Genomic DNA, 55,175 nt, shown 5'->3' on the forward strand with positions numbered 1-55,175 from the left:
CCGGGAGGGAACGGGGGGCGCGGGGCCTCGGGACGCCGGTCGCCGGGAGCGGGGCCACCGCCGGCCCGGGAGACCGCGGAACCCGCGAGGGAACCCGTCCGGTCCGGGTCGATCAGCACCGCGCGCAGGGCACCGCGGGCGACCACGGTCTCCGGCTGATCCAGGGTCGTCGGTACGACACCGGTCCGCTCGTGCACCAGCCGGGAAACCATCGGGATTCGGCTCGACCCGCCCACGAGGAAGATCGCCGTCAGCTGCTTCGGCCGCAGCCCGGAATCGCCGATCGCGGCGACGGTCAGCTCGACCGCGCGGCCGAGCGGGCCCGCGATGAGCCGCTCGAGGTCTTCCCGGGTCACATGCGCGTCGGCGAACGGCGGCGGCATCGGGACATCGGTGTACGCGTGCCGCGAGAGCGTCTCCTTCGCGCCGCGCACGTCCTGCCGCAGCACCCGGCGCCGCCGTCTGTCCGTGAGCTCGCGGCCCTCGACGAGCTTCCGCCATTCCGGCGGATCGGCCGACGACACCAGCGAACCCACGTGCTCCAGGAGCGCCTGATCGACGTCCGCTCCCCCGAAGCTCGGATCGCCCCGGGTGGCCAGCACCTGGAACCCGGCGCGTTTAGCGGGCGAACTGCGATCCGCCGGGCTGCCGGGCATGCGCTGCACCACGGAGACGTCGACAGTGCCGCCACCGAGGTCGAGCACCGCCAGCGCGTCGCCGGGGCGGCCGCTGAACTCGACGGTGCGCTCGGAATTGAGGTCGGCCGGGGCGAACGTCGCCGCGTGATAGACCGCCGCGGCGACCGGCTCCGGCACGAGCGCGACCTGACGCGCGAGCCCGCCCGCCGCCTGCCGGAGCAGCCGGGTGCGGGTCGCGCCCCAATCGGCGGGATGGGTCAGCACGAGCAGCTCGACGTCGGCGTCGCCGGCGAGCCGCCGCGCCTCGGTCACCGCGCGTTTCAGCACGGCGTGGACGACGTCGGTCACGCGCAGGACGTTGTCGCCCAGCAGCAGGTCGCCTTCGTCGATCCGGCGCTTCGGGTTCGGCTCGTAGCGCGACGGATCCACCGCCGCCTGCCGCTCCGCCTCCTGGCCGACGAACAGCGTCCCGTCCGGCGCGGCGTAGACCGCCGACGACATCAAGGGCTGCCCGTCCACCACGACGACCTGCGGCTCACGGCCGTTGATCGAAGCGACTACGCAGGTGCTCGATGTCCCGAAGTCCACCGCTACCCGCACTGTCACAAGCCACTCCCGCAGATCGTCGTCGTCACCCCACGCCCGGCCCTTGCCTCACCTGGTTCCGCGGGAGGTCAGTCCGGCTGAATCCACGAGACCTGCATGAGCTGCTTGCCGTGCTTCCGGGTCACGAGGTTGCCTCGGCCCGGCGGCATCTGGCTCGGCTTCACGTTGGCGACGAGGTTGCCTTCGTCCCGCGAGCCGTTCATGACCATACCGGGCGCCGCGATCTCCCTGAGCTTGCCGAGGATCGGGTCGAACATCGCCCGGCTCGCGCCACCACTGCGGCGCACGACGACGATGTGCAGACCGACGTCCTTCGCCTGCGCGAGGAATTCGGCGAGCGGCTTCAGCGGGTTGCTCGTCTGCGTGGCGACCAGGTCGTAGTCGTCGACGATGACGAACAGCTCCGGACCGGTCCACCAGGACCGGGTCTTGAGCTGTTCCTGCGTGACGTCCGGACCGGGGAGGCGCCGGGTCATCGACCCGTGCACGTCCTTGACCATGCTCTCCAGCTGCGCGGCGGACACCGCGTAGCCGAGCAGCTGGTCCCCGCCGATGAAGCCGAGCATCGTGCGCCGGTAGTCGACGAGGATGATGACCGCTTCCTGCGTCGTGTACCGCTCGGTGATGCCCCTGGTGATCTGGCGCAGCAGGTTCGTCTTGCCCGACTCGCCGTCCGCGAACGCGTAGAAGTGCGAATCGGCGGCGAAGTCCAGGTAGATCGGCTGGAGGTCTTCCTCGTTGACGCCGATCGGCACCAGCTTCGTGTTGCGCTTGGTGTCGATGGACAGGACCTCGTCGTAAGTGACCATCTCGGGCAGCAGGCGGACCTGCGGCGCCGGGCGGCCCTTCCACGCGGCCTTGATCTTCGCGACCGCGTCGGCGACACCGGCGGCGACGTCGTCCGGGTTGCTCGATCCGTCGATGCGCGGAAGACCGGTCAGCAGGTGGAGCTTGTCCCTGGTGAGACCGCGGCCGGGGCGCCCGGCCGGGACGTTCACCGCGACCCGGCGGTCGATGTCCGACTCGCTCGGGTCACCGAGGCGGAGCTCGAACCGGGTACCGATCATGTCCTTGATCGCCGGGCGGATGTCCGCCCACCGGTTCGCCGCGATGATGACGTGCACACCGTAGGAAAGACCCTGGGTGGCGAGCTTGGTGATCGAGGTCTCCAGCTCGTCGAAGTCGTCCCGCAGCGCCTTCCAGTTGTCAACGATCAGGAAGGCGTCACCGAAGGCGTCTTCTTCGGGCTTGATCTCGCCCCGCCGCTTGCGGTTGCGGAACTCGTTCATCGAGTCGATGCCCATCGCACCGAACCGGCCTTCCCGCTCGGTGAGCAGGGTGGTCAGCTCGGCCACGATCCGGCGGGCCTTGTCCGGCTCGCGCCGGGCGACGGCCACGCCACCGACGTGCGGCAGGCCCTGGAGACCGGCCAACGTACCGCCACCGAGGTCGAGCGCGTAGAACTGCGCTTCCTCGGGGGTGTGGGTCAGCGCCATCGACATGATCAGCGTCCGGAGCATCGTCGACTTGCCCGACTGCGGACCGCCGACGATCACACCGTGTCCGGCGCCACCGGAGAAGTCAGCCCACAGCAGGTCACGACGCTGCTCGTACGGGCGGTCGACGATGCCCATCGGCACCTGGAGCCGTCCGTTGCCGAAGAACCCGACCGGGGAAAGGCCGCGGTCGTCGGTGGGGTTCAGGTTCGGGAGCAGGGTGTCGAGCGAGTTCGGCTCCTTGAGCGGCGGCAGCCACACCTCGTGCGCGGGCGGGCCCTGGCCGATCAGCCGGGACACGATCACATCGAGCTCGCTGGGCTCGACGGCCTCCTCCGACTTGGCCTCCTCCACCGGCGCGGCCTCGATCTGCTGCGGCTCCGGTTCCTTCGGCAGTTCGACGAAGTCCGGGACGAACAGCTGCGGGCGCTTGTCCGCGCGGACCACGGTCGCGACCGGGCCGGCGGCCTTGATGCCCGCGGGCCGGTACGGGCCCGAGACGTACGAGGCCTTGAAGCGGACCAGCGTCGAGGTGTCGTACTTGAGGTAACCGCCACCGGGCACCGACGGCAGCTCGAACGCGTCGGGCACGCCGATCGCGGCACGGGATTCCGCGGCGGAGAAGGTCTTCAGACCGATGCGGTAGGAAAGGTGCGAGTCGAGACCGCGCAGCTTGCCCTCTTCCAGCCGCTGCGACGCGAGGAGCATGTGCATCTGCAGCGACCGGCCAAGACGGCCGATGGCGACGAACAGGTCGATGAAGTCCGGCTTCGCGGCCAGCAGCTCGGAGAACTCGTCACAGACGATGAAGAGCGCGGGCAGTGGGTCGAGGTCGGCGCCGTTCTCGCGGGCCTTCTCGTACTCCCAGACGTTCTTGAAGTTACCGCCGTTCTTCAGCGCCTCCTGGCGCCTGTTCATCTCGCCGGCCAGCGCGTCCTTCATGCGGTCGACCAGCGTGACCTCGTCCGCGAGGTTGGTGATGACCGCGGAGACGTGCGGAGCGGCGTCCAGGCCGAGGAACGTCGCACCACCCTTGAAGTCGACGAGGACGAAGTTCAGCGTGCTCGACGAGTGCGTGGCGAGCATGCCCAGCACCAGGGTGCGGAGGAACTCCGACTTACCGGAACCGGTCGCCCCGATGCACAGGCCGTGCGGGCCCATGCCCTCCATCGCGGCTTCCTTGATGTCCAGCTCGACCGGCTGGCCGTACTCGCCGACGCCGAACGGGACGCGGTAGCGGTCTCGCACCGGGCGCGGCCGCCAGGCCTGCTGGACATCGAAGGTCATCGGGTCGCCGGGGATGCCCAGCAGTTCGAGCAGACCGGGGTTGGACAGCAGCGGCTCTTCCTCGGCGGCGTCCTGCGCGGCGGTGCCGACGCGGTACGGCGCGAGAAGGCGTGCCAGCGCTTCGGCCTCGACCACGCTGAGCGTGTCCGGACGGCCGAACCATTCGACGCCGCCGGCGCTGCGCGCGCCGAGGCGGTCTTCCTCGACGACCAACCGCAGACCACGACGGGCCGCGAGGTTGCCGATGGAGTCGGAAAGGTCGATCAGGGTGACGCCGACCAGACCCTCTTCGAGGATGATCTGCTCTTCGCGGGTGACCTCGGCGTCGTCGACGATGATGACGACGTGCGGCTGGTCCGGGGCGGGTGTCGCGTTGCGGGAGAAGCGCTGGCGGTCACGGAGTTCCTCGTCGAGCCACTGCTCGATCTGCGCGAGGGAACCCGCCATCATCCGCAGCTGGCCGATACCGTCGGCGAGCGCCGGGTGCTGGGCGTGCGGCAGCCACTTCGCCCACTCCCACTCCTCCTTGGCGCGGCCCGCCGTGGCGACCGCGATGAGGACGTCGTCGGGGCTGTGGAAGGTGACCAGCTGAGCCAGCATCGCCCGGGTGAGGCCACGGGTGAGGCCGCGGTCCCCCTGCATGCTGACCGCGGCGAACCCGCGGAGGGTGATCTGGGTCGGCAGGTCCGGGACGATCGAGTGCGCGCGGACGAACCGGCGCAGGGCGAGCGTCGCGATCGGCTCCAGCTCGTCGACCGGGCCGGTCTGCGGCGGCACCAGCCGCGTCGCGAGGCGGTGCGAGCTGCGGCCGACGCGGAGGTGGAGGAAGTCCTGGTCGTTCTGGCGGCGTTCCCACATGCGGCGGCTCGCGGCCAGGGACCACAGGGTCTGCGGGTCGGGGTGGACCCATTCGAGAGCGGCGCGCTGGTCGACCATGGCCTCACGGGCCCTGTCGCGCATCTGGCCGAGGTAGCGCAGGTAGTCCTTGCGGTCCTCGTCCATCTCGGCCTTTTTGGCGCCGCCGCCCTTGCCCGCGCCGCCTGCCATCATGCCGACGGTGCTGAGCACCATCATGCCGCCCATCATCATCATCATGGGATTGCGTCCACCGGTGGTGAACATGAAGATCATCATGCCGATGGAGGCGACGATCATCACCGCGGGAAGCAGCTTCATGACGATGTTGCCCGGGATGGTGCGCGGCACCTCAGGCGGCGGTTCGAGATGCACCTCGCCGCCCGGCGGCCGCGGCGCCGCCAGACGCGGTGACTTCTTGAACTGCAGCGTGCTCATCGAAGGACCCCTCTTCAAACTCGACGATGGCGGCCACCGTTGGTGCGCGTACTGGTGCGCGAGACAACCTATCGAACGTGGCCGGTGAAATCCGGACAACGCCGAGAACGGCCCCGGCCGGGGCCGTACGCATGCCGGGAGTGTAGGGCTCCGGCTCCGCCGACGTGCGTTTAGCGGCCTAACTGCGATCCGGCGCCCAGACGCCCGACGTGCGTTTAGCCCCCTAATCGCGATCCGGGGGCCAGACGGCCCGACATGCGTTTAGCCCCCTAATCGCGATCCGGCGGTCTGGGGGCACCTGGGCCCCAGGGCTCCGGCGCGTCACGATTAGCCCGCTAAAGTCGACGCGCCGGCAGCCGGTCGGAGGGCCCCGGAGGTCGTCTCTCTTACTTTTGCCGGTCTTTTTCCGACAGTCGATGATGTGGGCACCCGGGTTCGGTATAGGTTCCCCCGGGAGCAGACTCTCAGGGCAGGGGGAAGGCAGTGGCAACGGGCACGACGGTATTCAGCAGGGTGACGGTGGTCGCGCCACGCACCCGGATCGACGTGGCTTTGCCGGCTGACGTCGCGGTGGCGGACCTGCTGCCCATGCTGTTGGAGATGGCGAAGGAGGCGACGCCGGACGGCGGCGCCCGCCACGGCGGCTGGGCGCTGGCGAAGCTGGGCGACGCGCCGCTCGACCCGAGCCGGACCCTCGCGTCCCTCGGCGTGGTCGACGGCGAGCTGCTGCAGCTGCGCAAGCGCAACGAGAACCCGCCGCCCCCGCTGTACGACGACGTCGTCGACGCGATCGCCGAGTCGTCCCCGGACAGCTTCCGTCCGTGGACCAAGGAGACGGCCCGCCGCTTCGGGCACATCGCGGGCGGCCTGGCGCTGTTCTTCGCGGCCCTCGCGCTCTTCACCAGCGGCTCGCTCTACGGCGGCAACGCGCTCGCCGCCGCGATCGCGGGCGGTGTCGGCGCGATCGCGTGCGTCGCGATCGGCGCGACGCTGGCCAAGGCCTACCAGGCCGAGGCGACCGGCGTGCTGATCGCCGCCGCGGGTGGTCTGCCGCTGGCCTTCGTCAGCGGGTTCTACATCGTGCCGGGGCTGTCCGTGTGGGCGAACCTGCTGCTCGCGAGCGCCCTCGTGATCATCGTGGCGGCGGTCTGCATCCTCGTCATCGGACACGGGATCACCACCTTCATCGCGGCCGCCACGACGGCGACGATCTCGGCGCTGACGTTCCTGGCCGCGACGCTCATCGACACCCCGATCGCCGGGATCGCCGCCGGAGCCACCGCGTTCTCGCTGGCCTGCATCTCGCTGCTGCCGCGCGCGACGATCAAGCTCGCCGCCCTTCCGACGCCGCACGTCCCCGGCAGCGCCGAGGAGCTCAAGGAAGACTCGGGCTTCCCGGACTACCGCGCCATCGAACGGCGCACCGCGGTCGCCCACGAGTACATGACCGGCCTGCTGACCGGTTGCGGCGCGGCCACGGCGCTGTTCGCGATCATCGCCTCGACTTCCCCGACGGTCTTCGGCCCGATCCTCGGCGTGATCGCCACGCTGGTCCTGCTCCTCAGGGCGCGGGCGTACGCGAACGGCGCGCAGGCCATCGCCTTGCTGACCACAGGCATGGTGTCCGGCGCGGGCATCCTGCTCGGCTGGATGTGGTCGGCGAGCCCGCTGAACCGCGTCCTGTTCGTGTTCGGCGCGCTGCTGCTGATCGGCGCCGGCGCGCTCGTGGTCGGCGTGATCTTCCCGAACCAGCGCTTCTCGCCGCCGCTGCGGCGGACGGTGGAGATCTTCGAGGCCGTCTTCATCGCGACAGTGCTCCCGCTGGCGCTCGGCGTCATGGATCTCTACACGACGCTGCGCCACCTCAACTTCAAGTGACGACCCGATCGGATGATGCTCTGATGGCCGTAGCGCGGAAGTCCAGGGGGACGCGCGTCCGCCACCTCGGCCTCGCCACACGTACCGGAACGGTGCTGCTGGCGGCCGGGATCGGTGTTCTCTCGCCGGCGTCGGTGGCTCTTCCCGCCTGGGCGCAGCAAAGCAGCATCGCGCCGGACGCCGGCGGCTACTACGCGATCCCGCCCCGGGTGGACCCGTCCAAGAAGCCTGCCGACTCGGGCAAGCCCGACAAGACCTACGAGAAGAAGACCGAGTGCGTCCAGCGCAGCAAGCTCGGCGGCGACCAGGTCGACATCAAGAACCGGCCCTGGGGCCAGGAGTACCTGCAGATCGAAAAGGTCCACCAGCTGATGCGCGGCGCCAAGAAGTCGGTCGGCGGCGGCATCAAGGTCGCCGTGATCGACACCGGTGTCTCCGCGCACCCGTACTTCGGGGGCCGTGTCGAATCGGGTGGCGACTACGTCGCGACACCCGGCGGAGGCAAGGCGCCGGGTCTCGAGGATTGTGATGGTCACGGCACCGAAGTAGCGGGGATCATCGCCGCGAACCCGCCCGACTCGAGCATCGGGTTCCGGGGGGTGGCGCCGGACGCCACGATCCTGTCGATCCGGCAGTCCAGCCAAAACTACGAGGAAGTCGAGAAGAAGGAAGAGCCGCCGGCTTCTTCCAACAACCCGGCTCCCCCTTCCTCGTCGAACAATCCGGGATCGCAGCTACCGCCGTCCTCCCAGGGGAATGGCGCTGTCGGCGGCGCCGCGGACGGGACCGCGCCTGGCCAGGACAAGGGCGGACGGCAGCAGGAGCAGGGCAAGACCGCGGGCACGCTGACCACACTCGCGCAGGCGGTGGTCCGCGCTGTCGACAAGGGCGCCAACGTCATCAACATGTCGGTCGACAACTGCCGCACGGCCACCGGCACCATCACTCCGCGCGAGCAGGAGCTTCAAGCGGCGGTGAACTACGCCGTCAACCGCAATGTGGTCGTCGTCGCGGCGGCGGGCAACGTCGGCGACAAATGCGTACAGAACGATCAACCGGACCCCAAGGCCCCCAAGACGATCGTCACGCCGCCCTGGTTCTCCGAAGACGTGTTGTCGGTCGCGGCGATCGACGAGACCGGCGGTGTCGCGCAGTTCAGCGTCCACGGGCCGTGGGTCAGTGTCGCCGCGCCGGGCACCAAGATCATCTCGCTGGATCCCGCGGAGGGGTCCAGCAGCCTGGCCAACCTGACCATCGAGGGCGGCAAGGACCCTGGTCCCATCCAAGGGACCAGCTTCGCGGCTCCGTACGTCGCCGGTGTGGCCGCGCTTGTGCGCCAGAAGTTCCCGGAGCTGAACGCGCGTGAGGTGATGACCCGGATCCAGGCGACGGCGCAGCACCCCGCGGCGCCGGGCGGACGGGACAACTTCGTCGGCTTCGGTGTCATCGACCCGATCGCGGCGTTGACGGCGATCGTGCCGTCGGAGGCGGACAAAGCGAAGCCGGTCCAGCTGCCCGCGGACCTGCCGCCCGCGAACGACCGCGACCCCGCCCCGATGATCGTCGCGCTCGCCGGAACCGGCGGGGGCCTGGTGGCGCTGCTCGTCACGCTGTTCGTGGTGCACTCGGTCCGCCGCAACCGGCCGACCACCTCACCGGGCCGCAAAACCCCTTAGCACCTGCGTTTAGCCCGCTAAAGTCGCTCCGGCTGGGTGCCTACTTGGCCGGCTTGGGCTTCGGGGCCGGCTTCTCGTCCTCGCCGATCACGGGCGGGACGACCTGGCCGGGCTCACCGACCACATCGGACGGTTTCGAGGCCGGCCGCGTCTTGGACTGGTGCGCCGTCTGGCCTCCGCCCATGCCGCCCATCCCCATCATCGGCGCCATCCCCATCGGCATCATCGCCGATCCGGCCCCGGCCACCCCGTGCCCATGCGCCGGAGCGGCCTGAACGGGCGCGACCTCCGTGACCAGCGCCTGCCCTTGCTCGATCGGCGGTTCCTGCGACCCGGTCTGCCTGCCGTCGGCCGCGGACGGCGACGTCGACTGATCGTCGGACGCCGCACCGGAATCCGCCTCAACGGGGGCCTTTTCGGGCACCGGCGCGCCCTGCGCCTCGGACTCGTCGTGAAGCTTGAACTCGTCCTGCGGGTACCGGTGAGTGATTTCGATGCTCCGCGAGCCTGCGTCAGGATCGTCGACGCCGTCGCAAAACCGCACGAAGCCCTCGAGGACGTTGCGAGCGGCTTCATGGAGCGCCTTGGCCGACTCCTGCGCCTCCTCGAGCTGGGTCCGCGCCCGCCGGACGCCACCGACCGGCAGCATCGCCGTCTCGGAGGTCAGTTCAGCCGTGTCGACCAGGACCTCGACGAGGTCGGTCAGGATGCGGCGGATCGACAGCACCAGTTCGTCGAGCGAACTCGCCAGCGTGCTGAGGGCGTCTTCGACGTCGGATCCCGCGGCGTTGATGTCCACGATGTACGCGACGAAGGCGTCAGCGTCCTTGCCGGACCACCCGGCGTCGAGACGGCCGAGGTCCTCCGACAGTTCTTTCGAGACGTTGCCCGCGGTCTTCGCCGCTTTCCGGAGCAGGTCCGCCTCGGCCTTCAAGTCCTCCCAGCGCCCCGCCAGCGGGGTCAGGTAGGTCTCGACCGGATCGATCACCCCCAGCTGGCCGGACAGCTCCGAGACGAAGGCGAGATGCGGTGCCGCGGCCTCGATCAGCTCCTCACCGCCCGGCCCTGTCGCGTTTAGCGGGCTAAACGCGATCGGGGGCGCCTCGGGAGCCGCGGGACGTGCGGCCGCCATCGGGTGCGGGATGGAATCCGTCGGGTTCTCCGATTCGGCGATCATGCGGTTCAGAGCTCCACTGCGCGCTTGATCGTCTGCGCGGCCTCGTCGTCGTGCCCGGCGTGCCGCGCGGTCACCGTGTGCAGTGCCTCGGACGCCGACCTCAGCGCGGCCGCGCCTTCCACCAGCTGACGCCGGATGGCCTCGGCCGCACGCCCGTAGGACGCGCCGAGACCCAGTTCCTCCCCCAGCGTGCCGTGGGATTCGACGGTGACGCCCTCACCCGTCACCTCCGCGGCCGCCAGGTCGAGCTTTCCGGCGGCCGCGTCCACCCGTTTCGCATAGTCACCGACGACATCGCCGTCGATCTTCAGGCCGGCCACTGCACCCTCCACTCACCCGATTCCGCTCGGGCGTTGAGACGCTCGCGCCGTCCGAGGGGTTCCCGTGCTCAGTTACCCGCCGGAGCCTGCTGAGACTGCGTGGCGACCGAGCCGGCCCTGTCGTCGATCGGCACCGTGTCGAACGTCCGGAGCACGTCCTGCGTGTTCAGCGAAGCGCCGGTGGGCAGGATCCTGACGATGGATTCGGGCGCGGGAACCCGTTTGTTGAGCCCGATCGAATCCGCCGTGACCGCGTCGGGGACGCCGTACCGGATCCCGCGATCGGAGATAAGCTGGATCGGCCCCTTGTCGAAGGTCTCCTTGCCGGTCGCCGACTGGACGACCGCCGCGAAGCCGGGCTCCATGTAGAAGCTGTTGATCGGCGCGCCGACCGGGCCGGGGGTACCGATCTTGACGCCGGGCGCGGATCCGTCGGCGTTCCTGCCCTTCGGCAGCTTGTCGTCGACGAACACGGCCGTGTGCGCGTCCCGGGAGCCGCCTTCGCCCGTGATGGACCAGCTCAGGCAGGAGACCCGGGAGCCCTGGGTCGCGTTGAGCACCGTCGGCACGGTCTGGGGATACGCGTCGAGCTCGACGACCTGGGAAACCCGGTTGAGGTTGCGGATCGCGGCCAGCGGCACGGACGTGACCGAGGTGCTGCCGTCGTTCTTCCCGGTCTTCACGATGTCCGCGACGGCGGGCGAGATGGCCTGGATGCCTTCGCGCGTGATGAGGTAGAAGTCCTTCCGCCCTTCGGCCTGCTCCGTGGAGAACACGTCGCCGACCTTCATGCCTTCGATCTCGTAGCTCGGGCTCTCGCCCTTGCCCGGGACGTCCGGGAGCTTCAGCTCCGGAACCTCGGGGATCGCGTCCAGCAGACCCTGCGAGATACCGCGGGGCTGATTGGGCAGCTTCAGCGCGGAACGGACGGCGTCGGCGTCAGGCTGGATCTCGGCCTTGACGGCGTTCGCGTTCCGGACGTTCGGGTCCGGCTTCTGCCGGTAGATCAAGTACTCGCGGCCGTTGGCGCCCTTGGCCAGCAAGGCTTCGTTCTGGCCGAGCTCACGGTTTCCGAGCTGCTTCACGCCCGCGTAGACGGTCGTCTCGGTCTTCGTGAGGTCCGGCTGAGGCACGGACGGGTCGTACATGACCTCGTCGCACACACCCCATTCCGGGGAGACCCGCTGAGTGTCCGTCGGCATCAGCTGCGGGCCGTTCGGAATACCCATGAGCTGACCGCGGGGGATGTTCTTCAGCTGTTCATCCGAGACGACTGTGGGGTTCTTCACTTCGGAGGCCTGCGTGGGCCCGGAAGGCTTGGCGCCCGCCTGCTGCGCCCCTTGTTTCGACTGCGCGATGATCAGCAACCGCGCGGAGGCGAGGTTGAAGGTCGGGATGAGTTTCTTCGGGTTCCCGGCCACGACGTAAACCGTTCCGGACTGTTCGCCGATGACGATATTGCCCGCTTCCGGCACGGCGGGCTTCGGGCTCAGCAGGCCCCAGATGACGAAGACCAGGACGCCCAGCGCGGCCAGCACGACACCCACGATGGTGGCCCGCGTGTGCGTGCGCATCGGGTCGTGGAGCATGACGGCGTCGCGACGGACCAGCGCGGATTGCATCCGTCGCAGAACGAACTGATAAGCCTGAACTTGAGACTTAGTAGTCGGTGTTGATGGCATTCTCGACCTACAGTCCTCCCCGTCGCGGTACGGTTCCGCAGGATAGCCGTACGGGGACCGTCTGGTGTGGGGTTTCTACCAACTCCAGCTAGTGTCAAGTTCCTCGGGACCGGCTTTCCGGGTACGCAGCAAGCACGAGGGGAAGAGAAAGCGCGGATGTCCGTCACCACTCCTCCACGTCCGCCCGGCCCTCCGGGGCCGCAACCTCCTGGTCGTCCGCCGGGACCGCCGCCAAGGCCCGGCAGACCGGGTGGCCCGGGCGGCCCGGCCGGAGGCCCGGGAGGTCCCGGTGTTCCTCGCGGTCCCGGGGGCCCAGGCGGCCCTGGAGGGCCTGGCGGACCGCAGGGTCCTGGCGGCCCCGGTGGTCCCGGAGGACCCAAGGGCCCCGGCGGACCTGGTGGCCCGGGAGGCCCCGGTGGACCTGGAGGGCCCGGTGGGCCAGGCGGCCCTGGCGGTCCTCCGTCCGGTGGCCCCGGCCCGCAGTCCGGTCCTCCCCCCGCTCCGGCGGTACGGATCGCCGCGCCCGCGCGGCGCCGCACCGGCGGGATCAACCTCGGTCCGCTGCCCGTGGCGAACCTGGTCGTGCTCGAACTCGGGCTCGCGATCGGTCTCGTCCTGCTCGCGATCGACATGAAGCTGAAGTACGTCGCGATCGGCGTGCTCGCGTTCGCGGTCATCATCGCGTTCCTGCGCTGGGGCGGCCGCTGGTTCACCCAATGGGCTGGACTCACCACGCGGTACATGTTCCGTTCGCACGATCGGGTGGCGAATCCGCTTCCGCCGAGCAGCATCGAGTCGCTCGCTGCCGAAGAGGACGCCGTCACCGGTCCCGACGACGCCCGTGTGAACCTGCTTCGCCTCGCCGTTCCCGATCTCGTCGTCGCGCACGGTGTCGACCACGAGCGCCAGCAGGTCGGCATCGCGTGGAACGACGGGACGTGGACCGCCGTCCTGCTCGTCGAACCCGCGCCCGCGCTGATCACCCAGGCGGGTGGCGCGCCGAGCCTGCCGCTGTCCGCGCTCGCGCCGTGCCTCGAAGACCGCGGCGTGGTCCTCGACTCGATCCAGATGATCTGGCACTGCTACCCGGGCAGCGCCGCGCTTCCGTCTGACTCGCCCGCCCTCAGCTCCTACATGGAGGTGCTCGGCCCGCTACCCGCCGCGGCGCGGCGGACGACGTGGGTCGCCATCCGGCTCGACCCGCGCCGGTGCCCGGCCGCCATCCGCGAGCGCGGCGGCGGCGTCGTGGGTGCGCATCGTGCCCTGATCGGCGCGCTCTCGCGAGTGCGCAACGCCTTGGAATCGCAGGGCGTGCCGACCCGGCCGCTCGACCCGGACGAGTTGCTGCGGTCCAGCATTTCGGCCGCCGAGCTGACCGCGGTCGCCGGTTCGCAGGGGAAGGTCGGCCTGCAGGAACGCTGGACCGGCGTCACCGCGGCCGGTATCGGCCACGCGAGCTACGCGATCACCAGCTGGCCGAAGGGCAAGATCAGCGGCAGCCTGAACGCGCTGACCAGTGTCCGCGCGCTGTCGGCGACGGTGGCGATGTCGATCTCGCCGTCCGCGGACGAGGGCAAGATCGGCCTGCGGGGAATCGTGCGCCTGAGCGCGCGGAACCCACGTGAACTGGACGCGGCCGACCAACGGCTGCAGGGCATCTCGGACCGGCTGGGTGTGACGCTGACGCCGCTGCGCGGCCTGCAGATCTCCGGGTTCTCCGCGACTTTGCCGATCGGAGGCACGGCATGAGCACCCGCATGCGCGACGCCGGCCAGAGCGCCGGTGTCGCCCCGGAATTCACCGTCGACCCGGCGATGCTCGACGCGATCAGCCCATCCGGTGATCGCGGTGGCATCGTTCTCGGCTCCGGGCTCAAGGGCGAGCCGCTGACGATCTCCGCGCTGCGCTCGACGCCGACCCGGATCGTGCTGGTCGGTGGCCTCTACCTGGCTCGCCAGGTGGCGCTGCGGGCGATGGCGGTCGGAGCGTGGGTCGTCGTCGCGACCGGGCGTCCGGCCGCGTGGCAGGTGCTCCCCCAGGCCGCGGGGACCCAGCCGAACGGCAGGCCTTCGCCGCTGGTGCAGATCCGGCGGCTGTCGCCGGTGGATCTTCCGCGGCCCTCCGAGGACGCGCCGCTGCTCGTCGTGACCGATGGTGGCCCGACGCCGCAGGATCTGTTCCCGCCGCGGTCGCCGTGGCAGACGACGGTCTACGTGCTGCCGTACCTGCACCCGCAGGCCGGGGCGACCGCGAACGCCGCCGACCTGGTGCTGATGCAGCGGCTCCCGCCGGGACAGGCCGAGCTGGCCGCCCGGATCTGGCGGCTCCCGCCCCAGATGATGAAGCAGCTCACGACGCTGAAGGACGACCAGGTCGTCGCTCTTGGCCGGAACCTCTGGCGCCCCCTTCGCCTGGTCACCACGGCGAAAGAGCAGCAGATCCTGGGCCCTGTGCGCCGCGGCGACTAGCCCGGCCCGCGTCGACTTTAGCGGGCTAATCGTGCTCTGCGGGGGCACTGTCCTTTTCGGACGGTGCCCCCGTTTTGCGCCCTGCCCGCGTCGCGGTTAGGCCGCTAAACGCGATCCGGGGCGCGGGGCCTGTCCGTCAAGGGGTATTCGCGCCGGCTGTGGATAGGCCGGGGGTTGTGGATAAACACCCTCGAATTGGCAGTCACGGCCATGGGTTGTCGGTCTTGTCGATCACTGTGTCGATATGACCAAACCCTTCGATTCATCTCATCTTCCCGACGTCTTCCGCGGCTCGGAAGCCCGCAAGGCGGGCCTCATCACGGCCAGTCAGCTACGCGGATCAAGCGTCCGACGGCTGTTCCAAGACGTCTACACGCGGGCCGATGTCGAGGTCACGCACGAATTGCGCTGCCGTGGAGCCGCGTTGTTGGCGCCTCCCGAAGCGGTGCTGACCGGGCGATCGGCCGCGACGGTTCAAGGCGTCGAGCTGGCCAAACCTCACGATCCGGTCGAGATGATCGTCCCGGAGAAGAATCGCTTCGGCCCGATAGTCGGTATCAAGGTTCGGCGTACCGAAGTCAAACCCGAGGAATCGAGGCCGTGGAACGGCATTCGGATCGCGCGGAAAAGCCGAACCGCGCTCGATCTGCTCCTCCGGCTTTCTCCTCGCAAATCCGGCTGGGTGCGCCGGCTCCGTATCGGCGTGCCGGATCTGGACCAGTTCTTGAGAGCCGAGAAACTCACCGACCTACATCTCAACAGGGAGTTCTATGGTCGCCGCAACAGGGGAATCCGTTTGGCCAGACATGCTTTGCGATTGTCCGATCCTCGCGCGGAGTCGCCTCCGGAATCGGAGCTCCGCATCGTGCTGGCCGCCGGCGGCATCACGGCGACGCCTCAGCTCGAGGTCAGCACCCGGACCGGTCATTTCCTCGCTCGCCTCGACCTGGGGGACGAGCAGTTCAAGGTCGCCGTCGAATACGACGGCCGCTGGCACAACACATCGAAGCAGCAAGCCCACGATCGCAAACGCCGAAGACGTGTGGAGGCCGAAGGCTGGCGTGTCGTCATCGTCACCGCGGAGGACCTGGCGAACGACTTCAAAGGCATCGTCGAGTCCGTCTGGCGGGCCCGCCGCCGGAGCGCGATTAGCCCGCTAAACGCGCCGCGGCCGGGTCAGGAGGGAGTGCGCATGGCGCGCGTTTGATCGGCGCGCGAGGCGAGTTCGGCGTCCGGCGGATAGTCGACCGCCATCAACGTCAGGCCGTGTGCGGGAGCCACCGCGCTGTCGCGAGTCCGGCTCTCCAGGACGTCGCCGGGCCAGCCCAGTGGACGGCGGCCGTCCCCGACCAAAAGCAGTGCCCCCACCAGACTGCGCACCATCGAGTGGCAGAACGCGTCGGCGGAGACGGCGACCTCGACCGCGTGCGGCCCGGTCCGCCGCCAGACAAGCCGTTGCAGCTCGCGAATGGTCGTCCCGCCCTCGCGCTGCTTGCAGAAGGCCGCGAAGTCCTGCAGGCCCAGGAGAGCCTCGGACGCCTCGTTCATCGCGTCGACCGAAAGCGGGCGGCCCCAGGCCAGAGTGTCGTGACGCCGCAACGGATCCACGCCCCATGGCGCGTCCGAAACGCGGTAAAGGTAGTGACGCCGCACGGCCGAGAACCGCGCGTCGAACCCAGGCGGCGCGACCCGTGCATCCAGCACCCGCACGTCGCCCGGCAGGTACCGATTCCAGCGGTGACGCATCCGCCCCAGGTCAGGAATGCCCTGCTCGTCCAGTTCCAGACGGCCGGATCGCGTTTTGCCCGCTAAAGGCGACACATCGACGTGGACCACCTGACCCGCCGCGTGCACACCGGCATCGGTGCGGCCGGCGACGACGACGGACTTCGGGACCGAAGCTCCTGGCGGCTGCTTCGCGAGCGCCTCTTCGAGGACGCCCTGCACCGTGCGCCGCCCGGGCTGCCGCGCCCAGCCGGAGAAATCGGTGCCGTCGTAGGAGACATCCAGACGCAGACGAACGAGCCCGCCCTCCGCAGTGGGAGTGGCGGGCTCGTCCGGGGTGTTCGGTGCCGTCAGGACGTCAGTCCTTCTTGCTGTCCGCGTCCGCGGCGGGGGCCTCAGCGGCCTCGTCGGCGGCGGGAGCCTCGGTGGCCTCCGGAGCCTCGGTGGCGGCCGTGTCGGCAGCCTCAGGGGCCTCAGTGGTCTCCTCGGCGGCCGGGGCGGCAGCCTTCGGCTCGTCCTTGGCGAACTTCGTCTTGCGCGCGGCCTCGGCCTCGGCGGTGACGGTCTTCTCGGCCACCAGCTCGATGACGGCCATGGGGGCGTTGTCGCCCTTGCGCGCCATCGTCTTGGTGATCCGGGTGTAGCCACCCGGACGCTCCGCGAAGAACGGACCGATCTCGGCGATCAGCTTGTGCACGACGTCCTTGTCGCGCACGATGCGCTGGATCTGACGACGGTTGTGCAGGTCGCCCCGCTTCGCCTTCGTGATCAGCTTCTCGGCCAGCGGGCGCACCCGCCGGGCCTTCGCCTCGGTCGTCGTGATCTTGCCGTGCTCGAACAGCTGGGTGGCCAGGTTGGCCAGGATCAGCCGTTCGTGCGCGGGCGACCCGCCGAGACGGGGTCCCTTTGTGGGGGTGGGCATCGGTTCTCCTCGTTCAGCTCACAGCTGGAGGCCGTCGCTCCCCCACCCCTACTGGTGTGAGGGAGCCGTAGCTGGCCTTACAGCTGCTCCGTCTCTGCGTAGTCCTGGCCATCGTCGTGGCCGTTGTCCGAAATTCCGTCCGTGATGCTGTCGACGCCCTCGGACCAGCCTTCACCGTCGTAGCTGGCCGCGGCCGCGGTCGGGTCGAACCCGGGCGGGCTGTCCTTCAGCGCGAGGCCGAGACCGACGAGCTTGAGCTTGACCTCGTCGATCGACTTCGCACCGAAGTTGCGGATGTCCAGCAGGTCGGCCTCGCTGCGCGAGACCAGTTCGCCGACGGTGTGGATGCCCTCGCGCTTGAGGCAGTTGTACGACCGGACGGTGAGGTCCAGGTCCTCGATCGGCATCGCGTAGGCGGCGATGGTGTCCGCCTCCTGCGGCGACGGGCCGATCTCGATGCCTTCGGCGTCGACGTTCAGCTCGCGCGCGAGACCGAACAGCTCCACCAGCGTCTTACCGGCCGACGCGACAGCGTCCCGCGGCGTGATCGACGGCTTCGTCTCCACGTCCAGGATCAGCTTGTCGAAGTCGGTGCGCTGCTCGACACGGGTCGCCTCGACCTTGTAGGTCACCTTCAGCACCGGGGAGTAGATGGAGTCGACCGGGATCCGGCCGATCTCCGCGCCCGCCTGCTTGTTCTGCAGGGCCGGAACGTAACCGCGGCCGCGCTCGACGACGAGCTCGATCTCGAGCTTGCCCTTGCCGTTCAGCGACGCGATGTGCAGATCCGGGTTGTGCACGGTGACACCGGCCGGGGGCACGATGTCGGCGGCGGTGACCTCACCAGGGCCCTGCTTGCGCAGATACATGGTGACCGGCTCGTCCTCTTCCGAGGAGACCACGAGCTCCTTGAGGTTCAGGATGATGTCGGTGACGTCTTCCTTCACCCCGGGAACGGTGGTGAACTCGTGCAGCACGCCGTCGATGCGGATGCTCGTCACGGCCGCACCCGGAATGGACGACAGCAGCGTGCGCCGCAGCGAGTTGCCGAGCGTGTAACCGAAGCCGGGCTCCAGCGGTTCGATGGTGAACCGGGAGCGGGTCTCGTTGACCGTCTCTTCGCCGAGAGCCGGTCGCTGGGAAATCAGCATCTTTCCTAGTTCCTTTCCAAACGGCGCCCGCCATATGACACCGAAAGGGATGGCGAAGCGGCGGCGCACTCCGGGCGCCGCCGCCCGTGCCCACATCGGGCCGGGGAAACCCCGGCCCGATGGTGGATCACTTCGAGTAGAGCTCGACGATCAGCTGTTCCTGGACCGGAACGTCGATCTGAGCGCGCTCCGGGAGCTGGTGGACCAGCNGGCGACGCGGCGGCGCACTCCGGGCGCCGCCGCCCGTGCCCACATCGGGCCGGGGAAACCCCGGCCCGATGGTGGATCACTTCGAGTAGAGCTCGACGATCAGCTGTTCCTGGACCGGAACGTCGATCTGAGCGCGCTCCGGGAGCTGGTGGACCAGCACGCGGAGGTTGGACGGAACGACCTGGAGCCACGCGGGAACGGGACGCTCGCCGAAGGACTCCTTGGCCGCGACGAAGGGCAGCATCGCGAACGACTTCGGCCGCACGTCGATGATGTCCCACTTCGTGACCTGGTAGGACGGGACGTTGACCTTGACGCCGTTGACCAGGAAGTGGCCGTGGCTCACCAGCTGACGCGCCTGACGGCGGGTGCGGGCGATGCCGGCGCGGTAGATCACGTTGTCCAGCCGGGACTCGAGGATCTGCAGCAGGTTCTCACCGGTCTTACCCGGACGCCGGACGGCTTCCTTGTAGTACCGGACGAACTGACGCTCGAGAACGCCGTAGGTGTAGCGAGCCTTCTGCTTCTCCTGCGACTGCAGGAGGTACTCGGACTCCTTGATGCGCCCGCGGCCGTGCTGGCCCGGCGGGTAGGGGCGACGCTCGAAAGCCTGGTCGCCGCCGATGAGGTCAACCTTGAGGCGACGCGAAATACGCGTCGCGGGGCCGGTGTAACGAGCCATTTCTTCTTACTCCTCCCCGTTCCTCAGACCCGGCGCCGCTTGGGCGGGCGGCAGCCGTTGTGAGGCTGCGGGGTCACGTCCTGAATGGTGCCGACCTCGAGGCCGGCCGCCTGCAGCGAGCGGATCGCCGTCTCGCGACCCGAACCCGGGCCCTTCACGAAGACGTCGACCTTCTTCATGCCGTGCTCGGCGGCCTTGCGGGCGGCGTTCTCGGCGGCCATCTGCGCGGCGAACGGGGTGGACTTACGCGAGCCCTTGAAGCCCACGTGACCACTCGACGCCCACGCGATCACGGCACCGGTCGGGTCCGTGATCGAGACGATGGTGTTGTTGAAGGTGCTCTTGATGTGCGCGTGACCGTGCGCGACATTCTTCTTTTCCTTGCGGCGGACCTTCTTGGCCCCCGCCGCAGTACGAGACTTCGGTGGCATGTTCTGAGGGTTCTCCTGTTAGCGCGCGTTCTCTTGGTGAGCGGCGACCGCTTCGGCCTGGCCGCGCCGGATGATCGAACCGGCGTCGGTGTACAGGTTGCGGAGCGCCATCGGGCGGGCGTAGAGCGCCTTGGGCGAGACACAAGCCGAGCCGCGGCGGTGGACGCCGCCCATACGCACGACCTTCTTGCCCTGGACGCTCACTTCTTGCCAGCCTTCTTCTTGCCGGCGACCGTCTTCTTCGGACCCTTACGGGTGCGGGCGTTCGTCTTGGTGCGCTGACCACGGACGGGAAGTCCGCGACGCCAGCGAAGGCCCTCGTAGCACCCGATCTCGATCTTCCGACGGATGTCGGCGTTCACCTCGCGGCGAAGGTCACCCTCGACCTTGAAGTTCTCCTCGATGTAGACCCGCAGCTTGGCGAGGTCGTCATCGCTCAGATCCTTGACGCGAGTGTCCGCGTTGAGCTCGGCAGCCGCGATGAGCTGCTTCGAGCGGGTACGGCCGATGCCGTAGATGTAGGTCAGCGCGATCTCCAACCGCTTTTCGCGGGGGAGGTCTACGCCAGCGAGTCGTGCCATTGGCGTTGATGCTCCTTCATAGAATTCATCTTCAGGTCTGCTCCCCGTCCGGTCCCGGGACCGACTCGCCTGTCGTGCCCTCTGCTTGCGCTTCGGGTGTCCCGGCCTCGGCCTGAAGTCCGAGGGTGAACCGGGCCGTTCGCACGGCCCGGCAGGTGCGGGGAGATTGTGTAGCCGTCAATCCACTCTGTACGAGTGCGAGTGATCAGCCCTGCCGCTGCTTGTGCCGCAGGTTTTCGCAGATCACCATGATCCGGCCGTGACGGCGGATCACCTTGCACTTGTCGCAGATCTTCTTGACGCTCGGCTGGACCTTCACGTCTCCTGCTCTCCTGCTTGTGCTAACTCGTCGTGATCACTTGTAGCGGTAGACGATGCGACCACGTGACAAGTCGTAGGGCGAGAGCTCCACGACAACCCTGTCCTCGGGCAGGATGCGGATGTAGTGCTGCCGCATCTTGCCGCTGATGTGTGCAAGGACCTTGTGGCCGTTCTCCAACTCGACGCGGAACATCGCGTTGGGGAGCGGCTCGACTACGCGGCCTTCGACCTCGATGGCCCCGTCTTTCTTGCCCATGTCCTCCGCATTTCCTGTCGCTACACTGTGTGATCAGTCAAAGCTTGAGTGCTTGGCTGGGTGGTGCATCGGCACACTCCTGCCCGGGTCCAATGTCCGTTCGCGAGAGTTCACGAGCGCGCAGGATCCGGGCGCGATGAGTACACCGACTTGACAGTGTACGCAACCCGTGTCGCGAGCCCCAAACGGGGGTGACTGTGTTAGGTGACCCCTCGAGCCCGCCTGATCTGGCCTCCACCATCATACGCCCTCGCCGACCTGCGTTTAGCGGGCTAATCGCGATCCGGCGGGCCTGTGACCTGGGGACGACCGGCGGACGAGGTGCACCCGATGGAGGCAGCGGGCCGACGCCTCAACGGCGGACCCGGGCGCTCCACCGGCCAGCGGACGCACTTGCGTTTAGCGGCCTAACTGCGATCTCTGGGCGCACTTGCGTTTAGCGGGCTAAACGCGATCTGGAGGGCGAAGGGCGAGGTCAGGCGTCTTCGGGGGCGGTCAGTACCCACGGGCCGTCGTCGGTGATCGCGATGGTGTGCTCCCAGTGCGCGGCCCGCGAGCCGTCGGCGGTCACGACGGTCCAGCCGTCCTCGAGCTCGACCGTCTCCCCGCCGCCACCGGTCAGCATGGGCTCGATCGCGAGCGCCATCCCGGTCTTGAGCCGCGGCCCCTTGCCCGGTTTGCCCAGGTTCGGCAGGAACGGGTCCATGTGCATCTGGCGCCCGATGCCGTGGCCGCCGTACTCGACGATCATCCCGTACTCGATGCCGTCTTCCCGGCTCGCCTTCTCGGCCGCGGTCTGCACCGCGTGCGAGATGTCCGTGAGCCGGCCACCCGACGACACGGCGGCGATCCCCGCCCACATCGCCGCCTCGGTGGCGGCCGAGAGGGCGAGATCCGCCTTCGACACCTCGCCGATCGCGAGGGTGACCGCCGAGTCGCCGTGCCAGCCGTCGAGGATGGCACCGCAGTCCACCGAGATGATGTCGCCGTCGTTCAAGACCTGAGTCTTCGACGGGATGCCGTGCACGATCTGCTCGTTCACCGAAGCGCAGATCGACGCGGGGAAGCCGTGGTACCCCTTGAACGAGGGCACCGCGCCGGCGTCACGGATCGTCTGCTCGGCGAGCTCGTCGAGATCGGCCGTGGTCGCCCCCGGCTTGGCGATCTCCCGCACCGCGGTGAGGGTGCGCCAGACGACCAGGCCTGCGGCCCGCATGGCCTGGAGCTCGCCAGGGGTCTTGATTTCGATCATGCGCCCACGACGAAGCCGTTGCAGTACACGCAGTCCTCCGAGATTCACGTGCGGTCGCGCAGCGCTTCCAGCACGCGGGCGGAGATCTCGTCGACCGAGCCGACGCCGTCGACCGAGACCAGGATGTCCGAGTAGTACTCGAGCAGCGGAGCGGTCTCGGACACGTAGATCTGCTGACGGCGGCGGATGACCTCTTCGGTGTCGTCCGAACGGCCGCGGGACAGCAGCCGATCGACGACGACGTCTTCCGAGACCTGGAGCTGGATGACCGCGTTGAGCTTGGCGTCGACCTCGCCGAGGATCTCACCGAGTACATCGGCCTGCTTCGTGTTGCGGGGGAACCCGTCGAGCAGGAAACCGACCTTGGCGTCGGGTTCGGCGAGGCGCTCGCGCACCATCTCGTTCGTGACCGAGTCGGGCACGAGTTCGCCGGAGTCCAGGTAGCGCTTGGCTTCCTGGCCCAGCGGCGTCTGCTCGCCCACGTGGGCGCGGAACAGATCGCCGGTCGAGATGTGCGGGATCCGGAGCTTCTCCGACAGTGCTACCGCCTGAGTACCTTTGCCCGCGCCAGGAGGGCCAACGAGAACCAGGCGCGTCACTTCAAGAACCCTTCGTAGTTACGTTGCATCAGCTGGCTTTCGATCTGCTTCACGGTGTCGAGACCGACACCGACCATGATCAGCACAGCCGTGCCACCGAACGGGAAGTTCTGGTTGTTCCCGCTGCCGGTGACGGACAGGAAGAAGTTCGGAAGGATCGCGATGATGCCCAGGTACAGCGAGCCCGGCAGGGTGATCCGGCCGAGGACGTAGCTGAGGTACTCCGCGGTGGGTCGGCCCGGGCGGATACCCGGGATGAAGCCACCGAACTTCTTCATTTCTTCCGCACGCTCGTCCACGTTGAACGTGATCGTGATGTAGAAGTACGTGAAGAAGATGATCAACGCGAAGTACAGCAGGACGTGCGCCCAGCTGGACTGGTTGACGATGTAGTTCTGGATGAAGACCTGCCAGCCCGCGTTGCTGTTGGCGTCGCCGACGAGGCGGCTGATCAGGTCCGGCAGGTAGAGCAGCGACGAGGCGAAGATGACCGGGATGACACCGGCCTGGTTCACCTTGATCGGCAGGTAGGTCGACGTCCCGCCGTACATGCGGCGGCCGATCATGCGCTTGGCGTACTGCACCGGGATCCGGCGCTGGCCCTGCTCGACGAAGATGACGCTGGCGATGATCACCAGGCCGAACACACAGATCAGGGTGAAGACCACCGGGCCGGCGCTGCTGAGGATGTTGCCACCCTCGATCGGGATGCGGGCCGCGATGTTCAGGAAGATGAGGACGGACATGCCGTTGCCGACGCCGCGCTCGGTGATCAGCTCACCCAGCCACATCATGACGGCGGTACCGGCGGTCATCGTGATGACGATGATGGCCAGCGTGTAGACGCTGTTGTCCGGGATGATCGCGGTGTCGCACTGCGGGAAGAGCTGCTTGCGGTCGGCGAGTGCCACCACACCGGTCGCCTGCAGGACCGCGAGGGCGATCGTCAGGTACCGGGTGTACTGCGTCAGCTTGCCCTGACCGGCCTGTCCTTCTTTCTTCAGCTCTTCGAACCGCGGGATGACCACGGTGAGGAGCTGGACGATGATGCTCGCCGTGATGTACGGCATGATGCCGGTCGAGAACAGCGACAGCTGCAGCAGTGCACCGCCGCTGAACAGGTTCAGCAGCTGATAGACGCCCTCCTGCGACCCGGTCTCCGTGCATTGCTGCACGGCGGAATACGAGATGCCCGGGGCCGGGATGGTGGCACCGATTCGGTAGACCGCGACGATGGCTAGCGTGAACAGGATCTTCTTACGTAGATCCGGCGTCGCTAGAGCCGAGCGGAAGGCGCTGAGCACGCGGGGAACCTCCTCGGCGTCGTCGGCTGTCTTACCGACGATCGGCTTGGCCGGCCTGGGGCCGGCGGGAACACACAGCTTTCTGGCACAAGCCAGGAACGCTTCGGGGCACACTCGTCCCGAAGCGTGTCGCCGACTCTAACAGCTTCACAGGGCGTGTCCGCAGTGCGTGTGGGTTTTCCGGACGAAGGTTGGTCCGCGGGGTTGATCGACCACCGCTTCTCGCTCTGGGATCTTGACAGAACGCCTTGCCGTTCCTCACTTTCCGGCCACCGGATCGCGATTAGGGGGCTAAACGCAACGTGATCAGGAGCTCGAAGTAGCGAGCGCGCCCGCCATGCCGAGGAGCACGACGCCAGTGCCGCGGTCGACGTTGCGAGTCGCCCGGCGAGACAACCGGAGCGACTTCACGAGCGCACCCGCCCCGATGTAGGTCGCGCCCGCCACGAACTCGGCGAGCAGGTAGACGGCGCCGAGAATCGCGATCTGGACGGGAAAGGAGCCGTGAGCTGCGTCGATGAACTGGGGTACGAACGCCGTGAAGATGAGGATCGCCTTCGGATTCGTGATCGCGACGACGAATTCCTTCCTCGCGATCCGGAGCGCGGGTACGGATTCGGTGCCTCGCGGCGCCTGGACCAGCGCGGTTCCCCCTGCACGGAACGTCGACCACAGCAGGCGCCCGCCGATCCAGACCAGGTAGGCGACGCCGGCCCATTTGATCACTGTGAGTGCAAGCTCCGAAGCCGCGAGGAGCTGCCCGAGCCCAGCCGCGACGGCCGCGATGAGCACAGTGAATGCGGCCAATCGGCCTAACAGCCCGGCGAGCCCTTTCCAGGCCCCCTGCGTCATGCCGTGATGCATGCCGAGCAGATTGTTCGCCCCTGGCGTAAAAGCCACGAGGACCGCCGCTCCGAAGAAGACCACTGCCCAAGTCATCGGCCACCTCCTCCCCCACCGTATCGGCGGCCGCGAGCGCGTTTAGCGGGCTAATCGCGCTCTTTCGCGCCAGGATCCGCCGGAGGCGCGAAAGCGGAGTAGTCCGGCTTCTCCGGCTGAGGCTCCGGCGGGAGGACCGCGACGGAGATGCCGTGCTTCGGTGTGGGCATGTCCGCGAGACTCGGGTCGCCGCTCACCGGGACTTCGTCGTCCTGGACGCGGTGGCTCATGACGGCCGCGCCCGCCGCGGCGACTACCGCGGCGAAAAGGGCCCACATACCCGCGCCCAGTGTCGTCGTCGTCTCGATGGACTCACCCATTATGGGCCCGAAACTCAAAGTGGCGGCGGTCGCGACGACTCCGGTGAGGAACACCGCCGCGATGGTGGTGAGCCATCGGTCCAAAGCGCCCGGGCGCTGCAGGCGGGAGGCACGGGCACTGACGATCACGGCCGCCAGAAGGATCGCCGCGGCGACCAGGACCGGAATGCCGACAGGTGTGGACGGTGCGCTGAAAGGGGGGTCGTTCGGCTGAAGGACCTTCGTGTCCCATGCGCTTTGAACGAACACGACCACGACGGCGTCGCTGCGATCGAAAGAAAACCGGTGCTCGATGCTGAAGAACGGGAAAAGGCAGCCCAGGACGGTGAGCAGCATGGCCAAAGCGGCCAATCCTGCCGCGACGAGTCTGCGGGGCTCAGGCCGGCCCGGCCGTACTGGCTCGCCCGCAGGGTCCATGGGCCCGGAAATCGACACGATCACCGGCGGGGCGTCCGGCTGCTGAGGGGGCTGCGGATCCTGCCCTGGAGGTGTGGCCACCTCGCGATCCTTCCAGCTCAGGGCCCCTTCCGCCACGCCCCGCGTTTCCAACATCAGATCGCGATTAGGGGGCTAAACGCAGGTCGGGGACCGGACGGCCTGCCCGCACCGGGATCGCGATTAGCCCGCTAAACGCAGGTCGGCGCGGGAGCGCAAGCGAAAGGCCCGCCTGGCGGAGCCTGGCGGGCCTTTCGGTGGAGCGAGCGAAGAAAGCTCAGAGCGTGGTGGCGGAGCCACCGGCAGCGGAGAGCTTCTCCTTGGCGGAGCCGGAGAAAGCGTCGGCGGTGACGTCCAGCTTGACGCCGTTCACGTCGCCATTGCCGAGCACCTTCACGAGCTTGCCCTTGCGGACCAGACCGTTCGCGACGAGCTCCTCGGCGCCGACCTTGCCACCCTCCGGGAAGACGCGGGCGATGTCGCCCACGTTCACCGGCTGGTACTCGGTACGGAAGCGGTTCTTGAAGCCGCGAAGCTTCGGGAGCCGCATGTGGATGGGCATCTGCCCACCCTCGAAACCGGCGGGCACGTTCTTCCGGGCCTTGGTGCCCTTGGTACCGCGACCGGCGGTCTTGCCCTTCGAGCCCTCACCACGGCCGACGCGGATCTTGTCGCGCTTCGCGCCCGGAGCCGGACGAAGGTGGTGGATCTTGATGGCAGTCATGCCTTGACCTCCTCGACCTCCACCAGGTGGCGGACGGTGTGGATAAGGCCGCGCACCTCGGGAGTGTCATCACGCACGACGCTCTGGCGGATCTTGCGCAGCCCGAGGGTGCGCAGCGACTCGCGGTGAGCGTGCTTCGTGCCGATCTTGCTCTTGACCTGGGTCACCTTGAGCTGAGTCATGATCAGACCCCCTGACCCGCGCGCTGACGCAGCATGCGAGCCGGAGCGACGTCCTCGAGCGGGAGACCGCGGCGGGCCGCGACCTCTTCGGGACGCTGCAGACCCTTCAGGGCCGCCACGGTCGCGTGCACGATGTTGATCGCGTTGTCGGAGCCGAGCGACTTCGACAGCACGTCGTGGACACCAGCGCACTCCAGCACCGCGCGCACCGGGCCACCGGCGATGACACCGGTACCGGCCGAGGCCGGACGGAGCAGCACGACACCGGCGGCTTCCTCACCCTGGATGGGGTGGGGGATGGTGCCGGCGACGCGGGGAACGCGGAAGAAGTTCTTCTTCGCTTCCTCGACGCCCTTGGCGATGGCCGCGGGAACTTCCTTGGCCTTGCCGTAGCCGACGCCGACCTGACCGTCGCCGTCACCGACGACCACCAGGGCGGTGAAGCTGAAGCGACGACCACCCTTGACGACCTTGGCGACGCGGTTGATCGTCACGACCTTCTCGAGGTGCGGGGTCTTTTCCTGGCCGGCCCCGCCACGGCCGCTGTCGCGCCGGTCACGGCGGTCGCGACGGTCATTGCGGTCGTTGCCGCCCTGTCCGCCGGGTCCGCCCTGGCCACCGCCGAATTGCCGTGTACGTCCCGGCATCAGGCTTTCCTTCCATTCACGAGCATCTGCTGCATCAGAACTCCAACCCCGCCTCACGCGCGGCGTCGGCGAGCGCCGCGATGCGGCCGTGGTAGGCGTTGCCACCACGGTCGAACACCACGGTCGAGACACCGGCGTTCTTGGCGCGGGCGGCGACGAGTTCCCCGACCTTGGCGGCCTTGGCCTTCTTGTCGCCTTCCAGCGCGCGGACGTCCGCCTCGAGGGTGGACGCCGACGCCAGGGTCTTGCCGGCGAGGTCGTCGATCAGCTGCACGGCGATGTGCCGCGACGAACGCTTGACGACCAGGCGCGGACGCTGGTCCGTGCCGTTGATCTTCTTGCGAAGGCGGAAGTGCCGACGGGCCTTCGCGACGCGGCGGCGGGTCGAGATGTCCTTGCCGACCGGCTTGCGCTTCGTAGTCGTGTCGCTCATGATCACTTACCCGTCTTTCCGACCTTGCGGCGGATCTTCTCACCCTCGTAGCGCAGGCCCTTGCCCTTGTACGGGTCCGGGCGGCGCAGCTTGCGGATGACCGCGGCGATCTGGCCGACCTTCTGCTTGTCGATGCCCGAGACCGAGAACCGGGTGGGGGTCTCGACCTTGAAGGTGATGCCTTCCGGGGCCTCGATCTTCACCGGGTGGCTGTAGCCGAGGGCGAACTCGAGGTCCGAGCCCTTGGCCTGCACGCGGTAACCGACACCGTGGATCTCGAGCTTCTTCTCGTAGCCCTCGGTCACACCGACGACGAGGTTGTTGACCAGCGTCCGGGTGAGACCGTGCAGGGCACGGCTGGTGCGCTCCTCGTCGGGCCGCTTGACCTCGAGCGTGCCGTTTTCGGCCTGCTCGACGGTGATGGGCTCGGCGATGGTGTGCTCGAGGGTGCCCTTGGGCCCCTCGACCTTGATCTGCTGACCGTCGATGGTCACCTTGACCCCGGAGGGGACGGCGACCGGCAGCTTTCCAATGCGTGACATGTCTTTGCCCCCTTCCTTACCAGACGTAGGCGAGGACTTCGCCGCCCACGCTGTTTCGCTTGGCCTGACGGTCGGTCTGGAGGCCGGACGACGTCGAGATGATCGCGACGCCGAGGCCACCGAGAACCGACGGCAGTTCGGTCGATTTTGCGTAGACCCGCAGGCCGGGCTTGGACACGCGGCGGAGGCCGGCGATGCTGCGCTCACGGTTGGGGCCGTACTTCAGCTCCACGACGAGGTTCTTGTGCTTCTCGCCCGGCTCGTCGCGGTAGCCCGAGATGTAACCCTCGCGCTTGAGGATCTCGGCGATGTTCGCCTTGATCTTCGAGTGGGGAAGCACGACCTCGTCGTGGTACGCCGAGTTCGCGTTACGCAGACGGGTCAAGAAGTCTGCGATGGGGTCGGTCATCGTCATGGTGACCTGTCAACCTTTCTCGCCCTGGTTCCCTGCACTCACTGCAGGGCCTGTGGCGAAGTGGGAGTTAAAAAAGACTCTTACCAGCTGGACTTGCGGACGCCGGGCAGCTCGCCCGCGTGTGCCATCTCGCGAAGGCAGATCCGGCAGAGCCCGAACTTGCGGAACACCGAGTGCGGGCGACCGCACCGCTGGCAACGCGTGTAACCGCGAACCTTGAACTTCGGCGTCTTCGCGGCCTTGTGGACCAGTGCTTTCTTGGCCATCGACTCAGTTCTCCTTGAACGGGAAGCCGAGCTTGCGAAGCAGCGCGCGGCCCTCGTCGTCGGTGTTGGCGGTGGTGACGACAGTGACGTCCATACCGCGCGGGCGGTCGATGGCGTCCGGGTCGATCTCGTGGAACATGGACTGCTCGTTGAGACCGAACGTGTAGTTGCCGTTGCCGTCGAACTGCTTCGGCGAAAGCCCGCGGAAGTCACGGATACGCGGCAGCGCGATGGTCAGCAGCCGGTCGAGGAACTCCCACATCCGGTCGCCGCGCAGCGTGACGCGCGCGCCGATCGGCTGGCCCTCACGCAGCTTGAACTGCGCGATGGACTTGCGAGCCTTGCGAACCTCGGGCTTCTGCCCGGTGATCGCGGCCAGGTCGCGGATGGCGCCTTCGATCAGCTTGCTGTCACGGGCGGCGTCACCGACACCCATGTTCACGACGACCTTGACGACGCCCGGGATCTGGTGGACGTTCTCGAAGGAGAACTCCTGCTGGAGCTGTCCCTTGATCTCCTCGCGGTACCGCACCTTGAGGCGCGGGGCGATGTTCTCTGCGGTGGTCATGATCAGATGTCCTTACCGTTCCGGCGCGAGACCCGGACCTTCTTGCCGTCCTCGCCGATGCGGTAGCCCACCCGGGTCGGCTTGCCGTCGGAGTCGACGACCATCACGTTCGAGACGTGGATGGGCGCTTCCTGCGTGACGATGCCGCCGGACTGCGCGCCGCGCTGGGTCTGGGAGATCCGCGTGTGCTTCTTGATCCGGTTCACGCCCTCGACCAGCACGCGCTCGCGCTCGGGGTAGGCCTGGATGACCTTGCCCTTGGCACCCTTGTCCTTGCCGGCGATGACGACGACCGTGTCGCCCTTCTTCACCTTCATGCTCTACAACACCTCCGGCGCGAGCGAAATGATCTTCATGAACTTTCGGTCGCGCAGCTCGCGGCCGACCGGCCCGAAGATGCGGGTGCCGCGGGGCTCATTGTCGTTCTTGATGAGCACAGCAGCGTTCTCGTCGAAGCGGATGTAAGAACCGTCCGGACGACGGCGCTCCTTGCGCGTGCGAACGATGACGGCCTTGACGACGTCACCCTTCTTCACGCCGGCGGCCGGCATGGCGTCCTTCACGGTGGCGACGATGATGTCGCCGATGCCCGCGTAGCGCCGCCCCGAGCCACCGAGAACGCGGATGCAAAGGATCTCCTTCGCGCCCGTGTTGTCGGCAACCCGAAGCCGCGACTCCTGCTGGATCACGTCTACTCCTGTATGTCGCGCTGGTTCTCGCGTCAGTACGCGAGCCTTGCGGAACTAAGGGACTCAGAGAGCCCTACTTACTTGGCCTTCTCCACGATCTGCACCAGACGCCAGCGCTTGGTCGCCGACAGCGGGCGGGTCTCCATCAGGGTGACCCGGTCGCCGACGCCCGCCTCGTTGTTCTCGTCGTGCACCTTGACCTTGCTGGTGCTGCGGAGAACCTTGGCGTAGCGACGGTGCTTCTTGCGGTCTTCGAGCTCGACCACGATCGTCTTGTTCATCTTGTCCGAGACGACGTAACCCTCACGGACCTTGCGGTCGTTGCGGGGGGCCGCCTCAGCGTTGGGCTGCTCGCTCATGCGGCACCTTCACTCTCGGCGTCAGGGGAAACGGACAGGCCGAGTTCACGCTCGCGCATGACCGTGTAGATCCGCGCGATGTCCGTACGGACGGTGCGCAGACGGCGGTTGTTGTCGAGCTGTCCGGTCGCCATCTGGAAGCGGAGGTTGAAGAGCTCCTCCTTGTATTCCTTCAGACGCAGAACGAGCTCTTCCGCGGTGAGCTCACGCAGCTCCGATGCCTGGGCGGCACCTGCCTTCGCCATCAGAACTCACCACCTTCACGGGTCACGATGCGGCACTTCATGGGCAGCTTGTGGATCGCGCGACGGAGCGCCTCACGGGCGGTCTCCTCGTTCGGGAACGAGATCTCGAACATCACGCGGCCCGGCTTCACGTTGGCGATCCACCACTCGGGCGAACCCTTACCGGAACCCATGCGGGTTTCCGCCGGCTTCTTGGTCAGCGGGCGGTCCGGGTAGATGGTCGTCCACACCTTGCCACCACGCTTGATGTGACGCGTCATGGCGATACGAGCGGACTCGATCTGCCGGTTGGTCACGTAGCTGTGCTCAAGCGCCTGGATGCCGTACTCGCCGAAGTTCACCTTCGTACCGCCCTTGGCGGCACCGTGGCGCTTCGGGGAGTGCTGCTTCCGGTGCTTGACCCTGCGCGGGATGAGCACGTGTCAGCCCTCCGTCTTTTCTGCAGTCTCAGCAGCCGGGGCTTCGGTGGCAGCGCCACCCTTGGGGGCGGTGTCGTCGCTCTTGGCGGCGGCAGCGGCCCGACCGGCTTCGGTCGAGGTCGGCGTCGTGCCCGACGCGCCGGAACGGCGCGGGCGGGACGGACGGTCACCACGGTCACGGCGCGGGGCGCGCTCGGCGGCCGCGGCGGCGTCACGCGCCTCCTTGGCCTTGAGGCCGCCCACGAGCTCGCCCTTGTAGATCCACACCTTCACGCCGATGCGACCGAACGTCGTCTTGGCCTCGAAGAAGCCGTAGTCGATGTCGGCGCGCAGCGTGTGCAGCGGGACGCGACCATCGCGGTAGTGCTCGGAGCGGGACATCTCGGCACCGCCGAGACGACCGCCGCACTGCACGCGGATGCCCTTGACCTGCGGCGAACGCATGGAGGTCTGGATCGCCTTGCGCATCGCGCGGCGGAACGCCACACGGTTGCTCAGCTGCTCCGCGACACCCTGAGCGACGAGCTGGGCGTCGGCCTCGGGGTTCTTGACCTCGAGGATGTTCAGCTGGACCTGCTTGGCGGTCAGCTTCTCCAGCGCGCCGCGGATGCGGTCGGCCTCCGCGCCGCGACGGCCGATGACGATGCCCGGCCGGGCGGTGTGGATGTCGACGCGGACCCGGTCACGGGTGCGCTCGATCTCGACCTTGGAGATCCCGGCGCGCTCCATGCCCGTGGACAGCAGCTTCCGGATCTTGACGTCCTCGGCCACGTACTCCGCGTACTGCTTGTCGGCGTACCAACGCGACTTCCAGTCCGTGGTGATACCCAGGCGGAAGCCGTGCGGGTTGATCTTCTGGCCCACTACCGGCCACCTGCCTTCTTCTTGCCCTGTGCCTTCTTGGCCTCGGCCTTCGGACGCGACTCCACCTCGACGGTGATGTGGCTGGTCCGCTTGCGGATCCGGTACGCGCGGCCCTGGGCCCGCGGACGGATGCGCTTGAGGGTCGGGCCCTCGTCGGCGTAGGCGTTCTTGACCCAGAGGGTGTCCGGGTCGAGATCGAGGTTGTTCTCGGCGTTGGCCATGGCGCTGGCGAGCACCTTCGCGACCGGCTCGCTTGCCGCCTGCGGGGCGAACTGGAGCACGGCCAAGGCGTCGGCGGCGCTACGTCCCTTGATCAGCTCGATCACCCGGCGCACCTTGGTAGGCGAGTCCCGGACGAAGCGAGCCCGCGCGTAAGCCGTCGGCAGAGCCTCGGCCACGTCGTTCTGGGCGTTCATCGCTAGCTTCCTTGTTCTCTCGTGCCCGCTCAGCGGCGGCGCGACTTGCGGTCGTCCTTGATGTGGCCCTTGAAGGTCCTAGTCGGGGCGAACTCGCCCAACTTGTGACCCACCATCGCCTCGGTGACGAACACCGGGACGTGCTTGCGGCCGTCGTGCACCGCGATCGTGTGACCCAGGAAATCCGGGATGATCGTGGAACGACGCGACCACGTCTTGATCACGGTCTTCTTGCCCGACTCGTTGAGCGCGTCCACCTTCTTGAGCAGGTGGTCGTCCACGAAGGGGCCCTTCTTAAGGCTGCGTGGCATGTTCTTCTACCTCCCTGCTCAGCGCTTCTTGCCGGTACGCCGGCGGCGGACGATCATGGCGTCGGAGGCCTTGCGGCGGCGGGTGCGGCCTTCGGGCTTTCCGTTCGGGTTCACCGGGTGGCGACCACCGGAGGTCTTACCCTCACCACCACCGTGCGGGTGGTCGACCGGGTTCATGACGACACCACGGACGGTGGGGCGCTTGCCGCGCCAGCGGTTACGGCCCGCCTTGCCCCAGTTGATGTTGGAGTGCTCGGAGTTGCCGACCTCGCCGATGGTGGCGCGGTTGCGCACGTCGACGTTGCGGATCTCGCCCGACGGGAGACGAAGCTGGGCGTACGGCCCGTCCTTCGCCACCAGCTGCACCTTGGCACCGGCGGACCGCGCCATCTTCGCGCCGCCACCGGGGCGGAGCTCGATCGCGTGGATCACGGTGCCGACCGGGATGTTGCGCAGCGGCAGGTTGTTACCCGGCTTGATGTCGGCGCGGGGGCCGTTCTCGACCGTGTCACCCTGCTTGAGCTTCTCCGGGGCGATGATGTAGCGCTTCTCGCCGTCGGCGTAGTGCAGGAGCGCGATACGAGCGGACCGGTTGGGGTCGTACTCGATGTGCGCGACCTTGGCGGGAACGCCGTCCTTGTCGTTCCGGCGGAAGTCGATCAGCCGGTACGCACGCTTGTGGCCACCACCCTTGTGGCGGGTGGTGATCTTGCCGCTGGAGTTACGGCCGCCGGACTTGCTCAGCGGACGCAGCAGCGACTTCTCCGGGGTGGACCGAGTGATCTCGGCGAAGTCGGAGACGCTGGAACCGCGACGACCCGGGGTCGTCGGCTTGTACTTGCGGATGCCCATGTGTCAGCTCAGTCCTTTACGCGGTGGGTCCGCCGAAGATCTCGATCGGCTTGCTCTCAGCCGAAAGAGTCACGATGGCGCGCTTGGTGTCCTTGCGCTTGCCGAAGCCGGCGCGAGTCCGCTTACGCTTGCCCTGGCGGTTGGCCGTGTTGACGCTGACCACCTTGACGCCGAACACCTTCTCGACCGCGATCTTGATCTGGGTCTTGTTGGCGTCCGGGCGGACGATGAACGTGTACTTGTGCTCTTCGAGCAGCCCGTAGGACTTCTCGGAGATCACCGGCGCGAGCAAGATGTCGCGGGGATCGGGGATGGCGATCGCACTCACTGCTCGTCACTCCCTTCAACCTCGCTCGACCGAGCCGAAGCCTTCGCGCCCTTGCCCCGGACGGGGCCGGCGACGAACACGTCGTAAGCGGCCTTGGTGAACACCACGTCGTCGTTGACCAACACGTCGTAGGTGTTGAGCTGGTCGGGCGTGATGATGTGGACCTCGGCCAGGTTCCGCAGCGAGTTCCAGCTCAGCTCGTCGTCGCGGTGCAGCACCACGAGAACGCGCTTGGCCTGGGTCACCGCGGCGATGGCGGCCTTGGCGGACTTGGTGGACGGCTTCTCGCCGGTCACCAGTTCGGTGACGACGTGCAGCTGTCCGGCGCGGGCCCGGTCGGAGAGGGCGCCACGCAGGGCGGCGGCCTTCATCTTCTTCGGGGTGCGCTGGGTGTAGTCACGCGGCGTGGGGCCGTGGACGACGCCACCACCGGTGAACTGCGGCGCACGGGTCGAACCCTGGCGGGCGCGGCCGGTGCCCTTCTGGCGGTACGGCTTCTTGCCACCACCGCGGACTTCACCGCGGGTCTTGGTGTCATGCGTGCCCTGGCGCGCGGCGGCCAGCTGGCCGACCACGACCTGGTGCATGAGGGGCACGTTGGCCTGCACGTCGAAGATCTCCGAGGGGAGCTCGACCGTGCCGTCGGCTTTACCGGCCGGGGTCTTCAGCTCGACGCTGGTCATGTTCAGTTACCACCCTTCGCGGCGCTGCGAACGAACAGCAGGCCGCCCTTGGGACCGGGCACGGCGCCCTTGATCAGCAGCAGGCCGTCCTCGGCACGCACCGCGTGCACGGTCAGGTTCTGCGTGGTGACCCGGTCGTTGCCCATCCGGCCCGCCATGCGCAGGCCCTTGAAGACGCGGCCCGGGGTGGCGCAGCCACCGATCGAGCCGGGCTTGCGGTGCACGGCCTGGGCACCGTGGCTCGCGCCCTGGCCCTTGAAGCCGTGACGCTTCATGACACCGGCGTAGCCCTTGCCCTTGCTGGTACCGGTCACGTCGACCTCGATACCGGCCTCGAACACCTCGGCGGTGATCTCCTGGCCGACCTCGTAGGTCTCGGCGTCGGTGGTACGCAGCTCGGCAAGGTAACGGCGCGGGGTCACGCTCGCCTTGTCGAAGTGGCCGGTGCGCGGCTTGTTCACCCGGCGCGGGTCGACCGCGCCGAAAGCCAGCTGCACGGCCTTGTAGCCGTCGTTCTCCTGGGTCCGAACCTGGGTGACCACGTTCGGCCCGGCCTGGACGACGGTCACCGGGACGACCCGGTTGTTCTCGTCGAAGACCTGGGTCATGCCGAGCTTGGTGCCCAGGATGCCCTTCACTTGCCTGTCAGACATGAGTCTCTTACTCTCCGCCGCTCGCCAGCCGCTGCTACTGGATGTTGACGTCGACGCTCGCCGGCAGGTCGATGCGCATGAGCGCGTCGACCGTCTTCGGCGTCGGGTCGAGGATGTCGATCAGACGCTTGTGCGTGCGCATCTCGAAGTGCTCGCGCGAATCCTTGTACTTGTGCGGCGAGCGGATGACGCAGTAAACGTTCTTCTCGGTGGGCAGCGGCACCGGCCCGACAACACGGGCGCCGGTGCGCGTGACCGTCTCGACGATCTTGCGCGCCGAGGTGTCGATCGCCTCGTGGTCGTAGGCCTTGAGCCGGATGCGGATCTTCTGTCCCGCCATGGTGGCTGCTCGTTCCTTGTCGTCTCGTGCCGCTTTTGTCTTTTCAAACCTCAGTCTGACTGAGGTTTTCCCAGTTCAACGGCCCTGTCCCCGGTCCACGCGGTCGGGCGTGTCGTGCCCGACGCACAGACGGATCCCGCGGGATCTTCGTCTTGCCTGGTCTTCCTCAACGTGAGGAGGCATCGAGCCGGCGGAAAAGCTTGATCGCCGTCTCAAACGCCCTTGCCCGCTAGCCTCACCCGAAGGAAGTGCTCCGCGGACCGTGGCCGCTCATACCAGGGCGGCCGGAACCTGTCTTCCGAAGAAGTACGAGTTCGGCCGCCCCAGGACGAGCAACCTGAATAGTGTCGCACACGTGATTTGACGCCCCTAACCCGGGGGTGTATTGCCCCCGGGCGGGGCGCCTAAATCACTTGATGATCTTGGTGACCTGGCCGGCGCCGACGGTCCGTCCACCCTCACGGATGGCGAAACGCAGACCCTCGTCCATGGCGACCGGCTGGATCAGCACGACGCTGATGTCCGTGTTGTCGCCCGGCATGACCATCTCGACACCCTCCTTGAGGGTGACGACGCCGGTCACGTCCGTGGTACGGAAGTAGAACTGCGGGCGGTAGTTGTTGAAGAACGGGGTGTGACGGCCACCCTCGTCCTTCGACAGGATGTAGACCGAGCCCTCGAACTCCGTGTGCGGGGTGGTGGTGCCCGGCTTCACGACGACCTGGCCGCGCTCGACGTCCTCGCGCTTGATACCGCGGACCAGCAGACCGACGTTGTCGCCGGCCTCGCCGGTGTCCAGCAGCTTGCGGAACATCTCGACACCGGTGACGGTGGTCTTGGTCGACTTCTCCTTGATGCCGACGATCTCGACCTCTTCGTTCACGTTGACGCGGCCGCGCTCGATGCGACCGGTCACGACCGTGCCACGGCCCGTGATGGTGAAGACGTCCTCGATCGGCATGAGGAACGGCTTGTCGAGCTCGCGCACCGGGTCCGGCACGTTCTCGTCGACGGCTTCCATCAGCTCGAGAACGCTCTCGCCCCACTTGGCGTCGCCTTCGAGGGCCTTCAGGCCGGAGACCTTGATGACCGGAGCGTCGTCACCAGGGAAGTCCTGGGAGGACAGCAGCTCGCGGACCTCGAGCTCGACGAGCTCCAGGATCTCCTCGTCGTCGACCATGTCGGCCTTGTTCAGCGCGACCACGATGTAGGGCACGCCGACCTGCTTCGCGAGCAGCACGTGCTCACGGGTCTGCGGCATCGGGCCGTCGGTCGCCGCGACCACGAGGATCGCGCCGTCCATCTGCGCCGCACCGGTGATCATGTTCTTGATGTAGTCCGCGTGACCGGGGGCGTCCACGTGGGCGTAGTGACGCTTCTCGGTCTGGTACTCGACGTGCGAGATGTTGATCGTGATACCGCGCTGCTTCTCTTCCGGCGCGTTGTCGATCTGGTCGAACGCCGAAGCGGTGTTCAGCTCGGGGTACTTGTCGTGCAGAACCTTGGTGATCGCCGCGGTCAGAGTGGTCTTACCGTGGTCGACGTGACCGATGGTCCCGATGTTGACGTGCGGCTTGGTCCGCTCGAATTTCGCCTTCGCCACTGGAATGTCCTCCTGGACTGTTTTGCTTACTCACCGGCCAACGTGGCTGTCGGACGGGGATTCGTTTCTTGACGGATGCTGCGGACGTTCAGGAGTGTTCCTTATGCCCGCGAGCGGACGGGAACTACTCCCCCGTCGCCTTCGCGATGATTTCCTTCGCGACGTTCGCGGGAACCTCGGCGTAGGAGTCGAACACCATGGAGTAGTTGGCACGTCCCTGCGTACGCGAACGCAGGTCACCGACGTAACCGAACATCTCCGACAGCGGGACCAGTGCCTTGACGACACGGGTACCGGCGCGCTCCTCCATGGCCTGGATCTGGCCACGGCGGGAGTTGAGGTCACCGATCACATCGCCCATGTAGTCCTCGGGCGTGGTGACCTCGACGGCCATCAGCGGCTCGAGGATGACCGGACCGGCCTTCTTCGCGGCTTCCTTCATCGCCATGGAGCCGGCGATCTTGAAGGCCATTTCGGAAGAGTCGACCTCGTGGTACGCGCCGTCCAACAAGGTGAACTTCAACCCGACGAGCGGGTAGCCGGCCAGCACGCCGTACTGCATGGCGTCCTGTGCGCCCGCGTCGACCGACGGGATGTACTCCCGCGGCACGCGGCCACCGGTGACCTTGTTGTCGAACTCGTAGAGGGCACCGTCGGTGGACTCGAGCGGCTCGAGCTTGACGATGACCTTCGCGAACTGACCGGAACCACCGGTCTGCTTCTTGTGCACGTAGTCGAGCTTCTCGACCGTCTTGCGCACCGTCTCGCGGTAGGCGACCTGCGGCTTACCGATGTTCGCCTCGACCTTGTAGTCGGACTTCATGCGGTTGACCAGCACCTCGAGGTGCAGCTCGCCCATACCGGCGATGATCGTCTGGCCGGTGTCCTCGTCCAGGTTGACCTGGAACGTCGGGTCCTCTTCGGCCAGCTTCTGGATCGCCAGGGACAGCTTCTCCTGGTCGGCCTTGGTCTTCGGCTCGATCGCGACGCGGATGACCGGCGCCGGGAACGTCATCGACTCGAGGACGACCGGGTTCTGCGGGTCGGCGAGGGTGTCACCGGTGGTGGTGTCCTTCAGGCCGATGACCGCGTAGATGTGGCCCGCCTGGGCCTCGTCCACCGGGTTCTCCTTGTTGGAGTGCATCTGGAAGAGCTTCCCGATGCGCTCCTTGCGCTCCTTGGTGGCGTTGATCAGCTGCGCGCCGGAGGCGACCTTGCCCGAGTACACCCGGATGTAGGTCAGCTTGCCGAAGAACGGGTGCGCGGCGATCTTGAACGCCAGAGCGGAGAAGGGCTCCTCGGTCGACGGCTTGCGCGACACGACGGTCTCGCCGTCGGGCAGCGTGCCCTCGACGGCGGGGACGTCCAGCGGCGACGGAAGGTAGTCGATGACCGCGTCGAGCATGGGCTGCACGCCCTTGTTCTTGAACGCGGAACCGGTGAGCACCGGGTACGCCTCGCGGTTCACGGTGAGCTTCCGGATGCCGGCCTTGATCTCGGCCTCGGACAGCTCCTCGCCCTCGAGGAACTTCTCCATCAGGGAGTCGTCGGTCTCGGCGATGGCCTCGACCAGCTTCTCCCGGTACTCGGCCGCCTTGTCGGCGAGCTCGGCCGGGATCTCCTCGACGGCGTAGTCCTCGCCCTTCTGGACCTCGCCGCGCCAGGTCAGCGCCTTCATGCGGACCAGGTCGACGACGCCTTCGAACTCGTTCTCGGCGCCGATCGGCAGCTGGATGACCAGCGGGCGGGCGCCGAGGCGCTCCTCGATGGTGCGGACGGTGAAGTAGAAGTCCGCGCCGAGCTTGTCCATCTTGTTGACGAAGCAGATACGAGGAACCTCGTACTTGTCCGCCTGACGCCAGACCTGCTCGGACTGCGGCTCGACACCTTCCTTGCCGTCGAAGACGGCGACGGCACCGTCGAGCACGCGGAGCGAGCGCTCCACCTCGACGGTGAAGTCGACGTGGCCCGGCGTGTCGATGATGTTGATCTGGTGATCGGCCCAGAAAGTGGTGGTGGCAGCCGAGGTGATGGTGATACCCCGCTTCTGCTCCTCCTCCATCCAGTCCATGGTGGCGGCGCCATCGTGGACTTCACCGATCTTGTAGTTGACCCCGGTGTAGAACAGGATCCGCTCGGTGGTGGTGGTCTTACCGGCGTCGATGTGGGCCATGATGCCGATGTTGCGGACCTTGTTCAGGTCGGTCAGCACTTCACGTGCCACGAGAGTGTTCCCCTGTCTCAAAATTGGGGCCCGGCAAGGCTTGGATCGGCAGCCGGGCGGTCATCACCAGCGGTAGTGCGCGAAGGCCTTGTTGGACTCGGCCATCTTGTGCGTGTCCTCACGCCGCTTCACGCTGGCGCCGAGGCCGTTGCTCGCGTCGAGGAGCTCGTTCTGCAGACGCTCGATCATGGTCTTCTCGCGACGAGCCTGCGAGAAGGAGACCAGCCAGCGAAGCGCGAGCGTGGTGGAACGTCCCGGCTTGACCTCGATCGGCACCTGGTAGGTGGCACCACCGACGCGGCGGCTCTTCACCTCGATGGTGGGCTTCACGTTGTCAAGGGCGCGCTTCAGCGTGACGACCGGGTCGGTGCCGGTCTTCTCGCGAGCGCCTTCGAGGGCGCCGTAGACGATGCGCTCGGCCAGGGACCGCTTGCCGTCCTTCAGCACCTTGTTCACCAGCTGGGTGACCAGCGGGGATGCGTAGACGGGGTCAGAGATCAGCGGCCGCTTCGGGGCCGGACCCTTGCGGGGCATTAGCTCTTCTCCTTCTTCGCGCCATACCGGCTGCGCGCCTGCTTACGGTTCTTGACACCCTGGGTGTCGAGCGAACCGCGGATGATCTTGTAACGGACACCCGGCAGGTCCTTCACACGACCACCGCGCACGAGCACCATCGAGTGCTCCTGCAGGTTGTGGCCTTCACCGGGAATGTAGGCGGTGACCTCGATGCCGCTGGTCAGCTTCACACGAGCGACCTTGCGAAGCGCCGAGTTCGGCTTCTTGGGGGTTGTGGTGTACACGCGAGTGCACACGCCACGCCGCTGCGGGCTCCCCTTGAGGGCCGCGGTCTTCTGCTTGGCAGCCTTGTCCTGGCGGCCCTTACGGACCAGCTGCTGGATCGTGGGCAATGGACCAGCTTTCTGTTCGCGATCTTGCTACTACGTGTTGTCTCCGGCCCCCGCGGTCGGGCGTGTCGGCCCGCGTCACGGTCTTGCGACCGGTAACTTCCCGTAGGGATTTTCCGTCGGATCCCGCGTGGGCGAAGCCTTCGGACCGGATGCCTGAGCACCCCGTCCATGCCGCACGGCACACGGGACGGCCCGACGCCTGCCGGGCACGGTCTCCAAAGATACCCGGCCACTTCCGGACCGGCCAAATCGGGGGGTCTGTAACTATATCGTGCCGGGCGCCACGCCGCGGCGACCCTGATGGAACGGCGTTTCGGCCGGTTGCATTCCCCGTCGGCCTCGGCATCGTCCCTCCCGGTAGAGGACCATTCCCCCGCCGGCCTTGGCGTCGGCCCTCCCGGCAGGGGACTCAGTCCTCGTCGGGCTTGGCGTGGTCCGCCCGGCCCGGATGCGGATCCCGGGAGAGGTCGATCAACGGATGCACGGGTGCCCCCTCCGGCGCCGCGTGACTCCCCCGCCTGGGTTCTTCGCTGCTTTCCTGCTTCTCGGCGTCCACGACGCCTCCCCTCGTTCGTACTGATACCGCCCTGCTCGGCGGACCACGCTACCTATTCCCCTATCGGGTGAGCCGGATGGATCCGGAAAGCACACCATCGCGTCCAACGAGTGAATAGGTCACGATGGCTGCGGTGAAAGCGGTCACACGCACTTTTGCACGGGGAGGCTCCATGTCGGCCGAGTTCGAACAGCTGGTCGCCGAGTTCGAGAAGTTCCAATCCAAGATCAAACAGGCCGAGACGCAGTTCGCGAAGGTCGGCGAGATGCAGGGCGAACTGGCGGAACTGGAGTCGGTGGCGACGTCGCCGGACCGCTCGGTCACCGTCGTCGCGGGGCCCGGCGGGTCCGTGAAGGACATTCGTCTCAGCCCGGAAGCCCTCCGGCAGCAACCACAACAGCTCTCCGCCGCGATTCTGTCCACTTTGCACACCGCGGTGGCCGACGCGGCGCGGAAGCAGGCGGGGATCGTCGACGCGCAGTTCGGCGGGGCCTTCCACCTGAACGTCGAAGAACAGGTTCTCGAAGCCCAGGCGGAAGCACTGGGAACCACGGCGGACGATCTGCGGTCTCAGATGTCGGAGGAGCCACCACAGAACCCCGCGCGCCGCCCTCGGAACGAAGACGACTTCAGCGAGGAGACGGTGCTCCGGCGGTCGGACGAACCGACTCCCGGGCCGGCACCGTCCGGCGGGAACTCGGCCGGTGACCAGTTCCTCAAGAACCTGTTCGACGAGGAGGATCACCGATGACCGGACCGGGTGGGCACGCGGTCAAGACGCAGGCCTTGACCGACTACGCGAACAAGCTCGGCTATTACAAGGACGAGGCGGGCAAGTTCGGCGATCTCGTCGACCAGGCCGACGTCACGGACAAGTCGTGGGGCCTGATCGGGCTCGCGGTGAAGCAGACCTACACCGGCAAACTCGCCGACCTGCGTGAACTGCTCGAACTCCTGAAGACCGGGGTCGACTCGTTCTCCGGGAAGATGACCCAGGCGGCGTCGATCTACAACGGCTTCGAAAACGACGCGACGATCACACTGGGGAAGTACGAAGCCAAGATCGACGGACCGAAGTGAGCTGGGGGACGGCATGACCGACGAGAAGGCGAGCATCGCCGCCGGCGTCAAGATCACGGGTGACGACAGCTTCGGCAAGAACGCGCTGGACGCGGCCAAGAAGGTGCCGATCGCGGGCAAGGGCGTCACCACCGTCGCCAACGCCTACGAGAAGTTCAGTACCGCGCAGGGCCCCGGTGACGTGGTGGCCGCCGGCGGGCAGCTGGTGCAGGACGGCGCCGGATTCATCGCGGGCGCGGGGGCGGACGTGGCGAGCTTCGTACTCGACCCGGTCGGCTGGCTGGTCAGCAACGGCCTCAACATCCTCATCGAGCTGATCCAGCCGCTGCAGGACGCGCTGCACTTCGTCACGGGTGACGGCCCGGCGCTCAAGACCGCGGCCGGTAACTTCGGCAACATCGCCAAGGGTTTCGTGACGCTGGCCGACGACTTCGTCAAGACCGGCGACGAGTCCTTGAAGGACTGGGTCGGCGACGCGGGCGACGCCGCCAGGAACGCGCTCGGCGACTTCGCCGTCGGCATCAAGGGCATCGGCAACAGCGCCGGGACGGTGGCCGAGACGCTGCAGATGTGGTCGATGGTGATGACCGTCATCGAAGAGGTCGTCAAATCGATCATCTCCGAGCTGGTCACCTGGGCCATCTACATCTGGCTGCCCGCGCTGGCCGCTTCCGTCGTGAGCCTCGGCTCGTCGGTCGCCGCCGCGATGACCGCGACGATCGCCAAGGCCGCGAGCGCGATGAGCAAGATCACCAAGCACCTCGGGCGGCTCGGCAAGCTGCTCGACAAGTTCATGGGCTTCATGGCCAAGTGGACCGACGACCTGATCAAACAGGGTTCGAAGCTGACGAAGGCCGGCAAGGTCGGGATGACCCCCGGCCAGGAGAAGGCGATCGTCGGCGCGTTCGCGAAGGGCACCGGATCCCAGCTGGGCACCTTCGGCGACGCCGCGAAGGACGTCCTCAAGGGTGTGCCGAACCAGGCGATCAAGCAGGTGGTCGGGGTCAACCCCGCCGACCTGGCGAAGGGTTCGGCGTATCAGGGCAAGGCGGCGTTCGACGTCGCGAACAAGGTCATCGACAACACCAAGAACGTCACCGCCGGGCAGGAGTACGGGCGCACCGGCGGCCGCCACAGCGAAGAGGAGACCCGCGAGAACCTCGACATGGACCAGTAGGGTCGCCCGATGGACGATCAGCTGGCCGGGCCGTGGCTCATCGCCGGCGGGTACACCCTCGCCCTGGCGCTGTTGCTGCTCGGCGGGCGATTCGACGGACGGCGGCCCACCGCGGCCGCCGTCAGCTACGCGCTCTGCGGGATCCTCGTCTCCGAGACGTCGCTGTACTGGCTCTCGGCGGGGTCCGGCAGCGCGGTGCCCGGCTGGCTGTGGTTCGCGTTCCCGCTGTTCATCGCGGCTCTGGCGGCCTGGCGGGGGTATCGGCAGAAGACGTGGACCGGCAGGGTCGACGGGTCCGGTGAGCCGAGCTTCGGCGTACTCCCCTCGCGGGGGATCGCCGTCACCCACGCGTCACCCGAGTCGGTGGTGTCCGCGGTCGAGTTCGACCACAACGGGCACCGCCTGCTCGGCGTCGAGTACCGGCTCGGCGGCGGCCCTGAGGCCTCCCGGGACTTCCCGGGCGTCGCCAGGACAGCCGACCTGACTGATGGGACGTACGCCCTGATCCAGCTGCGGACGCCTGTCGTGCCGTCGGTTGTCATCACCCCCGTGACGGGTGCTTTCGAGCCGGAGCGGTTCACGCCGCTAGAGGACGCGCGCATCACGCGGAACACCATCGGGGCGCCGAAGCCGGACGCCCTGTTGCAGCGGTTCGAGACCGGTACGGAGTTCGACCGGCGGTTCACCGTGACGACGTCCGATCCGGAGTTCGCCGAGGCGCTGCTCTCCCCCGGTGTCCGCGCGCTGTTCGAAGGCGATCCGTGGTTCCGGGTCCGCGAGGTCGCCTTCCACGGCGGTTCACTGTGGACCTCCGAGGCCGGGACGCTGACCGAAGAGATGATGTTCGCCGACTCCCGCCGCCTGGCCGTCCTGGCGTCCACAGTGGACTGGGACGACGCCGGCTTCCGTTCGGTGGCGGCGGGATCCGACACCAGTGACGCCGGATGGCTCGGCGGACGGCAAGGCCCGCTCGCCGGGCTCCGCGGCCCGCTCAACCGGCGCCGGGAAGCGGCCGGACGTCAGCCGCTGTCAACGCTGTCGCTGGTGGCGCGCACGGTCGTCGCGCTCGCGCTGGTGCTGCCGGGGCTGGCGCTCGCGGTGAACTCGCTGACCGCGCTGACCGGGCTCGCCCCCGAGGCTCGGCTCACCGTGACCGCGACGCAGCGGGCGGAGGCGAGCACGTCGAGCTGCACCAGCTGCGGCAACGGCAACCTGGTGGACGGCACCTACGAACTCGACGGCGAGACGCACGAGGTCAAGGACCTGCGGTGGATGTCCTTCGGGAACTTCCCGGAGCGGGGTGACGTCGTCGACATCGCCGTGACGCCGCTGTGGTGGCATCCGCTGGTCGAGGGCAAGGACACCGGCGTCTTCCTGCTGCTGATCGGGCTGGCGCCCGTCCTCGCCGGTGCCCTGCTCGCCAAGGCCACCTTCCGCCCGCGCCCGCGTCGCGTTTAGCGGGCTAAACGCGATCCGGCACGGCCGGGGCCAGGGACTTCGCGAAGTAGTGGTGCGCGTAGGGGTCGTCGTTGAAGGGCTCGACCGTCTCGTAGCCGAGGCGTGCGTACAGGGCCCTCGCCTCGACGAGGTCGTCGCGGGTGTCGAGGCGGATGGTCGTGGCACCGAGGCCGCGGGCGACGTCTTCGGCGGCGGCCACGAGCAGCGGCGCGCCGCCCTTGCCGCGTTCGGACTTCCGCAGGAAGACGCGTTTGAGCTCGGTGATTTCGGGAGCGACGACCCGGAGCCCGGCACAGCCGGCCAGCACCCCGTCCCGCCGCGCGAGGAGGAAGGCGCCGGTCGGCGGGACCATGTCCCGGCTGTGCTGCTCCTCGAGCAGGACGTCGAGCTCCGCTTCGGTGACCTGGCGCTCGTAGTAGCGCGATGCGATCTCGTCCAAGTACTCGCGCAGCAGCTGGGCGGCGTCCGGGTGATCGACGGGGGTGACTTCGAAGCTCCAGGTCATGGCTACATTCTGCCCATCTTGGCCACCGGTTTTCGCTCCGCCACCAGATCGCGACTAGGGGGCTAAACGCAGGTCCGCCGCCCGGCGCCCGGATCGCGATTAGCCCGCTAAAGGCGACATGGGCGTCGGGCCCCGGATCGCGATTAGGGGGCTAAACGCAGGTCCGCGCGGTGGTCAGGAGGGGGCGAGGCGGCCGGCGCAGGTGGCGACCTCACCGGGGGCCGACTTCTCCGAGGTGACGACGGCGCCGCCAACGGCCACCCGGCATTCGACGGCGCCCTCGCCCTGCCCCATCAACTGAACGGTCGGCGGGGTGCCGGTGTTCTTCCACGTGAGCTCCTTGCGCCACGGCAGCGTCACCTGCAGCTCCTGGTGCACGAGCCCCAGCCCGTTCGAGTCGTAGACCACGGTCGCGGTCCCCGTCCCGGCGAGCTCGTACGCGATCCGCCAGTCGTTCGACACCGGCTGCGCCTGGCTGAGCGTCCGGGTGATCGTGCGGTCCGGCCCCCGCGACGGCGCGACCTCGGCCGGTTCACCGACCACGGCCACGGTCTCGGCCGGCGGCTCCTCACCGCCGTTGAGCAGCACCACGCAGGTCGCGAGCGCGGCCACCACGATCCCCGCGATCGCGATCCGCCCGATCAGCTGTCTGTCGGCCATCGGCCCTCCTCACCGAAAGCGGCGGCGCGGCCCGGGAGCCGCGCCGCCGCGGAAGTCAGGACGGCAGCAGCCGGCCAGGGACGCCGTTGAGCGACTGGACGAGTCCCAGTACCGGGACGCCGAGCGGCGCGAACGTCCAGATGTTGTGGAGGTCGCTCGTGTCGGGTTCGTCGACGACCACGACATCGTTCGGCGCGTCCTGCGCGGCGAGCGCCGGGGCGGCCGAGCCGAGCACGACGAGCCCGGCGAGCGCGGCACCGGTGACCGCGCGGACGAAGGTCTTCTTCAAGAGATTCTCCTTTGCTGGTAACGGTTTTACGAAATGGGCGTGATGAGCCCGTAGATCGGGGCGAGGAGGTCGGTGGGCACGGGAACGGTCGGGCCGAGCAATCCGCCGAGGTCGAGGCCGGGGATGAGCCAGACCGCGGGATTGCCGGCGCCGGTGGGCAGACCCGGCAGCGGGTCGGCCGAGGCGACCCCTCCGGCGAGTCCGGACAGAGCGCCCGCGACGGCGAGCGGCAGCAGCACACGGGCCGCGATTCGTTTCATTTCTTCTCCCATTCTTTCGTTGAAATCGAACTTCACCGCAGTACCGAGCTGACCGGCACGATCGTGCCGTCGGGGATCCACTGCCCCGCGTAGTTCCGGTCGGCGATCATCCCGACGGCGTGCGGTTCGCCCGGGTACATCGGCATGGCGTTGACCTGCGCCGCCGCGAAGATCTGGACGTCGCCGTTGATCGACCTCCACTGATCGCCCAGCCAGCTCCGGAACCCGCCGAGCGTGGGGCTTTCGCCACCGAAGGCGTTGCCCGCGGCGACGGCGAAGCTCACGGCGACCTGCTCGCGCGGGTCGAACCTCAGCGGCACTGAGGAGCTCGCGACGGAGTTGACGATCGGTCCGTTCAGCAGCCACGGCGCCAGGTACAGGCCGTATTGATGGGTCGGCTTGAGCCGCTGGGACTCGGCCGCGCGGGTCATCGCCGTGTAGCCACCCACCCAGCCGGACACGACGACCAGCGCGGTGTTCGGGCCCGCCTCGGCCTGCACCGGAAGACCGGAACGCGCGGCGGTCTCGCGGACCAGCTTCGCGGCGGCCGCACTGCGCGGCGAGTTGTCCTCGACAAGGGTGAGCGCGGAAGGTTTGCGCCCGGCGAGGAATTCGACGAGCTTGACGAGAGAACCGCTGTCCTCACTCGAAAGCGCGTCCGCCGGGCATGAGGTGAGGACTTCGCGACGGTCCGCGATCAGGCCACCCAGCGCCGCCGAAGCACACTCGGGCGCGTCCGCGTCCTCGATCGCGGGGCCGGGCGCCTCCCCGGCGTCGACCTCGATCGACGTCTTCTCCTCACCGCGGCTGATGACCAGGTCGCTACGCCCCTTCGGCAGGTCGACCTCGGCCCAGGTGCCTTCGGCGCCAGGCCGCACGATGGCCTTGCCGATCAGGCCGCCTTCGATTCCGGCGGACAGGTCCCCTCCCGCGCTCGCGGGGAAATGGACAAGGTTCTTGCCGGGCCGCTGCGGGCTCACCAGAACGGGGAATCGCTGTTCACCCAGGGCAGCTTCGGCGAGCAGCGCGACACCGGGAGCCGGGAGCGCGGGCGGTTTGGGAATGGCCGCGAGAGCGCTCCAAGCGATGAAACCGATGGCCACAGCGGCCGCGCCGAACCGATAGGCGCGGGTGGATTCCTTACCCGAGAAGAAAAATCCGGCGACCACCGTGGCGAAGACCGGCAGCAAGGCGATCGCCAGCAAGGTGACACCGAAGAGTGTGCCGTAGATCCTGCGGTCGAAACCCAGCCCGGAGGAGAACAACTGGACCGCGCCCGCGACGGCGAGAAGCCCGCCCAGCGTCAGGGAAAGCGGGCCGAGTCGGAAGTTCGTCTGGCGCCACTGCTCCGCGGGCACCCAGACGGAGAGAACGGTGACGCCGAACCACAAGGCCGCGGCCGCGACGTAGACGGTGTCGATGGCGAATTCGACCCCCGTCCGCCCGAGCGAGGTTTCGAGCACGACCAGTGCGGCGAGCGCCAGTGCGGCCCAGCGGCCCACCGACGGCCAGCGGATCAGAACGGGGATGGCCAGCGCGAGCACGAGATGCACGATCAACGCGATGACGTTGACGTCGGTCGCGAATGCGGAAACCGCGGCCAGCGCGGCGGAAACCGCGCCGAGGGCGGCGATCGTGAGGTGCAGCCGTCGGGGCAGTTCACCCACCAGCGGACGCAGGATGCCTGTGCCCGCGAGGAAAGCGGTCGCCAGCAGAAGTCCGAGCCGGAGCAGGACGAGGGCGATGTCGACGCCGGCCGAACCCGAGCTCGCCGGTATGACGTGGTGATCCATGGGACCTTCTCCGAACAGATCGGCGGAGCCGTGGACGGCGGAGTGCGCCCGCCACCCACGACCTTCCGCGCCGAGCAGGGTTACTTGAGATCCGCGTCCGCCACGACGAACAGTTCGGAGTGCGGCTTGGCGTTGCCGAAGGACCCGTGCGGCCAGGTCTTCCGGTTGAAGTTGATCCCGACCTGTCCGGTGAACTCGTCCCGGAAGTTCTGGTCGACCGCGACCTTCCCGTCCTCGCCGAGGTTCAGCAGGTTGACCTTGTGGTCACCGTCCAAACCGGACCGTGCGACGAAGTAGTTCGACACCGCGAGGTGCTGCGGCTTGTCGGTTTCGTGGTAGTACCCGTCGTCACCGAGCACGAAGTTGTCGTACGCGCCCCAGTGCGGGCCACCGCCGGGCGTACCCGGGTTGATCGGCGCCGCGCCGACGACGGTCGGCAGGTCGCCGCCACCGCCCTGTTGGGACTTCTCCTTCGTGTCGATCCGGCCCTTGATGTTCTCGACCTTGTCGCCGGCGGCGACCAGCTTCTGGATGTCGAGGACGTACACGCCGCCGGTCGTGCCGGGGTCGTCCGGGCCGAGTGCGCCCTTGGAGCGTCCGGTGATCGCGCGGTAGAGGTACTTGTCGTCGGGGCTGGTCTGGATCCAGCCGCCGTTGGAGCCACCGCCGTTGGAGTCGTTGTTCGGGTGGATCGCCTTGTTGGCGGCGCCGTCGTCGAATACCTGGATCCAGTGCGGTTCCTTGGCCGTGATGTCCGGCGTGTAGAACACCGCGCCGCCCTGCATGGTCTGGGCGAACGCGCCCTTGTGGCCGGGCAGGTTGGTCACCGTGGTCTCCATGACCGCGCGGCTTTCCGCGTGCAGCGGGTCCGCGGGATCGGCGCGAGGACCGTCGGGCAGGTACGACACCGCCTTGAGCTTCGGCTTGTTGCGGTCGGAGATGTCCCACGTGCGGACGGTCGGCCGCCGCAGATACGGCGACGGCTGCTTCACCGGGTCGAGGATGATGTTGCGCGGCTCGGCGTAGTCACTGGTGACCAGCGTGTTGAGGTCCTCGCGGGCCTGGATGCCGTGCGGGTTGGCGCAGGTCGGCTTGTCCAGCTGCGGGAGGTTGTCGCACAGCTTCTTGTTGTCGCCCTGTGGCGTTGCCGCCGGCGATTCCGAAAGCACCTGCGCGTTCTGGTCGAAGCGGACGACCTCGCCGGGGCTGCCGGCGAAACCGTTGCCCACCACGGTGGAACCGTTGGCGTAGGTGTGCGGGCCGGGCACGACCGGGCCGCCCATGTAGGTGCCGTAGGCGGTGCCGTCCTTGAGCACCCAGTACGCGTCCGGCACGGAGCCGCCGAGGGTCTGCGTCGGGAGGCTGACGCCCTTGAGCTTCAGTTGCGGCAACGCGGAGACGTCGAAGGCGTACGTCGCGGCGGCGAACAGCGCGCCGGCGTAGATCGTGTCGCCCTTGTGCCACACGTATTGCATGTGGTGCGGCTCGTTCTCGACGAGCGGCCCGACGGTGGCGGTGTTGACGACCTTGCCGTACGTCGGCGAACCCTGCGTCGCGTCGATCACGGCGAGGAAGTCCGGACCGGGCAACGCGTTCTTGATCTTGTTCAGGCCGCCGCCGAGCGAACCCGGCAGATTCTTGACGTCCTTGACCAGGGTGTCGGCGATGTTCTCGTCACCGGCCCAGACCAGCAGCCACTTCTTGCGCTTGCCGTCCGCGCTCCGGGACGCCGCGACGTCCTTGGACACCAGGTGGTTCTGGACCCAGTACTCCTTGCCGTCCGCCGCCTTCTTCGCGTCCTTGACGACCTGGACGTCGGCGTAGGCGCTCGTCGCGGAGCCGGTGTAGGTCACCGTGCCCACGGCGAGCGCCGCCGCCAAGGCGCCGATCACCACTTTTCGCCACTTGGGCGAGTTGGATAGCATTCTTTCTCCCTGTTTTCGCTACCGAAGCGCCAGACAATTGGCACACCTCTCCCCTTTCCGCGCAGGCGTCACCGGCACGAATCAAAGGGAAAGCAATCAACCGCCGGTTCCAGCGGAGAACCGTTGCGGCACAGCGGAAAGCGTCAGCGCACGAGGAAACGTCGCAGCCGTTGCGAGTACGCTGATCGAATAAGCCCGGAAAGGGTCAGGAATCCATACACAGCGCGCTGGCTTGCTGCCGCAAGTCAACGTGCCGGCGCCACACCAAGGCGACTGGGGATTGCATGGGCGAAATACTCGTGTGAACCCGCCGGAGTTGTCAATCTCGTGGTCAAAGAATGAGACATGCCACGGCGGAGTGAATTTCCCACGATGCGGATGAGCCATTGAGCCGAACGGGTGGCGATTTTCCGAGCATTGGGAATTAGGCCACTTGGCGGCGCTACGGCAGGTCACAACGGACCAGTAACCCGCATTCGACAGGGCCGTGGCCGTTATGGTTTCGTTACACTTTCCCGGGAACTCTGCTGCCCACCCGGGCCGGTGATACAGATGAGCGCCCGGCGTCGCCGCACTTGGCCGGCCCAGCGGCGAGCTACACGCTCAAGTTGTTCGACTGCTGCCGGCCGCAGCCTGCCGTCGACCACTTCATCCGGCGGGCCAAGGACCACGCGGACGAGAAGATGAAGGTGGAGTTCTCTCCGAACGTGACGGGTACATCGCGGAGAAGTCCGGCCACAGCCTCAGGAGCACGGTGGGCTCGACGATCGTGGCGCTGTCGCCCCGGCCGCAGCGCCCGTATCGGCCAGGCGAGCCGTCATCCCGCCGGACCGGTTCCGAACAACGCGGGCATTGGGTAATGCTTCGTCACGCACACCGACGGCCCGAGGATCATCGGCGAGGCCCGGGCGAACCGGCAGCTGTTCAAGTGCATGCTCGCGGAGGCCGGGTCCGGAGCCTCGCCGACGAATGGCGGCACTACACGTTCACGGGGGCGCCCTTCCCGGACACCTACTTCACCCCCGTCACCTACCCCTGACCTGCGCCCCTGCCCGCCGGATCGCGATTAGGGGGCTAAACGCAGGTCGGGGGCGGGCGTCGAGGCAGATCGCGATTAGCCCGCTGAACGCAAGAGCCACCGGATCGCGTTTAGCGGGCTAAACGCGACCCGGTGGCATCGGGCGCGGGCAGGCGGCAGATCGCGATTAGGGGGCTAAACGCAGGTCAGTCGGCCTGGCGACGGCGGCGTGAGGTGAAGACCAGACCCCCGCCGAGGGCCAAAGCGGCCAGGGCGAGGGCACCGAGGCCGAGGACGTCGGCACCGGTGCTGGCCAGGCCCGTTCCGCCGCCGGAACCTTGCTGACCCGGCGTACCGGGTGCTGGCGTAGTGGTTCCAGACGCGTCACAGCCAGGACGCCGGGTAGGCATGGTGACCGGCGGTTCCTCGCCCTTCTCCGCTCCGACGTGCAGCCGGGCGGGGTTGTCCGGAGGACCGACGACGTAGATCGAGGTCGGGTTCTCGTTCTTGATCCGCCAACCCTTCGGCGGCGCGAAGAACAGGCGGTACTTCGGCCCCGGCACCACATTCTCGATCTTGAAGTTCCCGTCCGCGTCGGTCGTGGTCTCGACGATGGTCGGACAGTCGCCGTCGGAAGAGAGGATGAGCTTGACGCCGGCGATCCCCGGCCCCCGCTTGCCCGAATCGGAGTCGTCGGCGACCTGTCCCGCGAGGGTGGCCATCCCACCGGGCACCGCCGCTTCGTCGACCGCGGACGGGTTGCCCTCGATGTCGACGTCGGCATAGCCGAAGTCACAACCCACCGCGACACGGCCATGGTTCAGTGCGGCGTCCGGGACCTTTTCGGACACGTCGAAGGTGCTGGTCTCGCCAGGAGCGATCGTCACCCCGCCCGCGAAGTAGGCGAGCTCCCCCCAACCGGGACCGTTACCCTTCAGGCCGAAGTCCGTTCCGACACGATTGCATCCCGCCACGATGCCGGAGAGCGGGATGGATCCGGAGTTCGTCAGCGTGACGGTGAGGTGGGCGAGCTCGCCTGCCTTGTACGTGTCCTTGGTGAAGGACACCGATGCTTTGAGGGCGCCGTTCAACGGCTGCACCCCGCGGATGGGCAGGTTCGTGGTGTCCGCGCCGACCTGGACGACCTTGGTCGGGAAGAGCCAACCCTTGATCGCCTCGCCGCCGCCGAGGAGATACCGGGCGGCCGCGACGTCGCCGAAGTCGATCTTCCCCTCGGCGTCGCTGGTGGCCTTGTACTCCTTGGTGCCAAGGGTGTGGCGCAAGGTGAGCGGGATACCGGCGAGCTGTTCGCCGTCGTCGAGCTTGCCGTTGCCGTTCTTGTCGCCGAACACGACTCCCTCCGCGCCTCCGACGACCTTCGTGACGGGGACGCTGGCTTTGAACTCGCCGATGCTCAACGAAGAATCGTCGTAAAGGAAGCCACGAACGTTCACGACGTCACTGTCGAGGTCCGCCACCTGTCCGGTGACGGTGATCTCGATGGTCCCCGCCGACTCGAGGCTCACCCCAGGCGAGCGACCCAGTTCCTGCCAGCCCGTCTCATAGGGGATCGAAAGGGCGCCCGGTTCGCCGAAGAAATAGTTCAGCTGAAGGCCGGTCACGCGAGTTCCGCTGACGTTCTTGACCTTGAAGGTGAATCGGACGTCTTCGTCGGTCCGGTAAGACGACTTTTCGAACGTGACCGAAGCTTCGAGCTTGTCGCTCGCGGCCTGCGGCTTCGGCGCCGCGGACGAAGGAGTCTCGACCGGCGGCGCGCTCGACGTCGGGGCCGGAGCACTACTCGGCGCTTCGGACGTCGTCGGCACACTTGAGGTCGGGGCCGAAGGCTCCGGATCCGCCACGGCGGGCGCGGCGAACACACCGGTCAGTGCCGCGCCCGCGGCGATCGTCGCAAGATAGATCCCCGCAGTACGCGCGATGAATCTCGCGCCAGGTCCTTTGCTCACGCAGAGTCTCCCCAGATAACCCAATGGAATGCGCACAGCCCCCGAGCCGCGTGGAACCCGATCAATTTAGCGAGCGCTGAGGAGGGTGCGTACCCGTTTCGGGTGAAGGGAGCCGAATTGGAACATTCCGGGAAACGGGAAGGGCCCCCGCCGGATCGGCGGGGGCCCTTCTCGTGGATTTCGCTTCGGTCAGCGGAAGTCGCGGCCGAAGTCGTAGTCGTCCAGCGGCACCGCGGCGCCCGGCGTGGAGCCGAAGACGTCCGGGGTGTAGTAGCCGTCGTCGTAGGACGGGATCGCGTAAGCGGCGACCCGCGCCTCCTCGGTCGGCTGCACCTGGATGTTGCGGTACTTGTTGATCCCGGTACCGGCCGGGATCAGCTTACCGATGATCACGTTCTCCTTGAGGCCAACGAGCTTGTCCGAGCGGCCGTTGATGGCCGCGTCGGTCAGGACACGCGTGGTCTCCTGGAACGAGGCCGCCGACAGCCACGAGTCCGTGGTCAGCGAGGCCTTCGTGATCCCCATCAGCACCGGGCGACCCGAGGCCGGCTCGCCGCCTTCGGCGACCGACGCGCGGTTCTTCGCCTCGAACTTGGTCCGCTCGGGCAGCTCGCCCGGCAGGAAGTCCGTGGCACCGGAGTCGATGATCGTCACGCGGCGCAGCATCTGCCGCACGATGACCTCGATGTGCTTGTCGTGGATCGACACACCCTGCGCCCGGTACACCTTCTGGACCTCGTCCACCAGGTGCATCTGCGCCTCGCGCGGCCCCATGACCCGCAGGACCTCGTGCGGGTCCGGCGTGCCTTCGAGCAGCTGCTGGCCGACCGCGACGCGGTCACCGTCGCCCAGCGGGCCGTTCGGGGTGTTCGCGAGCCGCTGACGCTTGGACAGCTTGTCGAAGACGATCTCTTCGCTGCCGTCGTCCGGGATCAGCGTGATCTTCCAGAACCGCTCGCTCTCCTCGATGCGCACGCGGCCATCGACGTCGGCGATCGGCGCCTTGCCCTTCGGGACCCGGGCCTCGAACAGCTCCTGGACACGGGGCAGACCGGTCGTGATGTCGTCACCGGCGACACCACCCTGGTGGAACGTACGCATCGTCAGCTGCGTACCCGGCTCACCGATCGACTGGGCCGCGACGATACCCACGGCCTCGCCGACGTCGACGAGCTGACCGGTCGCCATGGACCGGCCGTAGCAGGTGGCGCAGATACCGACGGCCGACTCGCAGGTCAGCACCGAGCGCACCTTGACCTTGGAGATCCCGCTCGAGATGAGCTTGTCGATCGCCGGGTCACCGATGTCGTCACCGGCGTTGAGCACGACGTTGCCCTTGGCGTCGACCGCGTCGGTCGCCAGGTTCCGCGCGTACACGCTGGTCTCGACGTGCTGGTCGCGCAGGACCTTGCCGTCGCCGATGTCCTCGCCGATCGGCATGTTGATACCGCGGGTGGTGCCACAGTCGATCTCGCGGACGATGACGTCCTGCGACACGTCCACCAGACGACGGGTCAGGTAACCCGAGTCGGCGGTACGGAGCGCCGTGTCCGCCAGACCCTTACGGGCACCGTGCGTCGCGATGAAGTACTCCGCCACCGACAGGCCTTCACGGAAGTTGGCCTTGATCGGACGCGGGATGTACTCACCCTTCGGGTTCGACACCAGACCACGCATACCGGCCAGCGACCGGACCTGCGTCATGTTGCCCGCCGCGCCCGACTTCACGATCATCGCGATCGGGTTGTCGTCCGGCAGCGCCGTCTCCATGATCTTGTGGACCTCTTCGGTGGCCTGCGTCCACACCTTGACGAGCTCGTTGTTGCGCTCGGCGTGCGACAGCTGACCACGCTGGTACCGCTTCTCGACCTGGTCGGCCTTGCCTTCGTACTCGTCCAGAATGGCCTTCTTGCCGGTCGGGACGAGAACGTCGGAGATCGCGACCGTGACGCCCGAACGGGTCGCCCAGTAGAAACCGGCGTCCTTCAGGCGGTCCAGGGTCTGCGCGACCTGGGTCATCGAGTAGCGCTCGGCGAGGTCGTTCACGATCGCGGCCTGACGCTTCTTCGGCATCGGCTCGTTGATGAACGGGTAGTCCGCCGGCAGCAGCTCGTTGAACAGCACGCGGCCCAGGGTGGTCTCGGCCAGCCACGCCTTGCCCGGCTCC

At 67.7% G+C, this 55,175-nt stretch carries 62 protein-coding genes and 1 pseudogene (1 of these 63 cut by a window edge); 9 read left to right on the forward strand and 54 right to left on the reverse strand.

Annotation, left to right across the window (positions count from 1 at the left end):
• Positions 1–1,244, reverse strand: a 1,244-nt coding sequence (locus ACXIZN_RS29710; RefSeq protein WP_457958331.1) for an Hsp70 family protein, incomplete at its 3' end; no start/stop codon positions are given.
• Between the two features lie 68 nt (positions 1,245–1,312).
• Positions 1,313–5,320, reverse strand: coding sequence for a type VII secretion protein EccCa (eccCa, locus tag ACXIZN_RS29715; RefSeq protein ID WP_192747839.1), 4,008 nt, complete (start codon positions 5,318–5,320; stop codon positions 1,313–1,315).
• Positions 5,321–5,833: 513 nt separating this feature from the next.
• Between eccCa and eccD the strand changes: the two genes are divergently transcribed.
• Positions 5,834–7,198: a type VII secretion integral membrane protein EccD gene (eccD, locus tag ACXIZN_RS29720; protein WP_126733359.1), complete on the forward strand. Its 1,365-nt coding sequence runs from the start codon at positions 5,834–5,836 to the stop codon at positions 7,196–7,198.
• 23 nt (positions 7,199–7,221) lie between these two features.
• A complete protein-coding gene (mycP, locus tag ACXIZN_RS29725) occupies positions 7,222–8,874 on the forward strand; it encodes a type VII secretion-associated serine protease mycosin (RefSeq protein WP_457958332.1) in 1,653 nt (550 codons plus the stop codon).
• A gap of 40 nt (positions 8,875–8,914) precedes the next feature.
• On the opposite strand, the gene ACXIZN_RS29730 is transcribed toward mycP, so the two are convergent.
• The 3 genes from ACXIZN_RS29730 to eccB form a co-directional block, all read right to left on the reverse strand.
• Positions 8,915–10,051, reverse strand: coding sequence for a WXG100 family type VII secretion target (locus ACXIZN_RS29730; RefSeq protein ID WP_457958333.1), 1,137 nt, complete (start codon positions 10,049–10,051; stop codon positions 8,915–8,917).
• A gap of 5 nt (positions 10,052–10,056) precedes the next feature.
• Entirely contained in the window at positions 10,057–10,371 is a 315-nt protein-coding gene (locus ACXIZN_RS29735) for a hypothetical protein (RefSeq protein ID WP_457958335.1), read from the reverse strand.
• 68 nt (positions 10,372–10,439) lie between these two features.
• Positions 10,440–12,053, reverse strand: a complete 1,614-nt coding sequence (gene eccB, locus ACXIZN_RS29740; protein ID WP_457958336.1) for a type VII secretion protein EccB — start codon at positions 12,051–12,053, stop codon at positions 10,440–10,442.
• Between the two features lie 567 nt (positions 12,054–12,620).
• Here eccB and eccE point away from each other — a divergent pair.
• From eccE to ACXIZN_RS29755, 3 genes are all read left to right on the forward strand, one after another.
• Positions 12,621–13,802: a type VII secretion protein EccE gene (eccE, locus tag ACXIZN_RS29745; protein ID WP_457958338.1), complete on the forward strand. Its 1,182-nt coding sequence runs from the start codon at positions 12,621–12,623 to the stop codon at positions 13,800–13,802.
• Positions 13,799–14,521, forward strand: coding sequence for a hypothetical protein (locus tag ACXIZN_RS29750; RefSeq protein ID WP_126733355.1), 723 nt, complete (start codon positions 13,799–13,801; stop codon positions 14,519–14,521). Before eccE ends, ACXIZN_RS29750 begins: the two co-directional genes overlap by 4 nt.
• A 244-nt stretch (positions 14,522–14,765) precedes the next feature.
• Positions 14,766–15,728, forward strand: a complete 963-nt coding sequence (locus ACXIZN_RS29755; protein ID WP_457958340.1) for an endonuclease domain-containing protein — start codon at positions 14,766–14,768, stop codon at positions 15,726–15,728.
• Here ACXIZN_RS29755 and truA read toward each other — a convergent pair.
• From truA to ACXIZN_RS29960, 41 genes and pseudogenes are all read right to left on the reverse strand, one after another.
• The gene (gene truA, locus ACXIZN_RS29760) at positions 15,698–16,531 is read right to left on the reverse strand and encodes a tRNA pseudouridine(38-40) synthase TruA (RefSeq protein ID WP_457960632.1); all 834 of its coding nucleotides are present in this window, start codon (positions 16,529–16,531) and stop codon (positions 15,698–15,700) included. The two genes, ACXIZN_RS29755 and truA, sit on opposite strands and share 31 nt — an antisense overlap.
• A gap of 73 nt (positions 16,532–16,604) precedes the next feature.
• Complete coding sequence (rplQ, locus tag ACXIZN_RS29765; RefSeq protein ID WP_219146120.1) at positions 16,605–17,168, reverse strand: 50S ribosomal protein L17; 564 nt, start codon at positions 17,166–17,168, stop codon at positions 16,605–16,607.
• 77 nt (positions 17,169–17,245) lie between these two features.
• Positions 17,246–18,319, reverse strand: coding sequence for a DNA-directed RNA polymerase subunit alpha (locus ACXIZN_RS29770; protein WP_005166811.1), 1,074 nt, complete (start codon positions 18,317–18,319; stop codon positions 17,246–17,248).
• Positions 18,320–18,446: 127 nt separating this feature from the next.
• Positions 18,447–18,533 (reverse strand): annotated as a pseudogene (locus tag ACXIZN_RS29775) (30S ribosomal protein S4); the annotation flags it as partial.
• A gap of 72 nt (positions 18,534–18,605) precedes the next feature.
• Positions 18,606–19,211 (reverse strand): 30S ribosomal protein S4, encoded by a 606-nt coding sequence (gene rpsD / locus ACXIZN_RS29780; RefSeq protein ID WP_007031054.1) that lies wholly within the window; start codon positions 19,209–19,211, stop codon positions 18,606–18,608.
• Positions 19,212–19,234: 23 nt separating this feature from the next.
• Entirely contained in the window at positions 19,235–19,642 is a 408-nt protein-coding gene (gene rpsK, locus ACXIZN_RS29785; protein ID WP_004558885.1) for a 30S ribosomal protein S11, read from the reverse strand.
• 18 nt (positions 19,643–19,660) lie between these two features.
• Positions 19,661–19,846, reverse strand: coding sequence for a hypothetical protein (locus ACXIZN_RS29790; protein WP_005166807.1), 186 nt, complete (start codon positions 19,844–19,846; stop codon positions 19,661–19,663).
• Entirely contained in the window at positions 19,843–20,223 is a 381-nt protein-coding gene (rpsM, locus tag ACXIZN_RS29795; protein WP_005166805.1) for a 30S ribosomal protein S13, read from the reverse strand. Before rpsM ends, ACXIZN_RS29790 begins: the two co-directional genes overlap by 4 nt.
• A gap of 205 nt (positions 20,224–20,428) precedes the next feature.
• Positions 20,429–20,542 carry a 50S ribosomal protein L36 gene (gene rpmJ / locus ACXIZN_RS29800; RefSeq protein WP_004558882.1) on the reverse strand — a complete coding sequence of 38 codons (114 nt, stop codon included), beginning with the start codon at positions 20,540–20,542 and terminating at the stop codon, positions 20,429–20,431.
• A gap of 36 nt (positions 20,543–20,578) precedes the next feature.
• On the reverse strand, positions 20,579–20,800 hold the full coding sequence (gene infA, locus ACXIZN_RS29805; RefSeq protein WP_005166804.1) for a translation initiation factor IF-1: 222 nt from the start codon (positions 20,798–20,800) through the stop codon (positions 20,579–20,581).
• A 475-nt stretch (positions 20,801–21,275) separates the two neighbouring features.
• Positions 21,276–22,052, reverse strand: coding sequence for a type I methionyl aminopeptidase (gene map, locus ACXIZN_RS29810; protein WP_457958345.1), 777 nt, complete (start codon positions 22,050–22,052; stop codon positions 21,276–21,278).
• Between the two features lie 44 nt (positions 22,053–22,096).
• Entirely contained in the window at positions 22,097–22,651 is a 555-nt protein-coding gene (locus ACXIZN_RS29815; RefSeq protein WP_457958347.1) for an adenylate kinase, read from the reverse strand.
• Complete coding sequence (gene secY / locus ACXIZN_RS29820; RefSeq protein WP_126733351.1) at positions 22,648–23,955, reverse strand: preprotein translocase subunit SecY; 1,308 nt, start codon at positions 23,953–23,955, stop codon at positions 22,648–22,650. Before secY ends, ACXIZN_RS29815 begins: the two co-directional genes overlap by 4 nt.
• A 306-nt stretch (positions 23,956–24,261) precedes the next feature.
• Positions 24,262–24,894 (reverse strand): LysE family translocator, encoded by a 633-nt coding sequence (locus tag ACXIZN_RS29825; protein WP_192747831.1) that lies wholly within the window; start codon positions 24,892–24,894, stop codon positions 24,262–24,264.
• A 50-nt stretch (positions 24,895–24,944) separates the two neighbouring features.
• Positions 24,945–25,550, reverse strand: a complete 606-nt coding sequence (locus ACXIZN_RS29830) for a hypothetical protein (protein WP_457958349.1) — start codon at positions 25,548–25,550, stop codon at positions 24,945–24,947.
• A gap of 376 nt (positions 25,551–25,926) precedes the next feature.
• On the reverse strand, positions 25,927–26,373 hold the full coding sequence (rplO, locus tag ACXIZN_RS29835; RefSeq protein ID WP_034304258.1) for a 50S ribosomal protein L15: 447 nt from the start codon (positions 26,371–26,373) through the stop codon (positions 25,927–25,929).
• The gene (gene rpmD, locus ACXIZN_RS29840; RefSeq protein ID WP_007031047.1) at positions 26,370–26,555 is read right to left on the reverse strand and encodes a 50S ribosomal protein L30; all 186 of its coding nucleotides are present in this window, start codon (positions 26,553–26,555) and stop codon (positions 26,370–26,372) included. Before rpmD ends, rplO begins: the two co-directional genes overlap by 4 nt.
• A 2-nt stretch (positions 26,556–26,557) precedes the next feature.
• Positions 26,558–27,202, reverse strand: coding sequence for a 30S ribosomal protein S5 (gene rpsE, locus ACXIZN_RS29845; protein ID WP_007031046.1), 645 nt, complete (start codon positions 27,200–27,202; stop codon positions 26,558–26,560).
• A gap of 34 nt (positions 27,203–27,236) precedes the next feature.
• Positions 27,237–27,635, reverse strand: coding sequence for a 50S ribosomal protein L18 (gene rplR, locus ACXIZN_RS29850; protein WP_007031045.1), 399 nt, complete (start codon positions 27,633–27,635; stop codon positions 27,237–27,239).
• 2 nt (positions 27,636–27,637) lie between these two features.
• Complete coding sequence (gene rplF, locus ACXIZN_RS29855) at positions 27,638–28,177, reverse strand: 50S ribosomal protein L6 (RefSeq protein ID WP_005166793.1); 540 nt, start codon at positions 28,175–28,177, stop codon at positions 27,638–27,640.
• Positions 28,178–28,193: 16 nt separating this feature from the next.
• Entirely contained in the window at positions 28,194–28,592 is a 399-nt protein-coding gene (rpsH, locus tag ACXIZN_RS29860; protein ID WP_007031043.1) for a 30S ribosomal protein S8, read from the reverse strand.
• Positions 28,593–28,672: 80 nt separating this feature from the next.
• Entirely contained in the window at positions 28,673–28,858 is a 186-nt protein-coding gene (locus tag ACXIZN_RS29865; RefSeq protein WP_005166789.1) for a type Z 30S ribosomal protein S14, read from the reverse strand.
• Positions 28,859–28,862: 4 nt separating this feature from the next.
• Complete coding sequence (rplE, locus tag ACXIZN_RS29870) at positions 28,863–29,426, reverse strand: 50S ribosomal protein L5 (RefSeq protein WP_093938476.1); 564 nt, start codon at positions 29,424–29,426, stop codon at positions 28,863–28,865.
• 2 nt (positions 29,427–29,428) lie between these two features.
• Positions 29,429–29,743 carry a 50S ribosomal protein L24 gene (rplX, locus tag ACXIZN_RS29875; protein WP_005166786.1) on the reverse strand — a complete coding sequence of 105 codons (315 nt, stop codon included), beginning with the start codon at positions 29,741–29,743 and terminating at the stop codon, positions 29,429–29,431.
• A 3-nt stretch (positions 29,744–29,746) separates the two neighbouring features.
• Complete coding sequence (rplN, locus tag ACXIZN_RS29880) at positions 29,747–30,115, reverse strand: 50S ribosomal protein L14 (protein WP_005166785.1); 369 nt, start codon at positions 30,113–30,115, stop codon at positions 29,747–29,749.
• Between the two features lie 77 nt (positions 30,116–30,192).
• Complete coding sequence (rpsQ, locus tag ACXIZN_RS29885) at positions 30,193–30,474, reverse strand: 30S ribosomal protein S17 (protein WP_007031041.1); 282 nt, start codon at positions 30,472–30,474, stop codon at positions 30,193–30,195.
• Positions 30,471–30,719 (reverse strand): 50S ribosomal protein L29, encoded by a 249-nt coding sequence (rpmC, locus tag ACXIZN_RS29890; RefSeq protein ID WP_007031040.1) that lies wholly within the window; start codon positions 30,717–30,719, stop codon positions 30,471–30,473. Before rpmC ends, rpsQ begins: the two co-directional genes overlap by 4 nt.
• Entirely contained in the window at positions 30,719–31,138 is a 420-nt protein-coding gene (rplP, locus tag ACXIZN_RS29895) for a 50S ribosomal protein L16 (protein ID WP_005166782.1), read from the reverse strand. Before rplP ends, rpmC begins: the two co-directional genes overlap by 1 nt.
• A 3-nt stretch (positions 31,139–31,141) precedes the next feature.
• Positions 31,142–32,002, reverse strand: a complete 861-nt coding sequence (gene rpsC / locus ACXIZN_RS29900; protein WP_126733349.1) for a 30S ribosomal protein S3 — start codon at positions 32,000–32,002, stop codon at positions 31,142–31,144.
• Positions 32,002–32,418, reverse strand: a complete 417-nt coding sequence (gene rplV, locus ACXIZN_RS29905; RefSeq protein ID WP_007031038.1) for a 50S ribosomal protein L22 — start codon at positions 32,416–32,418, stop codon at positions 32,002–32,004. Before rplV ends, rpsC begins: the two co-directional genes overlap by 1 nt.
• Positions 32,419–32,447: 29 nt before the next feature.
• Positions 32,448–32,729: a 30S ribosomal protein S19 gene (rpsS, locus tag ACXIZN_RS29910; RefSeq protein WP_003102083.1), complete on the reverse strand. Its 282-nt coding sequence runs from the start codon at positions 32,727–32,729 to the stop codon at positions 32,448–32,450.
• 18 nt (positions 32,730–32,747) lie between these two features.
• Positions 32,748–33,581, reverse strand: a complete 834-nt coding sequence (gene rplB, locus ACXIZN_RS29915) for a 50S ribosomal protein L2 (RefSeq protein WP_005166779.1) — start codon at positions 33,579–33,581, stop codon at positions 32,748–32,750.
• 16 nt (positions 33,582–33,597) lie between these two features.
• A complete protein-coding gene (gene rplW, locus ACXIZN_RS29920; protein WP_126733348.1) occupies positions 33,598–33,909 on the reverse strand; it encodes a 50S ribosomal protein L23 in 312 nt (103 codons plus the stop codon).
• Positions 33,906–34,592 carry a 50S ribosomal protein L4 gene (gene rplD, locus ACXIZN_RS29925; RefSeq protein WP_034304244.1) on the reverse strand — a complete coding sequence of 229 codons (687 nt, stop codon included), beginning with the start codon at positions 34,590–34,592 and terminating at the stop codon, positions 33,906–33,908. Before rplD ends, rplW begins: the two co-directional genes overlap by 4 nt.
• Before the next feature lie 2 nt (positions 34,593–34,594).
• A complete protein-coding gene (gene rplC / locus ACXIZN_RS29930) occupies positions 34,595–35,245 on the reverse strand; it encodes a 50S ribosomal protein L3 (RefSeq protein ID WP_007031036.1) in 651 nt (216 codons plus the stop codon).
• A gap of 34 nt (positions 35,246–35,279) precedes the next feature.
• The gene (gene rpsJ, locus ACXIZN_RS29935; RefSeq protein ID WP_003102098.1) at positions 35,280–35,585 is read right to left on the reverse strand and encodes a 30S ribosomal protein S10; all 306 of its coding nucleotides are present in this window, start codon (positions 35,583–35,585) and stop codon (positions 35,280–35,282) included.
• A gap of 409 nt (positions 35,586–35,994) precedes the next feature.
• Positions 35,995–37,188: an elongation factor Tu gene (gene tuf, locus ACXIZN_RS29940; RefSeq protein WP_016331088.1), complete on the reverse strand. Its 1,194-nt coding sequence runs from the start codon at positions 37,186–37,188 to the stop codon at positions 35,995–35,997.
• A gap of 124 nt (positions 37,189–37,312) precedes the next feature.
• Positions 37,313–39,412 carry an elongation factor G gene (gene fusA / locus ACXIZN_RS29945; RefSeq protein WP_125679956.1) on the reverse strand — a complete coding sequence of 700 codons (2,100 nt, stop codon included), beginning with the start codon at positions 39,410–39,412 and terminating at the stop codon, positions 37,313–37,315.
• Positions 39,413–39,475: 63 nt separating this feature from the next.
• On the reverse strand, positions 39,476–39,946 hold the full coding sequence (rpsG, locus tag ACXIZN_RS29950; RefSeq protein WP_007031033.1) for a 30S ribosomal protein S7: 471 nt from the start codon (positions 39,944–39,946) through the stop codon (positions 39,476–39,478).
• Positions 39,946–40,320, reverse strand: coding sequence for a 30S ribosomal protein S12 (gene rpsL / locus ACXIZN_RS29955; protein WP_003102113.1), 375 nt, complete (start codon positions 40,318–40,320; stop codon positions 39,946–39,948). Before rpsL ends, rpsG begins: the two co-directional genes overlap by 1 nt.
• Positions 40,321–40,729: 409 nt before the next feature.
• Positions 40,730–40,876: a hypothetical protein gene (locus ACXIZN_RS29960; RefSeq protein WP_126733346.1), complete on the reverse strand. Its 147-nt coding sequence runs from the start codon at positions 40,874–40,876 to the stop codon at positions 40,730–40,732.
• Positions 40,877–41,048: 172 nt separating this feature from the next.
• On the opposite strand from ACXIZN_RS29960, the gene ACXIZN_RS29965 reads away from it, so the two are divergent.
• The 4 genes from ACXIZN_RS29965 to ACXIZN_RS29980 are packed head-to-tail and all read left to right on the forward strand — an operon-like array spanning position 41,049 to position 44,591.
• Positions 41,049–41,627, forward strand: a complete 579-nt coding sequence (locus ACXIZN_RS29965) for a YbaB/EbfC family nucleoid-associated protein (RefSeq protein ID WP_457958356.1) — start codon at positions 41,049–41,051, stop codon at positions 41,625–41,627.
• Entirely contained in the window at positions 41,624–41,956 is a 333-nt protein-coding gene (locus ACXIZN_RS29970) for a hypothetical protein (protein WP_126733344.1), read from the forward strand. Before ACXIZN_RS29965 ends, ACXIZN_RS29970 begins: the two co-directional genes overlap by 4 nt.
• 13 nt (positions 41,957–41,969) lie before the next feature.
• Positions 41,970–43,133 (forward strand): hypothetical protein, encoded by a 1,164-nt coding sequence (locus tag ACXIZN_RS29975; protein WP_457958358.1) that lies wholly within the window; start codon positions 41,970–41,972, stop codon positions 43,131–43,133.
• A 9-nt stretch (positions 43,134–43,142) separates the two neighbouring features.
• The gene (locus ACXIZN_RS29980; RefSeq protein WP_457958359.1) at positions 43,143–44,591 is read left to right on the forward strand and encodes a hypothetical protein; all 1,449 of its coding nucleotides are present in this window, start codon (positions 43,143–43,145) and stop codon (positions 44,589–44,591) included.
• Between the two features lie 4 nt (positions 44,592–44,595).
• Here the strand turns inward: ACXIZN_RS29980 and ACXIZN_RS29985 are convergent, their stop codons facing one another.
• The 8 genes from ACXIZN_RS29985 to ACXIZN_RS30020 form a co-directional block, all read right to left on the reverse strand.
• Positions 44,596–45,096, reverse strand: coding sequence for a GNAT family N-acetyltransferase (locus ACXIZN_RS29985; protein ID WP_457958361.1), 501 nt, complete (start codon positions 45,094–45,096; stop codon positions 44,596–44,598).
• Between the two features lie 174 nt (positions 45,097–45,270).
• The gene (locus ACXIZN_RS29990; protein ID WP_457958363.1) at positions 45,271–45,756 is read right to left on the reverse strand and encodes a hypothetical protein; all 486 of its coding nucleotides are present in this window, start codon (positions 45,754–45,756) and stop codon (positions 45,271–45,273) included.
• Between the two features lie 55 nt (positions 45,757–45,811).
• Complete coding sequence (locus tag ACXIZN_RS29995) at positions 45,812–46,045, reverse strand: hypothetical protein (RefSeq protein ID WP_396556856.1); 234 nt, start codon at positions 46,043–46,045, stop codon at positions 45,812–45,814.
• 26 nt (positions 46,046–46,071) lie between these two features.
• A complete protein-coding gene (locus ACXIZN_RS30000) occupies positions 46,072–46,305 on the reverse strand; it encodes a hypothetical protein (protein ID WP_457958365.1) in 234 nt (77 codons plus the stop codon).
• Positions 46,306–46,337: 32 nt separating this feature from the next.
• Positions 46,338–48,098 (reverse strand): hypothetical protein, encoded by a 1,761-nt coding sequence (locus ACXIZN_RS30005; RefSeq protein ID WP_457958366.1) that lies wholly within the window; start codon positions 48,096–48,098, stop codon positions 46,338–46,340.
• A gap of 80 nt (positions 48,099–48,178) precedes the next feature.
• On the reverse strand, positions 48,179–50,023 hold the full coding sequence (locus ACXIZN_RS30010) for a hypothetical protein (protein WP_457958368.1): 1,845 nt from the start codon (positions 50,021–50,023) through the stop codon (positions 48,179–48,181).
• A 1,224-nt stretch (positions 50,024–51,247) separates the two neighbouring features.
• Positions 51,248–53,008: a hypothetical protein gene (locus tag ACXIZN_RS30015; RefSeq protein ID WP_457958369.1), complete on the reverse strand. Its 1,761-nt coding sequence runs from the start codon at positions 53,006–53,008 to the stop codon at positions 51,248–51,250.
• A 189-nt stretch (positions 53,009–53,197) separates the two neighbouring features.
• A protein-coding gene (locus ACXIZN_RS30020) for a DNA-directed RNA polymerase subunit beta' (protein ID WP_257489273.1) crosses the window boundary here: on the reverse strand, positions 53,198–55,175 show its 3' portion. 1,934 nt of this gene lie beyond the right edge of the window; the window shows 1,978 of its 3,912 coding nt (coding positions 1,935–3,912); the start codon falls outside the window, past its right edge; the stop codon is at positions 53,198–53,200.

Source organism: Amycolatopsis sp. TRM77291 (genome assembly GCF_054166285.1).

What these genes read in the sequence shown, in the direction of transcription:
- eccCa (WP_192747839.1), bottom strand. Translation starts at nt 5,320, where the DNA reads ATGAGCACGCTGCAGTTCAAGAAGTCACCGCGTCTGGCGGCGCCGCGG.
- mycP (WP_457958332.1), top strand. Translation starts at nt 7,222, where the DNA reads ATGGCCGTAGCGCGGAAGTCCAGGGGGACGCGCGTCCGCCACCTCGGC.
- ACXIZN_RS29730 (WP_457958333.1), bottom strand. Translation starts at nt 10,051, where the DNA reads ATGATCGCCGAATCGGAGAACCCGACGGATTCCATCCCGCACCCGATG.
- eccB (WP_457958336.1), bottom strand. Translation starts at nt 12,053, where the DNA reads ATGCCATCAACACCGACTACTAAGTCTCAAGTTCAGGCTTATCAGTTC.
- ACXIZN_RS29750 (WP_126733355.1), top strand. Translation starts at nt 13,799, where the DNA reads ATGAGCACCCGCATGCGCGACGCCGGCCAGAGCGCCGGTGTCGCCCCG.
- ACXIZN_RS29755 (WP_457958340.1), top strand. Translation starts at nt 14,766, where the DNA reads ATGACCAAACCCTTCGATTCATCTCATCTTCCCGACGTCTTCCGCGGC.
- rplQ (WP_219146120.1), bottom strand. Translation starts at nt 17,168, where the DNA reads ATGCCCACCCCCACAAAGGGACCCCGTCTCGGCGGGTCGCCCGCGCAC.
- ACXIZN_RS29770 (WP_005166811.1), bottom strand. Translation starts at nt 18,319, where the DNA reads ATGCTGATTTCCCAGCGACCGGCTCTCGGCGAAGAGACGGTCAACGAG.
- rpsD (WP_007031054.1), bottom strand. Translation starts at nt 19,211, where the DNA reads ATGGCTCGTTACACCGGCCCCGCGACGCGTATTTCGCGTCGCCTCAAG.
- rpsK (WP_004558885.1), bottom strand. Translation starts at nt 19,642, where the DNA reads ATGCCACCGAAGTCTCGTACTGCGGCGGGGGCCAAGAAGGTCCGCCGC.
- rpsM (WP_005166805.1), bottom strand. Translation starts at nt 20,223, where the DNA reads ATGGCACGACTCGCTGGCGTAGACCTCCCCCGCGAAAAGCGGTTGGAG.
- infA (WP_005166804.1), bottom strand. Translation starts at nt 20,800, where the DNA reads ATGGGCAAGAAAGACGGGGCCATCGAGGTCGAAGGCCGCGTAGTCGAG.
- map (WP_457958345.1), bottom strand. Translation starts at nt 22,052, where the DNA reads ATGATCGAAATCAAGACCCCTGGCGAGCTCCAGGCCATGCGGGCCGCA.
- ACXIZN_RS29825 (WP_192747831.1), bottom strand. Translation starts at nt 24,894, where the DNA reads ATGACTTGGGCAGTGGTCTTCTTCGGAGCGGCGGTCCTCGTGGCTTTT.
- ACXIZN_RS29830 (WP_457958349.1), bottom strand. Translation starts at nt 25,550, where the DNA reads ATGCTGCTCACCGTCCTGGGCTGCCTTTTCCCGTTCTTCAGCATCGAG.
- rplO (WP_034304258.1), bottom strand. Translation starts at nt 26,373, where the DNA reads ATGACTGCCATCAAGATCCACCACCTTCGTCCGGCTCCGGGCGCGAAG.
- rpmD (WP_007031047.1), bottom strand. Translation starts at nt 26,555, where the DNA reads ATGACTCAGCTCAAGGTGACCCAGGTCAAGAGCAAGATCGGCACGAAG.
- rpsE (WP_007031046.1), bottom strand. Translation starts at nt 27,202, where the DNA reads ATGCCGGGACGTACACGGCAATTCGGCGGTGGCCAGGGCGGACCCGGC.
- rplR (WP_007031045.1), bottom strand. Translation starts at nt 27,635, where the DNA reads ATGAGCGACACGACTACGAAGCGCAAGCCGGTCGGCAAGGACATCTCG.
- rplF (WP_005166793.1), bottom strand. Translation starts at nt 28,177, where the DNA reads ATGTCACGCATTGGAAAGCTGCCGGTCGCCGTCCCCTCCGGGGTCAAG.
- rpsH (WP_007031043.1), bottom strand. Translation starts at nt 28,592, where the DNA reads ATGACGATGACCGACCCCATCGCAGACTTCTTGACCCGTCTGCGTAAC.
- ACXIZN_RS29865 (WP_005166789.1), bottom strand. Translation starts at nt 28,858, where the DNA reads ATGGCCAAGAAAGCACTGGTCCACAAGGCCGCGAAGACGCCGAAGTTC.
- rplE (WP_093938476.1), bottom strand. Translation starts at nt 29,426, where the DNA reads ATGACCACCGCAGAGAACATCGCCCCGCGCCTCAAGGTGCGGTACCGC.
- rplX (WP_005166786.1), bottom strand. Translation starts at nt 29,743, where the DNA reads ATGAAGGTGAAGAAGGGCGACACGGTCGTCGTCATCGCCGGCAAGGAC.
- rpsQ (WP_007031041.1), bottom strand. Translation starts at nt 30,474, where the DNA reads ATGAGCGAGCAGCCCAACGCTGAGGCGGCCCCCCGCAACGACCGCAAG.
- rpmC (WP_007031040.1), bottom strand. Translation starts at nt 30,719, where the DNA reads ATGGCGAAGGCAGGTGCCGCCCAGGCATCGGAGCTGCGTGAGCTCACC.
- rplV (WP_007031038.1), bottom strand. Translation starts at nt 32,418, where the DNA reads ATGAACGCCCAGAACGACGTGGCCGAGGCTCTGCCGACGGCTTACGCG.
- rpsS (WP_003102083.1), bottom strand. Translation starts at nt 32,729, where the DNA reads ATGCCACGCAGCCTTAAGAAGGGCCCCTTCGTGGACGACCACCTGCTC.
- rplB (WP_005166779.1), bottom strand. Translation starts at nt 33,581, where the DNA reads ATGGGCATCCGCAAGTACAAGCCGACGACCCCGGGTCGTCGCGGTTCC.
- rplD (WP_034304244.1), bottom strand. Translation starts at nt 34,592, where the DNA reads ATGACCAGCGTCGAGCTGAAGACCCCGGCCGGTAAAGCCGACGGCACG.
- rplC (WP_007031036.1), bottom strand. Translation starts at nt 35,245, where the DNA reads ATGTCTGACAGGCAAGTGAAGGGCATCCTGGGCACCAAGCTCGGCATG.
- rpsJ (WP_003102098.1), bottom strand. Translation starts at nt 35,585, where the DNA reads ATGGCGGGACAGAAGATCCGCATCCGGCTCAAGGCCTACGACCACGAG.
- rpsG (WP_007031033.1), bottom strand. Translation starts at nt 39,946, where the DNA reads ATGCCCCGCAAGGGTCCGGCCCCGAAGCGGCCGCTGATCTCTGACCCC.
- ACXIZN_RS29965 (WP_457958356.1), top strand. Translation starts at nt 41,049, where the DNA reads ATGTCGGCCGAGTTCGAACAGCTGGTCGCCGAGTTCGAGAAGTTCCAA.
- ACXIZN_RS29970 (WP_126733344.1), top strand. Translation starts at nt 41,624, where the DNA reads ATGACCGGACCGGGTGGGCACGCGGTCAAGACGCAGGCCTTGACCGAC.
- ACXIZN_RS29975 (WP_457958358.1), top strand. Translation starts at nt 41,970, where the DNA reads ATGACCGACGAGAAGGCGAGCATCGCCGCCGGCGTCAAGATCACGGGT.
- ACXIZN_RS29980 (WP_457958359.1), top strand. Translation starts at nt 43,143, where the DNA reads ATGGACGATCAGCTGGCCGGGCCGTGGCTCATCGCCGGCGGGTACACC.
- ACXIZN_RS29985 (WP_457958361.1), bottom strand. Translation starts at nt 45,096, where the DNA reads ATGACCTGGAGCTTCGAAGTCACCCCCGTCGATCACCCGGACGCCGCC.
- ACXIZN_RS29990 (WP_457958363.1), bottom strand. Translation starts at nt 45,756, where the DNA reads ATGGCCGACAGACAGCTGATCGGGCGGATCGCGATCGCGGGGATCGTG.
- ACXIZN_RS30000 (WP_457958365.1), bottom strand. Translation starts at nt 46,305, where the DNA reads ATGAAACGAATCGCGGCCCGTGTGCTGCTGCCGCTCGCCGTCGCGGGC.
- ACXIZN_RS30005 (WP_457958366.1), bottom strand. Translation starts at nt 48,098, where the DNA reads ATGGATCACCACGTCATACCGGCGAGCTCGGGTTCGGCCGGCGTCGAC.
- ACXIZN_RS30010 (WP_457958368.1), bottom strand. Translation starts at nt 50,023, where the DNA reads ATGCTATCCAACTCGCCCAAGTGGCGAAAAGTGGTGATCGGCGCCTTG.